General features: G+C 69.2%; 61 protein-coding genes and 1 pseudogene (1 of these 62 only partly in view). 22 read left to right on the top strand and 40 right to left on the bottom strand.

Annotated features, from left to right (window positions below; genetic code table 11):
• From ON26_RS29345 to ON26_RS29285, 12 genes are all read right to left on the bottom strand, one after another.
• Positions 1 to 818 carry part of the coding region annotated (locus ON26_RS29345) for a hypothetical protein (protein ID WP_157172062.1) on the bottom strand (this coding region is incomplete at its 3' end). The annotated region extends 431 nt beyond the left edge of the window, so 818 of the 1,249 annotated nt are shown.
• Positions 812 to 1,609, bottom strand: coding sequence for a DUF8175 domain-containg protein (locus ON26_RS29340; protein ID WP_040801215.1), 798 nt, complete (start codon positions 1,607 to 1,609; stop codon positions 812 to 814). The genes ON26_RS29340 and ON26_RS29345, both read right to left, overlap by 7 nt.
• Positions 1,610 to 1,686: 77 nt before the next feature.
• Entirely contained in the window at positions 1,687 to 2,283 is a 597-nt protein-coding gene (locus tag ON26_RS29335) for a DUF8175 domain-containg protein (RefSeq protein ID WP_040801213.1), read from the bottom strand.
• Between the two features lie 11 nt (positions 2,284 to 2,294).
• Complete coding sequence (locus tag ON26_RS29330) at positions 2,295 to 2,540, bottom strand: hypothetical protein (protein ID WP_040801212.1); 246 nt, start codon at positions 2,538 to 2,540, stop codon at positions 2,295 to 2,297.
• Positions 2,537 to 2,812, bottom strand: coding sequence for a hypothetical protein (locus ON26_RS29325; RefSeq protein WP_040801209.1), 276 nt, complete (start codon positions 2,810 to 2,812; stop codon positions 2,537 to 2,539). The genes ON26_RS29330 and ON26_RS29325 overlap by 4 nt, the downstream gene beginning before the upstream one ends.
• Complete coding sequence (locus ON26_RS29320; RefSeq protein WP_040801207.1) at positions 2,809 to 3,624, bottom strand: hypothetical protein; 816 nt, start codon at positions 3,622 to 3,624, stop codon at positions 2,809 to 2,811. Before ON26_RS29320 ends, ON26_RS29325 begins: the two co-directional genes overlap by 4 nt.
• A complete protein-coding gene (locus ON26_RS29315) occupies positions 3,621 to 5,570 on the bottom strand; it encodes a cutinase family protein (protein WP_040801205.1) in 1,950 nt (649 codons plus the stop codon). Before ON26_RS29315 ends, ON26_RS29320 begins: the two co-directional genes overlap by 4 nt.
• A complete protein-coding gene (locus ON26_RS29310; protein ID WP_040801203.1) occupies positions 5,567 to 6,247 on the bottom strand; it encodes a hypothetical protein in 681 nt (226 codons plus the stop codon). The genes ON26_RS29315 and ON26_RS29310 overlap by 4 nt, the downstream gene beginning before the upstream one ends.
• 13 nt (positions 6,248 to 6,260) lie before the next feature.
• A complete protein-coding gene (locus tag ON26_RS33015) occupies positions 6,261 to 6,974 on the bottom strand; it encodes a DUF8176 domain-containing protein (protein ID WP_157172061.1) in 714 nt (237 codons plus the stop codon).
• 44 nt (positions 6,975 to 7,018) lie between these two features.
• Entirely contained in the window at positions 7,019 to 8,161 is a 1,143-nt protein-coding gene (locus ON26_RS31920) for a hypothetical protein (protein WP_157172060.1), read from the bottom strand.
• A 65-nt stretch (positions 8,162 to 8,226) separates the two neighbouring features.
• The gene (locus ON26_RS29290; RefSeq protein ID WP_040801197.1) at positions 8,227 to 10,104 is read right to left on the bottom strand and encodes a type IV secretory system conjugative DNA transfer family protein; all 1,878 of its coding nucleotides are present in this window, start codon (positions 10,102 to 10,104) and stop codon (positions 8,227 to 8,229) included.
• Positions 10,101 to 10,595, bottom strand: coding sequence for a hypothetical protein (locus ON26_RS29285; RefSeq protein ID WP_040801195.1), 495 nt, complete (start codon positions 10,593 to 10,595; stop codon positions 10,101 to 10,103). Before ON26_RS29285 ends, ON26_RS29290 begins: the two co-directional genes overlap by 4 nt.
• A gap of 327 nt (positions 10,596 to 10,922) precedes the next feature.
• Here ON26_RS29285 and ON26_RS29280 point away from each other — a divergent pair, with 327 nt between their 5' ends.
• The 4 genes from ON26_RS29280 to ON26_RS29265 all read left to right on the top strand — a co-directional run bounded on the left by ON26_RS29280 (position 10,923) and on the right by ON26_RS29265 (position 14,812).
• Entirely contained in the window at positions 10,923 to 11,402 is a 480-nt protein-coding gene (locus ON26_RS29280; protein WP_051027867.1) for a helix-turn-helix domain-containing protein, read from the top strand.
• A 9-nt stretch (positions 11,403 to 11,411) separates the two neighbouring features.
• Positions 11,412 to 11,858 (top strand): helix-turn-helix domain-containing protein, encoded by a 447-nt coding sequence (locus tag ON26_RS29275; RefSeq protein ID WP_040801194.1) that lies wholly within the window; start codon positions 11,412 to 11,414, stop codon positions 11,856 to 11,858.
• A gap of 515 nt (positions 11,859 to 12,373) precedes the next feature.
• Complete coding sequence (locus ON26_RS29270; protein ID WP_051027865.1) at positions 12,374 to 13,810, top strand: cytochrome P450; 1,437 nt, start codon at positions 12,374 to 12,376, stop codon at positions 13,808 to 13,810.
• A gap of 9 nt (positions 13,811 to 13,819) precedes the next feature.
• Complete coding sequence (locus tag ON26_RS29265; RefSeq protein WP_040801192.1) at positions 13,820 to 14,812, top strand: GAF domain-containing protein; 993 nt, start codon at positions 13,820 to 13,822, stop codon at positions 14,810 to 14,812.
• A 40-nt stretch (positions 14,813 to 14,852) separates the two neighbouring features.
• Here the strand turns inward: ON26_RS29265 and ON26_RS29260 are convergent, their stop codons facing one another.
• Together ON26_RS29260 and ON26_RS29255 are read right to left on the bottom strand one after the other, a co-directional pair.
• Complete coding sequence (locus tag ON26_RS29260; protein WP_157172059.1) at positions 14,853 to 15,131, bottom strand: hypothetical protein; 279 nt, start codon at positions 15,129 to 15,131, stop codon at positions 14,853 to 14,855.
• A gap of 17 nt (positions 15,132 to 15,148) precedes the next feature.
• On the bottom strand, positions 15,149 to 16,621 hold the full coding sequence (locus ON26_RS29255) for a helix-turn-helix domain-containing protein (protein WP_157172058.1): 1,473 nt from the start codon (positions 16,619 to 16,621) through the stop codon (positions 15,149 to 15,151).
• Between the two features lie 163 nt (positions 16,622 to 16,784).
• Between ON26_RS29255 and ON26_RS29250 the strand changes: the two genes are divergently transcribed.
• The 5 genes from ON26_RS29250 to ON26_RS29230 all read left to right on the top strand — a co-directional run bounded on the left by ON26_RS29250 (position 16,785) and on the right by ON26_RS29230 (position 18,763).
• Entirely contained in the window at positions 16,785 to 17,318 is a 534-nt protein-coding gene (locus tag ON26_RS29250) for a DNA-directed RNA polymerase subunit beta (RefSeq protein WP_228809903.1), read from the top strand.
• Positions 17,315 to 17,635, top strand: a complete 321-nt coding sequence (locus ON26_RS29245) for a hypothetical protein (RefSeq protein WP_040801187.1) — start codon at positions 17,315 to 17,317, stop codon at positions 17,633 to 17,635. Before ON26_RS29250 ends, ON26_RS29245 begins: the two co-directional genes overlap by 4 nt.
• A gap of 5 nt (positions 17,636 to 17,640) precedes the next feature.
• Complete coding sequence (locus tag ON26_RS29240) at positions 17,641 to 17,880, top strand: hypothetical protein (protein WP_157172057.1); 240 nt, start codon at positions 17,641 to 17,643, stop codon at positions 17,878 to 17,880.
• Complete coding sequence (locus tag ON26_RS29235) at positions 17,873 to 18,172, top strand: hypothetical protein (RefSeq protein ID WP_040801184.1); 300 nt, start codon at positions 17,873 to 17,875, stop codon at positions 18,170 to 18,172. The genes ON26_RS29240 and ON26_RS29235 overlap by 8 nt, the downstream gene beginning before the upstream one ends.
• 372 nt (positions 18,173 to 18,544) lie before the next feature.
• Positions 18,545 to 18,763 carry a hypothetical protein gene (locus tag ON26_RS29230; protein ID WP_245546110.1) on the top strand — a complete coding sequence of 73 codons (219 nt, stop codon included), beginning with the start codon at positions 18,545 to 18,547 and terminating at the stop codon, positions 18,761 to 18,763.
• A 149-nt stretch (positions 18,764 to 18,912) separates the two neighbouring features.
• Here ON26_RS29230 and ON26_RS29225 read toward each other — a convergent pair whose 3' ends face one another.
• Positions 18,913 to 19,146, bottom strand: a complete 234-nt coding sequence (locus tag ON26_RS29225; RefSeq protein ID WP_040801183.1) for a hypothetical protein — start codon at positions 19,144 to 19,146, stop codon at positions 18,913 to 18,915.
• A 239-nt stretch (positions 19,147 to 19,385) separates the two neighbouring features.
• Here ON26_RS29225 and ON26_RS29220 point away from each other — a divergent pair, with 239 nt between their 5' ends.
• From ON26_RS29220 to ON26_RS29205, 4 genes are all read left to right on the top strand, one after another.
• The gene (locus tag ON26_RS29220; protein ID WP_040801237.1) at positions 19,386 to 20,048 is read left to right on the top strand and encodes an Abi family protein; all 663 of its coding nucleotides are present in this window, start codon (positions 19,386 to 19,388) and stop codon (positions 20,046 to 20,048) included.
• 178 nt (positions 20,049 to 20,226) lie between these two features.
• Positions 20,227 to 20,910, top strand: a complete 684-nt coding sequence (locus tag ON26_RS29215) for a recombinase family protein (RefSeq protein ID WP_281032418.1) — start codon at positions 20,227 to 20,229, stop codon at positions 20,908 to 20,910.
• A 5-nt stretch (positions 20,911 to 20,915) separates the two neighbouring features.
• Complete coding sequence (locus ON26_RS29210) at positions 20,916 to 21,146, top strand: hypothetical protein (protein ID WP_157172056.1); 231 nt, start codon at positions 20,916 to 20,918, stop codon at positions 21,144 to 21,146.
• Between the two features lie 262 nt (positions 21,147 to 21,408).
• Entirely contained in the window at positions 21,409 to 21,699 is a 291-nt protein-coding gene (locus tag ON26_RS29205; RefSeq protein ID WP_040801179.1) for a hypothetical protein, read from the top strand.
• Between the two features lie 43 nt (positions 21,700 to 21,742).
• Here ON26_RS29205 and ON26_RS29200 read toward each other — a convergent pair whose 3' ends face one another.
• The 8 genes from ON26_RS29200 to ON26_RS29170 all read right to left on the bottom strand — a co-directional run bounded on the left by ON26_RS29200 (position 21,743) and on the right by ON26_RS29170 (position 26,710).
• A complete protein-coding gene (locus tag ON26_RS29200) occupies positions 21,743 to 22,201 on the bottom strand; it encodes a hypothetical protein (protein WP_157172055.1) in 459 nt (152 codons plus the stop codon).
• 116 nt (positions 22,202 to 22,317) lie between these two features.
• On the bottom strand, positions 22,318 to 22,743 hold the full coding sequence (locus ON26_RS29195; RefSeq protein ID WP_157172054.1) for a ParB family protein: 426 nt from the start codon (positions 22,741 to 22,743) through the stop codon (positions 22,318 to 22,320).
• A gap of 108 nt (positions 22,744 to 22,851) precedes the next feature.
• Positions 22,852 to 23,280, bottom strand: a complete 429-nt coding sequence (locus tag ON26_RS29190) for a DUF8317 domain-containing protein (RefSeq protein WP_040801176.1) — start codon at positions 23,278 to 23,280, stop codon at positions 22,852 to 22,854.
• 79 nt (positions 23,281 to 23,359) lie between these two features.
• Positions 23,360 to 23,668, bottom strand: coding sequence for a hypothetical protein (locus tag ON26_RS29185; protein ID WP_040801174.1), 309 nt, complete (start codon positions 23,666 to 23,668; stop codon positions 23,360 to 23,362).
• Between the two features lie 186 nt (positions 23,669 to 23,854).
• On the bottom strand, positions 23,855 to 25,516 hold the full coding sequence (locus ON26_RS29180; protein WP_040801172.1) for a ParB/RepB/Spo0J family partition protein: 1,662 nt from the start codon (positions 25,514 to 25,516) through the stop codon (positions 23,855 to 23,857).
• Between the two features lie 128 nt (positions 25,517 to 25,644).
• Positions 25,645 to 25,917, bottom strand: a complete 273-nt coding sequence (locus tag ON26_RS29175; protein ID WP_040801171.1) for a hypothetical protein — start codon at positions 25,915 to 25,917, stop codon at positions 25,645 to 25,647.
• 186 nt (positions 25,918 to 26,103) lie between these two features.
• Positions 26,104 to 26,292 carry a hypothetical protein gene (locus ON26_RS33685; RefSeq protein WP_157172053.1) on the bottom strand — a complete coding sequence of 63 codons (189 nt, stop codon included), beginning with the start codon at positions 26,290 to 26,292 and terminating at the stop codon, positions 26,104 to 26,106.
• A 34-nt stretch (positions 26,293 to 26,326) separates the two neighbouring features.
• Positions 26,327 to 26,710, bottom strand: a complete 384-nt coding sequence (locus ON26_RS29170; protein ID WP_040801169.1) for a DUF6573 family protein — start codon at positions 26,708 to 26,710, stop codon at positions 26,327 to 26,329.
• A 497-nt stretch (positions 26,711 to 27,207) separates the two neighbouring features.
• On the opposite strand from ON26_RS29170, the gene ON26_RS29165 reads away from it, so the two are divergent.
• Entirely contained in the window at positions 27,208 to 27,957 is a 750-nt protein-coding gene (locus ON26_RS29165) for a hypothetical protein (protein WP_040801167.1), read from the top strand.
• A 75-nt stretch (positions 27,958 to 28,032) separates the two neighbouring features.
• Here the strand turns inward: ON26_RS29165 and ON26_RS29160 are convergent, their stop codons facing one another.
• Positions 28,033 to 28,506 (bottom strand): hypothetical protein, encoded by a 474-nt coding sequence (locus ON26_RS29160; protein WP_040801166.1) that lies wholly within the window; start codon positions 28,504 to 28,506, stop codon positions 28,033 to 28,035.
• A gap of 202 nt (positions 28,507 to 28,708) precedes the next feature.
• Here ON26_RS29160 and ON26_RS29155 point away from each other — a divergent pair, with 202 nt between their 5' ends.
• Positions 28,709 to 31,726: a Tn3 family transposase gene (locus ON26_RS29155; protein WP_040801165.1), complete on the top strand. Its 3,018-nt coding sequence runs from the start codon at positions 28,709 to 28,711 to the stop codon at positions 31,724 to 31,726.
• A gap of 19 nt (positions 31,727 to 31,745) precedes the next feature.
• Here ON26_RS29155 and ON26_RS29150 read toward each other — a convergent pair whose 3' ends face one another.
• The gene (locus ON26_RS29150; protein WP_011212399.1) at positions 31,746 to 32,393 is read right to left on the bottom strand and encodes a TetR/AcrR family transcriptional regulator; all 648 of its coding nucleotides are present in this window, start codon (positions 32,391 to 32,393) and stop codon (positions 31,746 to 31,748) included.
• A gap of 187 nt (positions 32,394 to 32,580) precedes the next feature.
• Here ON26_RS29150 and ON26_RS29145 point away from each other — a divergent pair, with 187 nt between their 5' ends.
• The 3 genes from ON26_RS29145 (at position 32,581) to ON26_RS29135 (ending at position 35,574) form a co-directional block, all read left to right on the top strand.
• Complete coding sequence (locus ON26_RS29145; protein WP_228788098.1) at positions 32,581 to 34,104, top strand: MFS transporter; 1,524 nt, start codon at positions 32,581 to 32,583, stop codon at positions 34,102 to 34,104.
• 185 nt (positions 34,105 to 34,289) lie between these two features.
• On the top strand, positions 34,290 to 34,817 hold the full coding sequence (locus ON26_RS29140; protein WP_011212402.1) for a PaaI family thioesterase: 528 nt from the start codon (positions 34,290 to 34,292) through the stop codon (positions 34,815 to 34,817).
• A 139-nt stretch (positions 34,818 to 34,956) separates the two neighbouring features.
• Complete coding sequence (locus tag ON26_RS29135) at positions 34,957 to 35,574, top strand: recombinase family protein (RefSeq protein WP_040801230.1); 618 nt, start codon at positions 34,957 to 34,959, stop codon at positions 35,572 to 35,574.
• 310 nt (positions 35,575 to 35,884) lie between these two features.
• On the opposite strand, the gene ON26_RS29130 is transcribed toward ON26_RS29135, so the two are convergent.
• The 4 genes from ON26_RS29130 to ON26_RS29115 form a co-directional block, all read right to left on the bottom strand.
• Positions 35,885 to 36,313 carry a hypothetical protein gene (locus ON26_RS29130; protein ID WP_051027858.1) on the bottom strand — a complete coding sequence of 143 codons (429 nt, stop codon included), beginning with the start codon at positions 36,311 to 36,313 and terminating at the stop codon, positions 35,885 to 35,887.
• 14 nt (positions 36,314 to 36,327) lie between these two features.
• Positions 36,328 to 37,065: a hypothetical protein gene (locus tag ON26_RS29125; protein WP_040801162.1), complete on the bottom strand. Its 738-nt coding sequence runs from the start codon at positions 37,063 to 37,065 to the stop codon at positions 36,328 to 36,330.
• Positions 37,062 to 37,718, bottom strand: a complete 657-nt coding sequence (locus ON26_RS29120) for a hypothetical protein (protein ID WP_040801160.1) — start codon at positions 37,716 to 37,718, stop codon at positions 37,062 to 37,064. The genes ON26_RS29125 and ON26_RS29120 overlap by 4 nt, the downstream gene beginning before the upstream one ends.
• An 808-nt stretch (positions 37,719 to 38,526) precedes the next feature.
• Positions 38,527 to 38,910 (bottom strand): histone-like nucleoid-structuring protein Lsr2, encoded by a 384-nt coding sequence (locus tag ON26_RS29115; RefSeq protein ID WP_083884444.1) that lies wholly within the window; start codon positions 38,908 to 38,910, stop codon positions 38,527 to 38,529.
• A 1,187-nt stretch (positions 38,911 to 40,097) separates the two neighbouring features.
• Here ON26_RS29115 and ON26_RS29110 point away from each other — a divergent pair.
• Positions 40,098 to 40,394, top strand: coding sequence for a hypothetical protein (locus tag ON26_RS29110; protein WP_040801159.1), 297 nt, complete (start codon positions 40,098 to 40,100; stop codon positions 40,392 to 40,394).
• 42 nt (positions 40,395 to 40,436) lie between these two features.
• Here the strand turns inward: ON26_RS29110 and ON26_RS31915 are convergent, their stop codons facing one another.
• The 3 genes from ON26_RS31915 to ON26_RS34330 all read right to left on the bottom strand — a co-directional run bounded on the left by ON26_RS31915 (position 40,437) and on the right by ON26_RS34330 (position 43,532).
• On the bottom strand, positions 40,437 to 40,844 hold the full coding sequence (locus tag ON26_RS31915) for a hypothetical protein (protein WP_051027854.1): 408 nt from the start codon (positions 40,842 to 40,844) through the stop codon (positions 40,437 to 40,439).
• Between the two features lie 387 nt (positions 40,845 to 41,231).
• On the bottom strand, positions 41,232 to 42,035 hold the full coding sequence (locus ON26_RS34335) for a helix-turn-helix transcriptional regulator (RefSeq protein ID WP_218000649.1): 804 nt from the start codon (positions 42,033 to 42,035) through the stop codon (positions 41,232 to 41,234).
• A gap of 354 nt (positions 42,036 to 42,389) precedes the next feature.
• Positions 42,390 to 43,532, bottom strand: a complete 1,143-nt coding sequence (locus tag ON26_RS34330) for a hypothetical protein (RefSeq protein ID WP_218000648.1) — start codon at positions 43,530 to 43,532, stop codon at positions 42,390 to 42,392.
• 370 nt (positions 43,533 to 43,902) lie between these two features.
• Here ON26_RS34330 and ON26_RS29090 point away from each other — a divergent pair, with 370 nt between their 5' ends.
• On the top strand, positions 43,903 to 44,709 hold the full coding sequence (locus ON26_RS29090) for a ParA family protein (protein ID WP_083884443.1): 807 nt from the start codon (positions 43,903 to 43,905) through the stop codon (positions 44,707 to 44,709).
• Entirely contained in the window at positions 44,706 to 45,158 is a 453-nt protein-coding gene (locus tag ON26_RS29085) for a hypothetical protein (protein ID WP_040801155.1), read from the top strand. The genes ON26_RS29090 and ON26_RS29085 overlap by 4 nt, the downstream gene beginning before the upstream one ends.
• Positions 45,159 to 45,203: 45 nt before the next feature.
• Here the strand turns inward: ON26_RS29085 and ON26_RS31905 are convergent, their stop codons facing one another.
• From ON26_RS31905 to ON26_RS29045, 8 genes are all read right to left on the bottom strand, one after another.
• Complete coding sequence (locus ON26_RS31905) at positions 45,204 to 46,397, bottom strand: pentapeptide repeat-containing protein (protein ID WP_051027850.1); 1,194 nt, start codon at positions 46,395 to 46,397, stop codon at positions 45,204 to 45,206.
• Between the two features lie 66 nt (positions 46,398 to 46,463).
• Positions 46,464 to 48,104, bottom strand: a complete 1,641-nt coding sequence (locus tag ON26_RS33005; RefSeq protein ID WP_157172052.1) for a hypothetical protein — start codon at positions 48,102 to 48,104, stop codon at positions 46,464 to 46,466.
• 458 nt (positions 48,105 to 48,562) lie between these two features.
• Entirely contained in the window at positions 48,563 to 48,835 is a 273-nt protein-coding gene (locus ON26_RS29070; protein ID WP_040801151.1) for a hypothetical protein, read from the bottom strand.
• Positions 48,836 to 49,115: 280 nt separating this feature from the next.
• On the bottom strand, positions 49,116 to 49,682 hold the full coding sequence (locus ON26_RS33000; RefSeq protein ID WP_040801149.1) for a hypothetical protein: 567 nt from the start codon (positions 49,680 to 49,682) through the stop codon (positions 49,116 to 49,118).
• On the bottom strand, positions 49,679 to 50,026 hold the full coding sequence (locus tag ON26_RS32995; RefSeq protein WP_157172051.1) for a hypothetical protein: 348 nt from the start codon (positions 50,024 to 50,026) through the stop codon (positions 49,679 to 49,681). Before ON26_RS32995 ends, ON26_RS33000 begins: the two co-directional genes overlap by 4 nt.
• Positions 50,023 to 51,588, bottom strand: coding sequence for a peptidoglycan DD-metalloendopeptidase family protein (locus ON26_RS29055; protein ID WP_051027848.1), 1,566 nt, complete (start codon positions 51,586 to 51,588; stop codon positions 50,023 to 50,025). The genes ON26_RS32995 and ON26_RS29055 overlap by 4 nt, the downstream gene beginning before the upstream one ends.
• 4 nt (positions 51,589 to 51,592) lie before the next feature.
• Entirely contained in the window at positions 51,593 to 53,311 is a 1,719-nt protein-coding gene (locus tag ON26_RS33995) for a putative type IV secretion/conjugal transfer ATPase (protein ID WP_040801145.1), read from the bottom strand.
• 76 nt (positions 53,312 to 53,387) lie between these two features.
• Positions 53,388 to 54,863, bottom strand: a complete 1,476-nt coding sequence (locus ON26_RS29045) for an SCO6880 family protein (protein WP_157172050.1) — start codon at positions 54,861 to 54,863, stop codon at positions 53,388 to 53,390.
• Positions 54,864 to 54,896: 33 nt separating this feature from the next.
• Here ON26_RS29045 and ON26_RS32990 point away from each other — a divergent pair.
• Positions 54,897 to 55,293: pseudogene (locus tag ON26_RS32990) on the top strand (hypothetical protein); the annotation flags it as partial.

Raw genomic sequence — 55,293 nt, 5'->3', positions numbered from 1 at the left:
AAGACCAGCTGAATCATCAGCTCGATGTAGGCCAGCAGCCCGAGCACGCACAGCGCGAACGCGATCACGTCCTCGACCTTCAACCGCTCATCGCGCCCGGCGAGGGCATCGGTGAGCTTGTCGACCACCTGCGTGGGCCCGTCCGGGCCCGCCGCTGACGTGAAGATCCACGTCGCGAGCGCATCACTGACCTGCGACAAGGCCAGCAGTGTCGGGGCCGCCATCGTAGCGGCGATGCCCCACCGCACCAGACCCGCGAACGCCTCGGGCGCGGCGTTGTCGCCAGAGAGCATCGCCCGCTGGTACAGCACGGCAATCACCGCGATCAGCAACCCGAGTCCGAGCCCGATCACCTGCAAATCGCTGGTCAGGTCCGTCATGCGCTGCACGGCATCCTGCGTGCCGGTCGCATCCACCGACACCGACATGAAAAGCTGGATCACGTACTTGGTGACCCACGTCCACCCAGACAGCACATAGTCGACAAGATCCGACCCGAACGCCCGCGCCGCGTCCGTCACCTGCTCTTTCACGGCCTTTCCCGGAGAGGGAAGGGGTGTGCAGACGTCGAACACCTCAAGCCCCCCGCAGCCGTCGTCGCCGCCATCGCTGGTTGCCGATTCACCGGAACTACTCGGTGCCGTCGCTGTTGGGCTGGAGGTGGGTGGCGTCGTCGGCGCTGTCGTTGTTGGGCTCGCCGCGGGCGGGGTCGTCGGCGTCGTAGTAGTTGGCGGTTGGGCTGCCGCCGGTGCTGCAAGCATCGCCAGGCCGATCGTCAGCGCGAGCAGCGCGGTGAAGAATCCGCGGCGGGTCACCATTGGGACCACCCGACCGGCTCGGCTGTGTACTGCGGCTCGCGAGGCATCTTCTTGCCGACCATCAGCACGTCGGCGGCTGTCTGCTCGGTGAGGTACCAGTCGCCTTCCTGCCACGTCACGGAGTAGTCGATGCTGTAGCCCTGGGATTCGCCCGGCAGGGGCGGCCACCAGAACTCAACCCGCGTAACGGTGTCCGACACCGGGTCGGCCTTCCACCGCGCGGGCCGGGTGAGCTTCTTCTGGCGAGGCAGGCAACCGGGGTCGTCCTTGAACTTCGATTCCTTCATCTCCGGGATCTGGGACACCAGGCGGTCGCGATCCGCGGGCGCGATGATCTGCGGTACCGCATCAGCGTTTCCAACCGTCCACCCGTAGTTGGCCATCTGATAGGCGGCCAGTGCGGCGCCGAGTGGAGTACGTGCGTAGCCGCCGTAAACGGTGTCGGCGCGCATCTTCGCGGGCCCGTCGGTGGTGCTGAACGGGAGTGCGTTGCAGCGGACGCGCTGCCACATCACCGGCCCATCCAGCCGGGCTCCGTCCTGGGGGAGAACTGTCCCGCGGATGTCGTGCGCTTGCTCGATGGTCTTGGGGGTGACGTTGGTGGCCGCTAGCAGTGGTTCGCCGAAATGCTGTGTGAACCAGGGCTGATCCTTCAACGGCTTTGCGACGGCGGGGGATAGGCCGGGCAGACCTGTGCCGTCACCGTCGTTGCGGCCGCATCCGGCGGCGGCGGTGAGCGTGACCGCGGCGGCCGCGACTGCGGCGCAGGCGGCGAGGATTTTGCGGTTCAATCTCGGCTCCTGGTGGTGGTGTGGGTGGAAGGTGCTGCCGCGCCAACTTCGTTGGCTTGCCTCGTGTTGAGTGCTGGTCAGGTCTGGGGGAGTGGTTCGATGTCGGCGGGTAGGCCGTCGGGGTATGCCTTGAGCACCGGACCGGCGTTCTTGTCGCCGGGGTCGGGCAGCTGGATCAGCCAGTTCTCACCGAGCCATACGAGGTTGCGGACAAGGCCGTTGATGGACTTGTCGGGCTGTTCAAAGAACAGCTCGAGGCGGGCGGCGTTGTCGGTGTACTTGAGGAACCGGAATCCCTTGATGCGCGGGAGTCGGGAGGGGTCGGGCTGGCCGGTGATGGAGATGCTGGCGCGGGCGGCCAGATAGGCGGTGAGGCCGTTGCCTACGGCGAAGTAGTCGCGGGTGACCGGGCCGAATCCGTCGTCGGGGGCGGTGTCGAGCAGCGTTTGGGAGTTGGCGGCGGCCATGACCGCGCCGTCCATCGTGTGGGGGTACTGGATGCGGTCACCGCGGCCGGGAGACGCGGGCGGCTCGATCGTGCCGTCGGTGATCCAGTCCGCGCCGCGGTAGCTGGTGATGGTGAGGGGTTTGCCGGTGTCGGCACCGCCGCCGCATCCGGCGACCGCGGCCGCGGCGATGAGCGCGGCCAGCAGCGCAACAAGTCGGGTACGCATCGGATGTCCTTTCAGCTGACCCAGTTGGCGATGTCGAATGTCATGGCCGCGATGGCGGCGGCAATGCAGATCACGAGCAGTTCGCGCCAGAAGTGGACGAACCCGGCCCCGCGCTGGTAGCGGACGATGGCGACGATGCCAGCGATGAACAGCGCGCCGAGGGCGAAATAGCCCGCGAGGGTGATGAGTTGGCCGCCCAGCTTCAGCAGGGGGTCGGTAACCTCCGGCGGAAGCTGGTCGGCCAGGACGGTGGTCATGAGCCCATCGCCCAGTTGATGATCTGGGCGCCCATCGCACCGGCACCGATGAACAGCAGCGTTCCGCCGAGGGTGGACAGGATCGATGAGTTCTTCATCGTCCACTTTTCGTAGATGAACACCGCGGCGCCGATGAGGAAGGCCGCCAGGCCGACCCAACCGGACACCGCCCACAGCAGGCCGAGGAACTTGTTTGCCAGTCCCTCGAACGGGCCGGGCTCGGCGGTGGGCTGGGACACGGCCAGGACGGCGGCGGTGATGTGGGCATTCATCGGGTCGTCTCCTTGTCTGCGATGGTGTGGAACACCCGCCGGTAGATGTCGTCCAGAACGGGCGGGACAGTGGCGGTTTCGGCGTTCTGTGGGGTCCACAGCCGCTCGTGCTCGTCGTCGCGCGGCATCCGCATCCGCGGATCGTGGGCGATGGTGTGGATCGGGATACCGGCCCGCTCGGCGGCGGCGATGAGTTCGCGCAGCGCGAGAGTGGGCCGGGGCTGGTCCTCGAGCAGCGCGATCGCGGCGATCTGCACGCGCCCGCCGACGGTGCGGCTGAGCGCGCCCGCCAGCTGGCGAGCCACGCGCACGCCTTCGGCGGTCTTGGAGGCGGTGAGCACCAGGTACGGGCTGTGTCCGGGCTCGGGCCGCCAGCGCATATCCCGCGGCACTTCTTCCGCGCACGCGCACCAGGCCGCCAGCGTCGTTGCCCCGCTGCCCGGCTCGGCCGCCATGATGTGGAACAGCGGCGGCACCTGCGCGTCGGTGGCCTCGTGCGCGGGGTCGGCGTCGTGGGCGGCCGAGCTGTCGCCGGTGGCCACGGTGAGGGTGGTCGTGTCGTCGCTGTCTGTGGTCAGCACCGGCGCGGTCTCGTCGTGCTCGGCCTGGGCGAGGTCGCGCAGCTCGACGCTCTCGCCGCGCTCGTGCGCCTCGGCGGCGAGCTGCGCGATCAGGCCGGTCTTGCCGACGCCGGACCCGGCGAACACCACGATTTTCGATGCGTCCGTGGTGTTCTCGCCGGTGTCGGTGCTGGCGGTCTCCTGCTGCTCGGCGTCGGTGTCGATGTCGGCGCTGCGGCGAATGATGCTCACTGCTTGCCCTCCTTGAGCGTGGCGGGGGTGGCGGCCAGCACGGGGGAGCCGATGCGCAGCAGGCGGCCGGGCGCGGTCGGTTCGTCGGCGGCGTCGGCTACCTTGGCGGCGATGCTGTCGCCGCCGGCTTCGGGCAGCCAGGCCACCGGCGTGGTGACCGCGGGTGCCGCGGTCTGGTCGGCGCCGGTCCCGATCGGGGCGGCGCTGCTGGTCAACCGCACGTCGCCGGGGGTCTCGGAGTGGGCGACGGCGCTGGTGTCGCGGCCGTCGTCGGCAACCGGGGCCCCGAGCGGGTTGGTGACGTTGCCGTCCTTGTCGCGGTCGTAGCGGACCGTGATCGGGTTGCTCGTCGGCTTCGCGCTGCTGGTGCTGGCCGCGCTGCTGGTGGCCGGGTTCTTCTTGGCCTGCTCGGCAGCGGCGGCCGCGTGCAGATCCCGGCCCGCGGCGATCACCCAATCCGCGGTGATCTCTACCGGGGTGCCGCCGTCGGCGGCGACCCGCGCGGTGCGGTAGCCGCCGTGGGTGGCCTGCTGGTTCCACAGCCGGGCGTCGAGCAGCAGCGCGGGAAGGTCGGCGTTGGCCTTCACCTCGTTGATGAGCAGGTCGAAAATGCTGCTGACCTTCTTCTCCGCCGACTGCGGCGGAATGATGTTGATCGCGGCCTTGGCAGCGTTGGAGGCCAGGTTGACCACCGGCGCGGTGAGTGCACCGCCCGCGCTGGCGGCACCGGCCGCGGCTCCGGCGCTGGCGGCGGCCGCCGCTGCGGCGGGCCCACCGACCAGGGCGGGGGCACCGGCACCGATCGCGCCCGTCGCGGCGCTGGTGGCGACTTGCACACCGGCGTTGATCAGGCTGCCGAGGGTCGCGGAGTTGAAGACCTGCCCGAGGAAGGTGGTCATGGACGACATCACCATCTGCCCCATCTTGAGCACCCCGACCAGCGGGTTTGCCTGGTTCTCGTTGCGTGGATCGGCGGCGGCCTCGAGGCGTTGGGAGATCGAGGCGCTGCCGTCGAAATACGCATCGGCCAGGTTTTTGCCCTTGACGTCGTTTTCCGCGAACGAGGCCAGCCCGCCGCCGATGGTGTTGGCGGTGGCGGCGGCCAGCGACCCGACCACACCGAACGGGTCGCGGCTGAAATCGAGGCTGGACTGTCCGGCGATGGCGAGACCTGTTCGAGCCAGGCTGATGCTCTTCGGCGCCGAGCAGGCCAGATCACCAGGCAGGCACCACTGCGCTACCCGGCCGTCCAGGGTGCCGAAGCTGGAGGCGATGTCGCGGGCTGGGCCGATGCCCTGTCCCTTGGCGATGGCCAGCATGTCGGGGAACCGCTTGGCCGACGGCTGCGCCTTCTTGTCGGTGCCCGGCCACGGGTCTGGGCCGACCTGTCCGGGCCTGCCCGGAAACAGCGGGGCGTCCGGCCCGCGGGTGGGATCGCCGAACGTGGCGACCAACGCGATATCGGCGGCGGTCACCGGCCCGGCCTTTCCCTGCCCGATCTGCTGGGCGAACATCGACACGACGTGTCCGCCCTGCGAGTAGCCGAGCAGCACCAACTTGGTGGAGCTGCACTGGTACAGCACCCGCGCGGCGACCTGCGCCAGGCGGTTGTAGCCGTCCATCACCGACGATTTGTAGGCGGTTTCGAGCCCCTGATAGCCGAAATCGGCCGGGTAGGGGATATAGGTCCGCTCCACTGTGAAGCCTTCGGCCTGCGCGGCGTTGAGCACCGGCAGCACCACCGCCGACAGCTCGCCGCTGTCGTCGTCGGTCGGGGCGTCCACGCGGGACTGACCGGTGCCCTGTACGGCCAGGACGTGGATGTCGGGGCATGTGCCGGTGGCGGTGTCCTCGGCGGCCGCGGTCGGCGCGGTGACGGTGAGCATCGCGGCCACGGCGGCGGAGATCCCGGAGACGGCGACGGCCCGCGTCGCAAACGCTCTCATTCCGCGCCCTCGCCCTCGCCCTGGTCGTCGGCCTCGACCAGCGAGCGCAGGTCGGCGTCCTTCCAGTCCTGGAATCCCGGTTCCTCGCACCAGGCCACCGCGGCGGGCGGATCGTTCGGGTCGTCGGCAATCTGGATGTCGAGCAGCAGCCGCCACGACGTGGCCTCGCGGATCAGCTGAGCGGTGTCGACGTGCGGATTGGTCAGGGTCAGCTCGAGCCGGGCCAGCTCGACCTTGGCCAGCTGTCGCGCCTGCCCGGCGAGGAAGATCGCCTTGTTCGCCGCTGAGGCGTCCGCGCTCACCTGGTCGCCGTTGCGGTAGTAGCGGTCGCGCTCGTGGAACGTGCCGTACCACAGCACCGTGCCCTCGCTGTCGCACACCGCGTAGGAGTCCACGTTGCCGTCACCGGCGGCCGACAGCCGGATCGCCGGAACCCCCTCGGCGGCGGCGGCGTTGAGTTCGGCGAGCCGCTGGCGGGTCACTTCCTCGCGGATGGCGTCGTAGTCGATGCCGATCGCCTTCCACTGCTTCTTGACCGCGGCGAACTTTCCGCCGGTCAGGTCGTGCTCCTTGGCCCACTGGTAGAGCTCGCCGTGGGTCTTCATGGCCTTCAACGCTGCTTCGTCGGCGCGGACGGTTTCGGCGACGGTGAGGCGGCGGGTCGATGTGCTGGTCATGGTCGTGGCCTTCCTATGCGGGTTTGTCTTCGATGCGGACGACTCGATATCCGTCCTCACCGGGGGCGACGGTGATGACCATCAGCCAGGTCACCGGGGCCGCGGTCGCGGACGGCTGGTAGCGAACAGAGGTTTCAAACCTGTGGGGATCAGGGGTCGGGGTGATCGACACGCACCACGGCGCATCTGCGGGAATCGTGGCGATGCCGTCGGCCACCTGGGCGGGTCCGGGAACGCCGGGCCCGCTGTCGGTGACCTCCATGACCGCCGCGGGGTCGCGGCGGGCGAAATAGCGGTACTCGTACTCAGCGATCGCGCCTTCTCCGGTGGACAGATCCCCGCCGGTGTTGGTGACCAGCGCGGGCCCGACCCTGCCGGGTGTGCAGAACGGCGGCGCGGCCGCCGAGGTGGTGTCGTCGGACTCCGCGGCCGCCGACGGCGCGGCCGCCGCGGTCGTCACGATCCGGTAGGGGCGGTCGGGGTCGGTCGCGGGCCGATTCGACACGGCGACCAGGGCCCCGACCATGACCGCGACCGCAGCGGCGGCCCCGGCCAGCACAGGAACGGGCACCCGGCGCCCGGTGCGGGCGCTCCCCGTTGCCTGCCCACCCGCCGGGGAGGCCGGCGACTTGCGCCAGCCTCCGCGACGGCGGGCATCGGTGGTGACGGGCGCGGGAACCGCGGCGTCATCGAGCCATCGCCGCCAGCGCTCGGAATCGGAAGCCACCGACAACCCCTCCTTTCGATCTCGACTGGTGATCTGGTGTGCGATCAGGCGTGCGGTGCGAACGCCGTCAGCAGGTCGTTCACCGCGTCATGGGCTGCCTGAGCTGCGATGTCGGTTTGCTGCTGCGCCCACGTGGCGGTCTCATCGATGGCCGCGTGCAAGTCGAACTGGCCCGGATCGGGCACAACCGGGCCCGGCAGCGGCGTGGCCTGCACAGCAGGCGGGGCAGGTGCCGGGTCGACGGGCTCGGCGGGCTGCTCCGGCGCCGGTGCAGGCAGCGGCGGCAGCGGATCGGTGGGCATCTCCGGGTTGCCGGGCCCACCCGACAGCGCCGCACCCGTCACACCGCCGATCACACCGCCAGCGGCACCGCCGACGATGCCGCCGACCGCAGCGCCACCGATGCCGCCGATCGCGGCACCGGCGGCCGCGCCGATCGCGGTACCGGCGACGCCGGAGGTGACCGTGCCGATGCCGGGCACCGGCACCAACGTGCCCAGACCGGCGCCGACGATGCCGCCGACCGTGCCACCGGCCAGGCCGCCGACGACCGCGGCGGGCACACCGACGGCAATCGCACCGGCGGTGCCGCCGATCAGCGCACCAGCCGCCGCGCCGGTCGTGGTCCCGGCCGCCGTGCGGGCCGCCTGGTCCGGCGGCATCCCGTTCGCGGTGTAGATCCCGTCCACAACGGAATTGCCGTAGTCCAGCCAGCCGTTCGCCCACTCGGCCACGTCCTTGGGCACGAAATCGGGACGGGGAATGGTGGATTCGCCCGAGCCGAGGACATCGGGCGGGGTCGGTTCCAAGACCTGCGGTTCCCACCCTTCGCGCGGTGCCGGAGTGACCGGCGCGGGCGCGGGAGCGGCCGACTCACCACCGCCGCCACCGGAGTTGCCGCCGCCGTAGTTGCCGCCGCCGCCGTAGTTGCCGCCACCGCCGTAGTTGTTGCTGGTGCCGGGGTCGGCCTGCGGCCGCCACACGGTGGCGGGCGGGGCCTTCGGCAGCGAGGACACGCCGGGCGTCGCGGGCTCGGGCGCCGGGGTCGGCGTCGGCGTCGACTGCGGCGACGGGCTGGTCCTGGGAACCTGCGGGCTTGGAGTCACCGGGTCCGCGGTGGCGACACCGGCGGCCACGGCCACCGAGCAGGCCGCCGCGACTGTGACGGTCCCAATCCTCTTGTACATGTGCCTGAATTCCTTTCTGAGCAGCCGAAACTGCGCCTATGGGGGTCTGTGAACCGGGGGAATGGTCAGATGGTTCGGAACGCCATGAACCTCGCGGCCGCGCCCTCGTGGACGAGGTAGAACAGACCGGTGTGCAGCTGGCGGACCTGCTGCGGGCTGATGGCGAACGTGTTTTGCGCGCGAGCCGAATTGATGCCGTGCCCGTACGGGTCGCCTGCGGCTTCCAGCTGCCAGCGGGTACCGGCGGACTCGGCCACGGTGTCGGGCAGCGCGGAGCGACCCAGCACCACCGCGGTTCCCGCGCCGAGCATTCGGCGCTGCATTTGCGCATCGAGGCTGAACGACTCGACGGTCTGACCGGCCAGGATGAGGCCGACATCGGCGGCGCGGGCGGTCTCGAAGATCCGGACCGCTTCGTCGGCGGCGTCGGTATCGGGGTCGACCATCTGCGGGAACTCGTCAATGGTCACCGCGAGCGGATGAGCGTTGATCCCGTTCGCGCTCTGCTCGGACCGCTGCGCCAGCAGCTCGCGCAGATCGCGCAGCATCAGGTTCGCCAACAGCCGCTCGGCCGGGCGGACCGGCACCAGGGAGACGATGGTCGCCGAACCCTCCGGCAGCTTCGTAAACGACCACCCTTCGCCGGTTTTCGGCAGCAGGCGGCGCAGCGGGGCGAACATGGCGTCGACGTCCTGGGCCACGCTTTTGGCGTCGGTGTCGCCGTGGCGGTCTTCCTCGGTGATCGGCCCGGCCAGCTGAGCGCCGAGATGCCGCACCGGGTCGGCCAGGCGCTCGGTCAGCTCATCGAGGGACCGCACCAGCGGTTTGGTGCCGCGCCCGTCGATCACGATGTCGAGCACGCGCCGCATCCGCTTGGTGTAGTAGTCGGTGCTGGTCGTCTTCGGCGCGATGAACATCAGGCGGTCGAGCAGCTCGTCACGGCCGCAGTCGAAGAAGTCCCACCCGCCGCGCTCGACCCTCACCATCTGCTCGGCACCGATGTAGTCGCGCTGGGCGCGGGCGTCGGCGGCGAATCGTTCGGCGTCGGCGGCAATGCCTTTCAGGTCGATCAGGACCGTGGTCATGCCCATGCGGTTCTGGGCGGCGTGGAATCCGGCCAACAGCTCGGTCTTGCCGACACCGGACCCGGCGAACACCTGAATACGCTGCTGACCGGCCGTTTCGGGCACCAGCACCAGATCGCAGTCCTTGGCGGTGAACTGGGCCGATCGGCGGCGGTCGGTCTGCGAGTCGTCGGACATGAGGATGCCGATGCCGTAGCGCACGGACTTGCCCACCTCGACCGGTACCGGCGCGGTCATCACCTTGGTCGGGTCGATCACCGACAACCCGACCGTGTCTTCGTTGAGGGAGACACCCACCGACCGGGCCACCATTTCGTCGTCGGCACTGGTCATCGCCTCGATCGACTGGGCGTTGACCAGAACGTCACCGGCGCGGCCTTCCAGCAGCTCGCGGCGCAGCAGGCGACGCCCGGCCAGGAACGCCCCCGGCGCCCCGGCCGCGCCCGCCACCAGCGAAATCACCGCGCTCGGCAGAACCGCCGACAGGCCACCGGACCCGCTGAGCAGCCGCACCGCCGCCACAGCCGCCCCGGCGACCACGGCGGCCGCCACCCCGGCAACGACGATGAGCAACGGGACTTCCGGCACCACCAAACGCCACGGGCCGCGCTGCGAACGCCCACGACGCCGCCCGATGGGCCGGTCTGCCGCGTGCAGCCACAGCCAGAACCTACGATGCTTCGACACCGCGTAGCCGCGGTGCCCGATCGCGAATCCCACCGCCAGCGGCACCACACCCGGCGACACCGCCGCCAGCGTCACCACTCCGAGCGCCGCCGCGGCGACCCCGGCCAGCGGCTCGCCGCCGCCCTTGCCGCCCTGGTTCGACCCAGCGGCCGCCGTCAACGGGTTGGTCATGCCTGGACCTCCAGTCGACCGAACCCGTTGAGCACCGCGTCATCGCAGAACTGCTGATAGGCGCGCTGCACGTAGACCGTCACCGCCGACGGATCGGTCAGATACGCCGCGCGCACCAGCCGCCACACCCACCAGGCGACGTGCGTGCCGCCGTGCTGAATCAACGTGCTCTCGACCCGGTGCACCAGATCGCACGGGGCCGAACCGATCTCGGCATACATCAGGGCGTCGATCTCCCACCCCGGCACCGCGCGGTCCTCGTCGGCCACCTCGAGGCGATCCTCGATCTCGAACACCGCCGCCCGCACCGTCGGCTGATACCGGCGCACCCGCGGCGACGGAATCAGCATTCGCGCGGTCACCGGCTGCTGACCGAGGAACCGGGCAGACAGATCCGGCCGCCCGACCGCCGCACACGCCGCCGCCGGCAGGGCCCTCAGCACCCAATCCACCGAATGATGCGGCGACACATCGACCACCGCGGCAGTCATGCCCGCACCCCGCGAAGTAGGTACGCTGTGGCCAATCGATCTACCCTGAACATGCAGAACCTTCCTCCCTAGTTGGATCTCTGCGCCGACCTCCATCCGCGGTTGCAGCCGCCGGAGGTCAATCCCCTCCGCCTTCCCCTGGGTTGCAGCCCGGGGGAAGGCTTGTCTTCACCTGGTGCGCGTCGCTCTCAACTCCCTCTCACCTGCGGCGGATCGGCATCCGATTGATTCGACCCAATTAGAATACTGGTATTTAATACCCAGAGAGTCAAGTCGGATAGGAGTTGATGCATCGTGGCGTTTCATGGACGGACGTTCGGAGCACGCGTGAGCCGCAGCGTGCTGCGCGGTTTCGACGCCGCGCGCTTCGAGAGGGCGCGAATCGACGCCGGACTGTCCCGTGGGACGCTCGCGCAACTGGCTGGCATCCGGTCCGACGAGACCGTGCGCCGATGGGAGACAGGACTGAGCAATCCCCAGGTCGATGTGCTGCGTCGCGCCCTGGGCGCTTTGAACACCGCCCTTGCCCACACGGGGAACCCCCCGGTTCGCCCCGAGGACGTGATTCGCGTTGCCGAACCCGAGCGGCAGCTGAGCGACTGGCGCTGCCTCCGGTTGCTCACACAGCCCGAACTCGCCGCCCGCGCAGGTCTTCCCACCACCTCGTTGACCAAGATCGAGGCCCATGAGCGACCGCTGTCCGACGACGCTGCACAGCGGCTGAGCCGCGCGCTCGACCTTCCCGAGAGCGTGATTCGGGCAGCCTACGACCGCGCAGCGATCAGCGACCCCGCCGACCTTCGCTGATCCGCGAGGATGAGTCGAACCTTCCTGGCCGGGTTCGACCCGGCCGCGCTGAAACTCATCCGCGAACGGAAGGGGCTCACCGTCGGTGACCTGGCCCGGATGAGCGGCATGGGCATCTCCACGCTGCATCACTGGGAGAGCGGCCGAAGGCTGCCGTCGGTCCCGGCGCTCCGTCGCGTGGCGGCCGAGCTCGGGGTGGATTTGAGCGAGCTGATCGTGGTCCCGCCGGATGAGCGGATGCTCAGCTACTACCGGAACGTGAACGGGTATACCCAGCCGGAACTTGCCGCCGAGGTCGGCATGAAGACCTCCACCCTGTCGGCTGTCGAGCGGGCCGAGATCCCGCTGTCCGATGAGGTTGCCGACCGGCTCTCGCGCGTGCTCGGTGTCGCGCCGGAGCTGCTGCGGGCGGGGTGGAATCGTGCGCGGACGCGCCCACCGGGGACGCGGGCATGACGTGCGCGCTGCCGCGTGCCGCGCCGCCGTCGCGCCGGTGTTGTTCGTGCCCATCGGATTCCCTCGCCTGCTGGTCGGTACAGCTCATCGACGGCTCCCGGCGCGGGTGCGCCTGCCTCGGGTGAGCTATTCGATTGCCAGCTAGGGGAATGGGCCGCCCAGCGTGCGCCTAGCAAATCACGCGAATGAGTTTCTTCGCAATTCACTGGGAGGAACCACAGAAACATGAATAGGGTCCGCTATTCGCGCCAAAACAGACCGATAGTATCGAAATAGGCGAGTACCCCAACACGTCGTTCGGTCCCAGCATCGCTGCTGGGCATCGGTTCCGGAAGCTGGTGAACTGCGGAAACAGCGGGTCTGTCTGCCGAAACACAATAGCCGAGAAATCGTGATGCGCATCACATACGGCCGTGGTTGGCGTTCTGTGCATTCTCCCGCACACCTTTCGGTGACGTGTCCTGCATTTGCGGGCCTGCTTGGCAATCGCGCCGCGTTCCGTGTTGAGTTGAGTCATGGAGTCGTCAAGTCCCGCATTGCCAAGTCGCGCATTACCGTTGGAGAACCTGCCGTACCCGCCGGGGCGGCTGCCGGTGATCGGTGATGTGGCCAGCGTGGATCGGCGGCGGCCCACGCAGCACGAAATGATGCTGGCGCACGAGCGGGGCATGGGCCCGATCTTCCAACGCAAGTTGCTGAACCGCCGTCTGATCGTCGTGTCCGGTGCCCACCTGGCCGCGCAGTGCGGCGATGAAACCGCCTGGGCGCGGGCCTTGCTCGGGCCGCTCGCGCAGCTGCGGCCGCTCGCCCCGCACGGCATGTTCACCGCGAGTTCGAAAGATCCGCTGTGGGGGCAGGCACGACGCATCCTGACCCCGGCGTTCACGCAAGCAGCGATGCGGGCCTACCACGACGCCATGCAGTCGGTCGCCGACGACATCGTGACCGAGTGGACCGCCCGCGGTGGCCGCGTCGATGTGCATTCGAGCATGACCCGCGCGACCCTCGAGGTGATCGCGCGGGCTGGCTTCGGCCGCGACCTGGGCCTTTTCGGCGATTCCACCGCCGCCGGGCCGTCGCACCAGTTCGTCGATGCCCTTGCCCGTACGCTGCAATGGGCATCGGAATCGACCAACGACGTGCCGATCATCGGCCACGTCCGCAGCATCACCCGCGCCCCGCGAGTTCGCCGCGACTTCGCCACCCTGCGCGGATACGTCGATGCCCTGATCGCTGACCGCACCCGCGACAGCGTGGAGTCCTCGGATCTGCTGGGCCTGATGCTGACCGCGACCGATCCGGAGACCGGCGCCCGGCTCCCGGCCGACAACGTGGCCGACCAGACGCTCACGTTCCTGATTGCCGGACACGAGACCACCGCGGCGCTGCTGGAAGTCGCGTTGTACTACCTGGCGGCCAACCCGGCCTATCAGGAACGCATACGCGCCGAGATCCCCGCCGACGCCGCCGCGCTCGACTACGACACCGTGGTCCGGGCCCGCTTCACCCGCCAGCTGCTCAACGAAGCACTGCGCATGTGGCCGCCGGCGCCGGGCTACTTCCGCGTGGCGCGCACCGACCAGAACTTGGGCGGCTACCACATCCCGGCCGGTCGGGCCGTGTTCGTCCTCGCCCTGGCCGCCCACCGCGATCCGGACGTGTGGGGACCCACCGCCGCCACCTTCGACCCCGACCGGTTCGACACCGCCGCGCTGCGGGCCTGGCCCGACCGGTTCTTCCAGCCCTGGGGCACCGGCCCGCGCTCGTGCATCGGGCGGGCCTTCGCCCTGCACGAGGCCACCCTGATGCTCGCCCGCCTGGTCCACGCCTTCGACCTGCACACCGACCCGGCGTCGGCGCTGCGTCTGCGCGAGCGCGGCACCCTACGGCCCGAGCCCTACGAACTCACCGCCCGCGGCCGCCGATCGGCCGCGAAACCCCGAGGGAGGTAACCCGATCCGATGCCGTGGTTTCTGATCGAAGCACTGGGCCCGCTCGACATCCCCATGACCGTGGTCGCCAAGGACGGCGAACGCCGCGACTGGGTGTCGCTGCGGTCCCTGCACCGTAATGAGGGCGTGGACGTCACCGACCTCACCGACTGGGTGCGTCGGTCGGCCCGCGACTTCGACCAGGTGCTATCGGCGCGCGGCGGCCACCGGCGCGTCAAGGCCGTGCCGATCCTCGGCCCCGACGACGACGTGTATGCGATGCACCTGTGGATCGGCGAACCGGACGCACCGATCCCGCCGCACCGGCCCGCGGCGGGCATCGGCTGGTCTGCTGGCGAGCTACAGGTTCGGCAGCGGCTTGAATCCTGGATGATGTCGACCGACGACGCCGACGGCTTCAAACGCGTGCGATCCCCCGGCGAGTTCTTCCGCAAGGTCGTGAAGTTCGATGACGCGACCGCGCTGATCGCCCTGGGCACCAACCCCGACCCAGACGCCACGTTCACCTCCAACATCGTCGTGCTGCACGATCGCGGCCACCTGATGAACTGGCAGATCTTCGCCCGCGGCCACTGCACCGACGGCACCCCGGCCCTGCACGGGCTCACACACGATGTCTCCGATGTCGAACCGGCCGTCCTCGGCCCACACGAAGCACTCGGCCTCACCGAGGAACCGGCCGAAGACGGGCCCGCGGCCGCGCTGATCGCGTTCCCGCCCTCGGGCGCCCCGCTGATCGCCCAATGGATCGGCCCCGTGCCGACCTGGATCGATTGGCAGCGGGAGGGTGACCCTCAGCTGATCCACCCCGATGACTGGGAAGCACTGGCGAAAACCGCCGTCCTGCTGCAACCCGGCCTCCCCGACACCAAGGCCATCACTCCCGCCCGCATCCGCGCCCACACCCCGACCGGATGGCAACCGGTCACCATCACCGCCAGCCGATACCCCGGCGAGGTCGGCGCACGCCTGCACATCGCCCGAATCTCCCGCGACGACTAGCAGGCCATCGTCGCGGGCCGCCCGGGCACGGGCGCCGGGGTCAGGCCACCGCGCCCGTGCTGAGGACGCGGCGGATCTTGATGGTCACCGTGCGGTCGATCGGGTCCAACACGGTGATGAACGTTTCCTCGTCGCCGATGCGGACGGCCCGCTCACGGAACACGCTGCGACGCAGTCGCTCACGCAGCGCGGCCGCGGCTGCTCGCGGGTCGTCGGCGTGGGCGTACAGGACGGAGGGGCTGGACTCGGCCACGGTGATCCCGCACTCGGCAGCAAGGCCGGTTAGCGCGGCGCGGACTTCTTCCAGACTGGGGTACATCGTGGCGGGGCCTTTCGTCAGATGGCCAGCAGTGCTGCCGCTCGCTGCTGGAGCGGTCGGACCGAGGGGTCGCTGAGGTCGGCGGCCGCGGCGTGGATCTCGCGAATGTTGGCGTCCAAACGCGCCGACCCGATCCCGGCCGCGGCGTCGATGGCTTCCAACCCGCGGGCCGCGCCTTCCTCGGGCTCTCCGGACCGCAGGGCCAAGCTGGCGTCCAACGCCAGGCAGAACGCGCGTGAGCGGGCCCATTCCGGCCCGTAGTTCTCCGCGGCCACCCGCAGGCGGTGCCGGGTCTCTTCGACCGCGTGCCCGGCCCGGGCGATGCCGTAGAGGCCGTGTGCGGTATCGCCGTTGAGCTGGGCGAATGAGAAGTAGTCGCCGAAGTTGTCGGGGTCGGGCTCCCCGCCGGTCTCGGTGGTCGCCTCATGGAAATACTCGTCGGCATCGCGCACCGCTCGCAGGGTTTCCCGCACGTCGCCAAGGGCGCCGAACGCGCGTGCCTGCACCGCGGCCAGGTTCGCCCGCCGTAGGGGACTGATCCGGTCCTCACGGACCTTCGCCGCCCCGAGCAGCGTCAGCGCATCATCGGCGCGGTCCAAGTAGATCGCCTGGCGGGCCATGTCGGAGAGCACATCGGCCCGCAGCCACCAGGCGCCGGCTTCGGTCGCGCAGTGCAGGGCGATCCGGAAATACCGATCCGCGGCGCGATGCTGGCCAGCGTCGAAATGGGCCCACCCGACCGCATCGGCCAGCGCGGCCACCGCGGCGTGCAGGTTCAGGCTCACCCTCCGGTCGCTGCCCGCCTCGAGCAACGCGATCGCCCGGCGCACCTGCGCGCCCATCGCTTCCCACGCGAATGGGTGCCCCAAGTGGTCGGCCGATCGCACTGCTGTCGCGACGCGCATCACCTCGTCCACGTGCTCGGGCCCGACCAACCGGGGCACCGGCGTGTGCACGATCGCGTCGTTGAGCGTGGCCGTCAACCCCCCGGCCAGCAACGCACTTCCCCCCACCGCAGCCAGTCCGCGCAGGAAGTCGATCCGCCGCACGTCTTCATCCTCCTCATCGCCAGCTCGCATCCGCGGGCTCCGAAAACCCAGCTCCGCCACCGGCACGCCGAACACCTGCTCGATGGCTCTACGGTACGGCTCTGTCGGCCATCGCACATCGCCGCGCTCGAGCTTGCGCACGTACTCCGCGTTCCACCGACCGGCGCGGCCGACCACCCGCAGCATCGCCGCGTTGACCCGATCGGCGACCTCGGTCTGAGTCCAGCCGCGTTCCAAAATCTGTTGCGTGAAAACAGCATTCGGCACCGTGGACGGCTGATGCGTCGGCGGCTGCATTCGCTCCCTCTCCCCGGCGTTCAGAGCTGCGGCACCCCGCCAGAGTACGGCCGCACGCCGCCCCTCAGATAGAGATTCCCGCCAACTTGAGGGGGAACTTGAGGGGTTGCATGACCTGTCCGCGCGCCCGACCGAATGTGACACTCATCGCGTGCTCGGCGCCGAAACGCCTCGCCGCCAAAACCTTCGAGGAACCGTCTCGGCGTCTCGTGAACCGACATCCCACCCGCCCGGGTCGCGGCCGCCGCGACGGGGCGCGAATTTCGGTGCCGAGCACTTCAACCAACGCGATCGGGGAGGCAATCACATGCAGGCACTACGCGAGTACCGCGCGCGCCAGCTGGCCGGCGCGCCGCCCACCCGTGGCGCGGGCTCGGCCGCCGACACCCTGCACTCGCGGTGCGCGTTCTACCGCGACGAGTGCGGGCTGAACGCTCGCGTCGATCCGCTGACCGAACGCATCGTCGTCACCTCCGGCAGCACCCTCGCCGCGGTCACCGTGCCCGCCCTACTGGCGGGCCGCGCACGGATCTACATGCAGCACAGGGGAACCGCCGTCGGACCGATCATCTCGCACCCGCGCTCGTCGCGCTGGACGTTCCTGGTCCGCCCCGACGTACCCACCGATCCCGCCACCGCCGCGCAGCTGTTCGCACGTCAGGTGTCGGTGATCGGTCCGGGAACGCCGATCGCGCTGCCCTCGCCGGGCCCGCGGCAAGCCGGATATCGCTGCTGGGTCCACCCACCCACCGGCGGCCTGCCCTCGGGCCTGGTCGTCGTGCAGGCCGTCTGCGCCTGCGCCCCACTCGACCGGTACCGGCCCGGTGGTGAGCGCCTATGAACGCCGTGCTTCTGGCCCTCGGCGCCGCGGCCGCCGCGGTGCTCGTCTGCTGCCTGGTGATTCGCCCGCGTAGCTCGGCCCGCACCGTACAGGGCCCCAGCGTGTGGGAAGTACACGCCACGCGCTGGCACCGCGCCCCCGCGCGGCCGCTCTCGCCAGATGAGGCGCACGCGATCACACAGGACCACCGCCGCTGCAACGCCGCCGACTGCCCAATCAAACGGGCCGCGCTGCGAGTTCAGATCCGCACCGGCGCGATGCGCCCCACCGCCGAGCTGCACGCGCTGTTGTTCGAGCGGTTCGCCACGGAGAGGTGACCTCCATGACCACCACGACGAAACCGGACCCGCTGCCGCGCCGCGTGCCGATGGTCGGCCCACCGCGCCCGCTGGCCGAACCCCCGGATCTCGGCCTGGTCGCCCGCGTGCTCGAAGGGCTACGCACGCACCCCGAACCAGCCACCTACCAGGACAAACAGGAGACACCGACCATGCACAGCGTGATAGCCGGCGGCGCCGATGCCGCCAGCAGGCACCTGCCCGGCCAGGATCACCGTGGGTGACCGCAACGGCGTGGAGTACTCGACCCGGGACGGCGCCAGCTCGGCCCGCTGGATCGTGCGCGGCTCGGTCGTGCACGTACTCACGATGGTGGACGAACACGGCCGCGTCATCGACATGCACGCCCGGCCGCTGGGGGAGTGCTTCAACGACATGCCGCGCGCACTGTGGGAGAAAGTGCGCATGCAGTTCGAGATTCAGCGCGACCCCGATTTCGCCGTCGTCCTGCAACAGACCCGCGAACGCCTCAAGGGCGCCAGCCGCGCCGCCCGCATCCGCCGTCACCTCTCATAACCGGCCTCCCGGCTCCGTGCGGGCCCGGTCGATGGTGCTGCCGCGCCACCCTCGGTGGCTTGCCTCGTGACTGTGGCGTGACGATTACCGGGTGGTCGGCCGTGACCACGGGAATGGTCGCAGTCCGCCCGCATCGGCGGCGTGTACACCACGGCCTCACACCCGCGGTACAAACACCGGTGCGTGCGGTGACGGCCGCCGACCCGCTGGCACGCGATCGACCCGACCAGGCATCGGTCCGGCCCGATCAGGCTGTGCCCGTTCGGGCAGGTCCGCGGCTGCGGCTCGGCCCACCCCGCCCGCACCCGGTACAGCCGCCCCGGCTCCACCACCCGCCCGGCCACCTCATACACCGCCCGCCACGTCTCGCACATGCGTTCGAGTATCGTCGGCGGGGTGATTGCTGTAAATACGCTGGTCCGGATCAGACCGGCCGCCGTCTCGCGCTTCCGCGTGCTCGACATCGACGGCGACCACGCCACCATCGAGGCCGCCGACGACGTGCCCGGCCGCTATCCCTTCCGGATGAGGCTTGCTGACCTGATCCCCGCCGACCAGTCCGCCGCCGAGGCCGCAACCAACGCCAGTTGACCCGCCTGCAATCGCCCTGGATACAAAGCAGCCCCCGGCGGCCGTAGCTACACCGAGGGCGAGAGCGGCTGTCCGAGAGACCTCAGAGGACCGCTCCTTGCTCGCATTCACGTTAACAGTCGGCACGGAACCCGCTCGAGATCTCGGCGCTAGTCGTCCCCAGTAACCGCGCCCGGGCCGAACATGCTGAACAACGCGGCCTCGGCGGCGGCCTGGTCGCCAGCCTGCCGCCAGCGCACCGCCGCCACCATGTCGCGGCCATACCGGTCGAACAGATCCGCCAGCATCGCGCTCGCGGCCGCCTGGTCGCCGCGATGGTGCGCGTCCTGGAGGCGACGCAGCTGGTCAAGGATCGCCCGTTCGTCGGCGGCCGCGATCTCCATAGTGTTCTTCTCCGCTCGTCAACCTGGCCGGTGACCTCGGCAATGCAGCCGAAGTCGTGGTCATAATGCAGCACGGCCGCCGCACGTGCACCGATGAGCAGATCCGGGCTCTCACACTGCGCAGAACGAGAGAGGGGCCCCGCCTCAGCGGAGCCCCTCTCAAATGTTCTTTTGTCCGCGGGGGTAGGCCGAAGCCTAGCGAATCCCACGACTCGTAGGTCCAAGTGTACGTTCTGTCCGTGCCGAGTGCCAATCCACGCAACGAGTTGGCGATTTGCGACGTGCTCAGCGCCCCGCGTGCAGCGACGTACATCACTGCCGCAGGCGGCGACGTAGCCAAGGCAATGGCTCTCTACGGCTGGAACGCCCGTGTGTCGGCTGCACTCATGCTGCCGTCACACTTCGCCGAAATCGCCGTGCGCAACGCCGTCGCAGAAGCCATCGAGATCACACACGGCCCCAATTGGCCATGGGAAGCCGGCTTTGTGCGGAAGCTCCCCAACCCCTCAGATCGGCGCGTCTTCAACCCTCGCCACGAACTAGAGAAGACCCGCAAACGGCAGCCGACCACCGGCAAGGTCATCGCCGAACTGAAGTTCGCCTTCTGGCAAAGCATGTTCACAGCACGTCACAACGTGCACCTGTGGGACCTCCACATCCTGGGTCTCTTCCCCAACGCATCCGGAATGACCGCGCAGGATCTCCGGAAGCGGATTTACGACGACCTCGAAGTGATCCGCCAGCTGCGCAACCGCATCGCCCACCACGAACCTATCTTCACCAGGAACCTCCAAGATGACCTCATGCGGATACTCGAGCTGATCGAACTGCGCTCGACTGCCACCATCGATTGGGTCCTCGACATGGAAGACGTGAGCACCATCCTGGCCGAACGTCCGTGACCCGGCCGCGCACACCCGCGCCGCGCGTCTGGGGGTGTTGAGAATTGATTGATTCTTGGACAGTTCGGGCCCGCGCACGAACTCCGAGCACGCGCCCCTCCCGGCGCTGTTCAGAAAACGTGTCGAAAACGCTGGGTGTCGAACAAGTCTTGTCGGCCCTTTCTCGTACACTCCGGGCGTGTCTGCCTCCACGCCCGAACTCGATCACCCCTCCCCGCTCGTGCTCGACGGGCCCGCGCTCGACCCGATCGGCGGCGGCGGCGCGCTGATCGGCTACGCGCGGGTGTCCACCAAGGGCCAGCTACTCGACCGCCAGATCCACGCACTCACCGATGCGGGGTGCCAACGGATTTTCACCGACCAGCAATCCGGGCGGAACGCCGATCGCGACGGGCTGCGCCAGTGCCTCGACTACATGCGCCCCGGCGATACCCTCGTCGTGCCCTCGCTGGATCGGCTCGGCCGCTCGCTGCAAGACCTGGTGTCCATCGTCGCCGGCTTACGGCGGCGAGAGATCGGATTCCGCTCCCTGCATGAGGCGCTGGACACCACCACCCCCGGCGGCCGCCTCGTCTTCCACGTCTTCGCCGCGCTGGCGGAGTTCATCCGCGAACTCATCGTGCAGGGCACCACCGAGGGCCTGGCGGCCGCGCGTGCCCGTGGCACCCGGCTCGGCCGTCCACCGGCCATGACCGCCGAACAGATCCGGCAGGCGCGCGCCCTGCTCACCCGCCCCGACGAAACGGTGTCTTCGGTGGCCCGGCTGCTCGGCGTCTCACGCAGCACCATCTACAAATACGTGCCCGAGCTCGGCGGCGGCAGCGGCGGCGGCGAGCTTCCGGCCGCCCCCACGGCACAATGAGCGGCATGAGACTCACCGCGTGGGATGTCTTGCCGCACAAGGCCGCTGCGCGGCCCTGGTACGAGTGGCCCGTCCTCGCTACCTCCGGCCTCGACGGCCGCACTCACCGATCACTCACCGTGGAAATCATCCGCGTCATCATCGAAACCCGCGAACGCACCGCCCTCGGCCTGGACTGCGAAGATCAGCACTGGCGGGTTCAGCACCTCAAGCAAGCACGCGCGCGCCTCAACTAACCCGCCTCTCGACTGCGCCGCGGGCGGTAGCCCGGCACGGAGTAGGCGAAGGACTACTTTGCCATAATGTGTTGCAGATCATAGCGACCCGGTCAGGTGGGGCTCTGACCTGCGGACTTCTGAGCACATCTCTGGCGCATTGGCTGTCGTAGGCGCTGTGCCCACGACAATCGGCCGATCTGGGCCCTTGTGGACCGCGGGTGCGCCGGTGTCGTGCCTTTTGCTGATCGGTACTCGGCCACCGACAGAGAGGGCACCGCCGATGACCAATAACCGCACCCGCGAACCACGCCGCCATCGGGGGCCCGGCAATCCGCCGTGGACGTGGCCCGCGGCGTTCGTCGCCGTGGCCGCGATTCTCGCCGCCGCCGGCTTCGCCCTCGTGCTCGCGCTCACCGGCACGACCAGCGCGCCCACCGCGGTCGGGCTGAGCCTCGTTCTCACCGGTTTCGTCGTGTCGGTCGTCATGGCAGCGCACTCCGGCGGCGGGCGCATCCGCCGACTGCTCCACGCGCTGGCGATCCTGGCCGGTCCCGGCCGTGGGATGCCGTGACGCTCTGCACGGCGTACCGGTCTATTCGGCCGTCCCGCGCCGCTCAGCTCGCGCGCCGAATGACCCGCCCGCCGTGCAGGTCTGCCACCGGCGCGGCCGCCGCGGTGATCCTGCTGCGGTAAGCCGTCACGCTGTACCCGGGCCCCACCATCTCGGCGTCATCGATGAGCCTGCGCGCGCGGTGGATCTCACCGGCGCACATGGCCCGCTCGGCGGCCTCGACCAGGCGGCGCCACTCCCGCGCGCGGGCCTGCGCGTGCCGCTCTCGCTCTCCCTCGCTGCTGTGCAGGATCTCCGGGTGGGCGCGCAGGTAGTCAGCCACGGCGGCGGTGACGGCCGCCGCGCCGTACTCGGCGCGCACCGCGGGCAAATGGGCATCAGCGATCAGCTCGGCCGCGCCGTCGATGTCGACGTGCCACGGCCCGCCGTAGTAGTGCGCGGCGTACTCAGCGGCCGCGCGCTCGATCAGCTTCCGCGCCACGGGCGCAAATCGGCTGGTCATCATCGGGGTCCTCTCGACAACAGACCGTAGTACTATGCGACCAAAGTACTACGAACAGACGGGATCGCCTTTCGGCGATCGGTGAGGGGGCAGGCGCGCACTCGCGCCCGGCGTTCTCAGCGCTCGGCGTCGGCGCGCTTCTTGTCGGCAATCTCCTGGTGCGTGTAGACGCGCACGCCGCCGGACTCGATACCTCCGAACGGCTTGCCGCCGTTCTTCTCATGCTCCAGCCGCTCGACCTCGGCCAGGACCACGCTCTTGACGAAATCCGACAGCGAACCCTTGTGATCCTGCAACCATCCGTGTGCGTAGGCGCCGCGCACCCGCGCGGCTTCCTCGGGGCCGAAGTAGCCGCCGATACGGCCCTTGTTCTGCACCTTGCCGCCGGTCTTCTCCTGCTCGGCCATTGCCGCCGCCTTTCCCGTCCCATGTCCGTAGTACTGCGGTGTCATAGTACGGGCCTGCGCGGCGGTCCGCGGGTCTCGGCGCGGCGGTCGCCGGGTGCCCACTCCGCCCGCGGCGCGAATCATCTGGGGGGTCATGGTGATGTCCTCTCTTGCTCGTGGTCGTGAGGGCGGGCCCGGCGGCCCGCCCGTCGAACGGCGCCGCCCGGCGCGGGGGAGTGCCCCCCGCGCACCGGCATGGTGGCGCTACCGCTCGTAGCGGTCGTGCACGGGCAGCACGTGCGGTTCCGGGTAACCCAGCAGATCGGCCAGGACACCCCCGAAACGCCCGCCGTTGCTCCCGGCGAAATTGCCGCCGAAGCACGACCACCGCCCCGCGCGGTACCGCACACGGCCATCCTCGATGTCCACCGGTTCGAGGTAGGCGTACCGGGCACCGATGCGGCCGATGACCGCGACCACCGGCGGGGCGTCCTCACGCACCGGCCGCACCCGCCAATCCGCGGGCTGGATCACGCTGCGCCCGGCGCTCGGGTGGGTGGTGTCGACAAACCCGACCAGGGTCAGCCGGTCGTGACGGGCACTCACTCCGCCGAGTGTGAAGTCCGGGCCGTCGGCCGCCCGGAACACGTCGAGCACCAGGCCGCGGACCTCGGTGGTGGTGGTGGTGGTCATGTCGCATTCCCTTCCGTAGTGCTGTGGGTCCATAGTGCTATGGTGGCCGCCTGGTGGGCGGCCACCGTGGTTCGCTGCCTCAGATCACGCGGTAGACCTTGCGGCGCATGTGCGCGGCCATCTCCTGGATGCGCTTGCGGTCCACGTGATGGATCAGCTGTTCGCGGACGACCTTCTCGCGCATCGGCAGCGGCAAGGCCGCGATCCGGCGCAGCTCGTCGCTCCACTCGCGCTCGGCCGCCAGGTGCCGGTCCTGGTCGGTCACGACCACGAAATGCGCGTGGTGCTCGTGGTAGTCCCGGCACTCCAGTTCGGCAGCCTGCTCGGGGGTCACCGCGCCGGAGCGAATGTAGTGCTGCGGGCAACGGGTGCTGAGGTCGGTGGTCATTTGGTGTTCCCTCTCTCTCGGTGGTAACACCATAGTACTATGGAACCGTAGCACTATGCAAGCCGGATGGAGTGAAGCCCATCACACCCACCCGGGCGGCCGGCGGCCCGGTACCGGCTGCCTCGTATCGACTGGGCGGGGGATCGGCGGGCCGGGCACTGATCGCACCGGCCCGCCTGCCTGCTCCTACCGCTGCCCGCCGGTCATCGCTGCGGATTCGGCGATTGCTTCATCCGGGGTCAGTTCACCGAGCGCCACCCGTTCGACAGGTGCCAGGACGTACCCCTGGCCCTCGAGCCAGCGCAGATATACGCGGGTGAGGTCGCCGGTCACCACCGCGAACCGGCCCACCAACCGGGGATCGTCCACGGTGCGCCAGTAGAGCGGCTGTTCCTGCTCCGGCTTGGCTGCCCGGCGCTGCATCCGGGCCTCGACCGCCCCGATTGCGAGTGCGGTCAACACCACACCACCCCGATCGTCGCGTTCCACCGCCTCGGCGGCGGCGCGCAGCTCGGCGGCCGCATTGATCGGGCTGCGTCCGAGCAGATCAGCGGCCAGCTCGCGCGCGCTGTGCCCGCTGATGATCTCGGCGTCGGCGCACATCACACGCGCGGCCAGCACCGCCCCGCCCGTCCACCGCTTACGCCCGCCCAGCTTCTCCCGCACCCACTCGCGCCGCCTGGTCGTCGCTGCCCGCGCCAGCGCGTTGCACTCGATCACACGGCGCCGCTCGGCGCGCTCGGCCTCGGCCGCTGCCTCGGCTTCCTCGGCTGTCTGCTCCTGCTGCTCACCCCGGCCACCGGAATAGGTCGACGTGAGTCCGGCCGCCTCCACATCGGTGCAGAAATAGGCAGGCGTCCAAGCAACCTCCACGCGCACCTGAGCGAAGTGGTAACCGTCCTCGGCGTCTCGGTCGGGGTCGTGCTGGGTCCGCCAATCGATCTCGAACCGGTCGATTTCCTCGCCGGTCTCGGCGTGGACGTACCGGGTCGTCTTCTCGAGCGCCACCGCCCAGTGCTCGGGGGTCACCTGATCCTCGCCCGGCTCCTCACCCTCGGCGGTGCGCAGCAGGCGAATCGGCGTGTAGGTGCCGAAATCGCTGTACTTCGGCCACGCCTCGAGCACGGTCCACCCGCGCGCGGCGAACTCGGCCGCGACCGCCGCGCGGGCGGCCTCTTCTCGTCGCTGCTCTCGGATGGCGGCGGCGGCGTGCTCGAACTGCCCACGCTCGGCCGCCCACATCAGCCGCTCCACGGCGTCGGGGTCGTCCTCGAACTCAAGCAGGGCGGCCGCCTGGCTGAGGGTCAGCTGATCGGCGGCGGCCGCTTCCCGCGCCCGCGACGACTTCGCCACCTCGCGCACGGCCTTCACCGCGGCCACGTCCATACTCAGCTGCTTCGCGGCCTGCGTCGCCGTCACGCCCAGATTGAGCATCTGCTCAACGGCGGCCAGGCGGTGGGCGGTGGTCAAGCCCTCGCGCTGGTCATTCGCAACCACCTGTTGGGCGATCCGGACGGCTTCGCGCATCGCCGCGGCCACGTCTTCGGCGACCAGATGGCGGCGCAGGATCACCGGAACCTCGCCCAGCTCGGCCGCTCGCGCGGCCAGGATGCGCCGCTGTCCGTCGATGATCTGCACGCGCAAGTCCTCGTTGAGAAACGCGCTCGGGTACTGAATGAAGCCGTGCTCGCGCACGCTGGCCACGAACGCCGCATCGACGCTCGCATCCGTCCGCACGTTCTCGCCGAACACGACATCGGCGGGGTCGACATAGACGACGATCTCACCGCGCGGGGCGGCTTCCAGTGCGGCAATCCACTCGGCGGCCGTGGTTTCGGGTGTTGTCATGGTTGGTGCCTCTCACCTAAAGTTCTGCGGGAGAGGCACCGGGTAGCTACCGACTACCCGGTGCCTGTCTTGTTGACGGGGATCTCATCGCGGCACGGGTGGTGCCCGCGCCCGCGCCGGGCGTGCGCTCACGCGGCGGTCAAGATCGTCGCCGTCGCCCCCGCGCCGCCGCGCAGCAGCACCAACACCATCTCCACCGGGCGGATCACTCCGCCCTCGGTCCGCACGATGCGGAACGGCACCGCGCTCACCGTCGCGGCCATCGCGGCCCCGGCAGCGGCATCGCGCGCAGCGGCCAGCACCTCGGCCACCTCAGCGGCCGGAATGGTGCTCTCCACGCTCACCGGGCACTCGTAGCCCATCGCGCGGGCGGTGTCGGTCACGTCGATCAGCTCGCTCACTCGCGAACCCCTTCCGATCAGATCCGGCGGTCTCTCCGTCGGTACCTCCATAGTACTATGGTGCCGTAGTACTATGCCACTTCAAAGTTGGTGATCTGGCGCACATTTCCCAGCTCAGGGGTGATTTCCGGGCCGCGAAAGACGCCGGGGCGGGGTGCCTACCGAACACCCCGCCCCGGCCACCGGTCAGCTTCGGACGTTGAGCGGCCCTAGGGTCGTCCCGCTGCTGTACAGGCCCCAGTACTTACCGTCCCAATCGGGATTTGCCTCGCGCCAGCGCTGAACCGTTTCCGGTTCGAGCTTCCGGACGGTTCCGGCATGGTCGGCCACGCGCAGCCGGCGGTAATCCTCGCGGGTGATGGTGCGAACTGCCATCGTCGTGTTCCTCCTGGTGGTCGTCGGTTCAGGGTCAGCGGTCGGCGGCGGCGGTGATGGTGAACACGGGTTCGGCGTCGTCGCCGGGGCCCAGCTCGATCCGCAGCCGGACCGGCGTCGCGGCGGCGTCGGGGCGCGGCACCCGAAGAACATCGAAATCGGCCCAGCTCGCGCCGTCTCCCCGGCGGGCCGCGCCCAGGACTGCAACCCGTGCCATTGCCAGCACATCCCACAACCGCCCGGTTTCGTCCTGGCTCGCGTCGTCGTGGGGCCAGGCCACCGCATCGGCCCAGGCGTGGGCGGCGATCGATACCGGATGCCTGAAACCCAGCTGATCCGCCAGGGCGGACGCATCGGTCAGCGTGCCGTCGGCGTGCGCCTGGGCGCGGGTGTAAGCGTGGATGATCTCGCCGAACACGGCGGTCCCCTTTCGATCGGTTCCGGCGGTCTCTCCGTCGGTACCTCAATAGTACTATGGTGCCGTAGTACTATGCAACGTACCGGGGAGTGACAAGGACAACATTTCCGCAGGTCAAACGCGTATTGGCACGCGGGCCCTCTCTCTGGGAAGCCTGCCCCTGCGGCGAGCAGCGGGGCCCGGGGCAGAGCCCCGGTAGCAGCCGCAGGCTGCTCAGCTCTTCCGGAGTGGAGCCGCACGGGGGCTCGAGGTGTGTGGGTGTCTCTCCGGTCGGCCTGGGGCGACTCGATCACACGGTCGGCGGGTGTCCAGGGTGGCCGCAGGCCATCGCGCAGCGACGCGCAGCGCCCTGGACACCCGGTGACCGTGTGATAGCCCCAGAAAAGGCCGACCGGAGAGGCGCCCACACACCGCCCTGGCGGAACGCAGGCGCGAGCGACAGCTCGCGAACCGCAACCACGCCCTGACGAACGCTCCGCATCCGGTAAAGTATCCATATGGATACTTTTCCTGACACCGACGCGCGGCCCGATCCGGACGACCCCGACCACGACGCCGCCAGCGGTCCGGCCGGTGACGGTGAGGCCGGGGACGGTGAGGCCGGGGACGCGGCGGAGGACGAGCCGGCGCGGCACTGCTCGACCGGCAAGCTGACCGTCGCGCAGGCCGGGCTGGTGGACCGGTGGCGCCGCCAGCTCACCGTGCCCGATCCCCGGTGGCACACTCCCGACCAGCGCCCGCCAGCGTCGAGTTCGGACTGCATCGCCGCGGCCGTGGTCGACCTGCTCGACCACGCCGAACCCGACCACCTGAGCCTCATCCGCTACGCGGCCCGCATCCGGGAGACCCTTGCTCGCGAGCGCGGCCGCGGCTTCCCGGCCGCGTCGGTGGCCTCGTTCTACCTGCCCGCCACCTACGCCGCCCGCGCCGACGACCTGCTCACCGCCGCCTACGACCACCACGCCGGGCTGCTCGACCAGGCCCGCGACCAGGTGCGCACCGAACTTCCCGACCGCGACCAAGCCATCGACCGCGCCCTGCGCCTGACCGCGCTCACCGCCGCACAGAACATCCCGGCCAGGATCTACAAGCTGCCCGTGGGCACCCTCGCCCGCCTGGCCATCGACCGTTGGGCCCGCCGCGCCCCCACCACCGTCGTGGCCGCCGCCGTCGCCCACGGCGCCCGCCACCATCGCCAACTCCACCGCGCCCGCCGCGACATGGGCACCGGCCCCACCAGCCACTGACCAACACGCAAAAGTATCCATATGGATACTTTCAAGCCGCCGGTGCCTCGAACGCGTGTGCGTGCGGGTCGGTGCTCAGGTGTCGTCACCGTCCAGGACGGCGCGGGCCCGCGCCGTGTCGTGGAAGTGCGGGACGTATTTCTCCTGGTCGGTGATCTTGCGCTTGTACCAGTCCATCGCGCCTTGCTTGGTCATGCCCAGCGCCTTGCCGATCTCCGCCCAGCTCGCGCCGGCCTCGCGGGCGGCCTGCATCACCATCCAGCGGCGACCGACAAGCAGCTCGACCAGGCGCCGGTTGGCTTCGAGGGCTTGCAGGGCGGTGACGTCGGCGAGTTCGGCGAGTTCGGCTCGGGTGTAGGCCGCCGCCGGCGCCTTACCCGGATCGGCGTCGAGCGCCGGAAGTAGGCGTTCGCGGATGAACTGGATCTCGAAGTGGGTGTTCCACACAGCGTGCAGATCGTCCTCGTCACCGATGCGGACGGTGCGGTCGACGTCGGTTCCTGCACGCAGGTGGCCACGGGCGGTGAGAGAGAGGGAATGCTCGGTCATGAGGCAAGTTTACTTGCCGATCGGCAAGCCTGCTTGCCTTTTTCGGTAAGTCTTGGGGTAGCCGTAGCATCCGCCGAAAATCAGGCGGATATGGCGTAGCCGCCTGGTAGGCATCGGGTTTCGGGTTCGGCATGCGCTGTCGGCTGGTTGGTGCTTGGCTGCCGGTGATGGTGTTGGTCGGCGCTGGTGGAGGCTGGGGTTCGTGGCGACGCGGATGTTCGCGGACGAGGAATTGGAACGTCTGCGGGGATTCCCGGAGATCAGCCGCGAGGAGCTGTTTCGATACTTCACGCTCACGTCGGCGGATCTGGCGTTCGTGGATCCGGGCCGCGGCAGGGGACCGGCCGAACGGCTGGGCTTGGCGATCGCGTTGTGTACGCTGCCGTGGCTGGGATTCGTGCCGGATCGGCTGGTCACGGCCCCACCGGGGGCGGTGGCCCGCCTCGCCGAGCAGCTGCGGGTCGACCCGGTGGTGATCGGTGCCTATGGCAGGCGAGCCAAGACCCGCACCGAGCATGTGCGCCTGGCCGCGCGGTACCTGGGATGGCGTGCGGCCGGTGCGCTGGAGTTCAAGGAGCTCGATGAGTTCCTGCTGGCGCGGGCGATGGAGCACGATTCGCCGACTCTGTTGTTCCGGCTGGGGTGTGAGTATCTGATCTCGGCGAAGGTGATCCGGCCGGGCCCTGTCACCGTGGTGGAGCGGGTCGCCCACGCCCGGCACCAGGCCCAGACCGAAACCTATGATCGGCTCGCTCACGAGTTCACTGCGGCGCGGTGTGCGGAGTTGGACGGCTTGCTGGTGACCGACGCGTCGCTGGGGATTTCGCGGTTGCGGTGGCTGTCGACGGGGCCGGTGGAGGCGTCGGCGGCTGCGGTCCGCGCTGAGGTCGACAAGCTGGGGTTTCTGCGGGGTTTGGGTGCTGATCGGCTGGATATGTCGGTGCTGCCCGCCGAGCGGCGCCGGTTCTTGGCCACGATGGGCCGGCGTCTGAGTCCGCAAGCCCTGGAGCGTCGGGATCCGCAGCGCCGGTATCCGATCCTGCTCACGGTGCTGGCCCAGTCGGGCACCGATGTGCTCGATGAGGTCGTGGCGTTGTTCGATCAGGCGATCTCGGCGAAGTTCGGTGCCGCCGAACGGAAGATGCAGCAGCAGCTGGCCGAGCGCGGCAAGACCGGCGAGGACCGCCAGGCGCTGCTGGACGATCTCCTGGAAATCGTCACCGACCCGACGGTGGCTGATGAGGAGATCGGCGCGCTGATCCGCGGCGAGAAGATCGGGTGGGAGCGCCTGCGCGCGGCGATCGCCCAGGCCGAACCCAGGTTGCCGCGTGATCACGGGCATCTGGCAGCGCTGGATTCCTCCTACAACTATCTGCGCCAGTTCACCCCCGCAGTGCTCGAGGCGGTGCGCTTCGCCGGCGGCACCGCCGCTACCGAGCTGCTGATCGCGGTGAACATGCTGCGGGAGCTGAACGCGACCGGGCGGCGCAAGGTCTTCGACGACGCCCCGACCGGGTTCGTGCCGATGAAATGGCGCGGCTACCTCGACGAGGCCGCCCGAAAATCGGGCAGCGCCACCGCGTATCGGCACTACTGGGAGTTGTGCGTGCTGCTGGGTTTGCGTGACGGGCTGCGCAGTGGGGATGTGTTCGTGCCCGGCTCGCGCCGCTACGCCGACCCGGCCGCCTACCTGCTCACCACTGGGCAGTGGGAACCGCAACGCGGAGAGTTCTGCCGCCTGGTCGGGCGATCCGCCGATCCCGGCGTCGCGCTGGCGGCCGTGGTCGCCGAACTGCACGATGCGGTCGGTGAGCTGGAGGCGGTGCTGGCCGGCGGGGACGGCCCGGTCAGGGTGGACGAGGGCGGGGATCTGGTGATCTCGCCGCTAAGCGCGGAAGATGTTCCCGCCGAGGCGATCGCGCTCAAGGCCGAGCTGACCGAGATGCTGCCGTTCGCGCCGATCGTTTCCTTGTTGATCGAGTTGGACAAGCGCACCGGCTACCTGGACTGCTTCACCCACGCCGGCGGCCAGGCCACCCGCACACCAGAGCTCAAACGCAATCTGATCGCGGTACTGCTGGCGCACTCGACGAACCTGGGGTTGACCCGGATGGCCGAGGCGTGCGGGATCACCTACGACATCCTGGCCTGGACCGATGAGTGGTATGTGCGCGAGGAGACCCTGCGCGCGGCCAACCTCACGCTGATCGACTACCATCAGCGGCTGCCGCTGACCGCGGTGTTCGGTGCCGGAACGCTGTCGTCGAGCGACGGGCAGCGGTTCCCGACGCGCGGGAAATCAACCACGGCCAGGCCGTTGAGCCGGTATTTCGCCAGCGAGGGCCTGTCGACCTACACCCATGTCACCGATCAGCATGCCACCTACGGCACCAAGGTGATCGTGGCGACCAAACGCGAAGCCCATTACGTGCTCGATGAGATCCTGGGCAACGCCGCGGATCTGCCGATCACCGAGCACGCCACCGACACCCACGGGGTCACCCTGGTCAACTTCGGGTTGTTCGACCTGCTCGGGATGCAGCTCTCGCCACGGATCCGGGATCTGGGCCGGATCACCCTGTACCGGCCGGGCCCGCGCGCGCAGGCCGAGGCCCGGTTCCCGCACGCGGGCCCGCTGATGACCCGCAAGGCCAACCTGGGTTTGATCGCCGAGCACTGGGACGATCTGCTGCGGTTGGCCGGATCGCTGAAGTTCGGGCACGCCACCGCGTCGCTGCTGGTCGGCAAGCTGTCGGCGTCGGGGCGGCAGAACACTCTGGCCGCGGCGCTCAAGGAGTACGGAGCGCTGCGGCGCACCATCTACGCCGCGAGGTACCTCTCCGATCCGGACTATCGGCGCAAGATCTCGCGGCAGCTCAACAAGGGCGAGTCGCTGCACGCGCTGCGCCGCGACCTGCTCTATGCCCACGAGGGGATGATTCGGGCGCGCCATCTCGAGGACCAGACCGAGCAAGCCTGGTGCCTGACCTTGGCGACCAACGCTGTGATCGCCTGGACCACAGAGTATTACGGGCTCGCTGTCGATCAGATGCGCCGCGCCGGGCAGCGTATCGATGACGAGGTCCTGGCCCATCTTTCCCCAGCGCACAGTGCCAACATCAACTTCTTCGGCGCGATCGAGGTCGACATCGACGCCGAGCTGGCCCAGCTGGGCCCGACCGGGTACCGGCCGCTGCGGGTGCGTGACACCTTGTTCTGACTGCGCGGCCGATCTGTGGTTACGGTCTGCCGGTGCCGGTCGGGCTGGTTGATGCGGTGGCTGTTGAGTGAGCGGTGAGGAAGTTGTCGACGAGCCGGGCGCAGTCGTCGTGGTCGATGGTGCGTAGTCCGGTGAGGCGGGCGAACACGATCGGGCCGAGGAGTTCGATGATGGCGAAGGTGGTGTCGAGTTCGCCGAGTGTGGCGCGGGCGTCGGGGCTGGTGAGGATCTGGTCGAACGGTCGGCGGTATTGCTCGATGACGCGGGCGCGTAGTGAGGTGAGCGCGGCCGGGTCGGTGTGGTTGTCGTCGATGGATCCCATGGCCAGCCAGGCCAGGGTGGTCATCTGTACCGGGGCCTGTTCGATGAGGTCGGCTTGGGTGGTGAGCAGCGTGAGGAGCTGCTCGCGTACCGGGGTGGTGCCGGTGGGGGCGTCGACGTGGGGGAGCAGCCGTTCGAAGGTCGCCGCGAGCAGATGGGTGGTGCTGCCGAAGTGCCGGTAGAGGGTGGCGCGCGCGACTTTCGATACGCGGGTGACCGCTTCGACGGTGACCGCCTCGACACCGCCGGTGGACAGCAGATGGGTGGCCGCGTCGAGCAACCGGTTGCGTGAGCGTGCCAGCCGCGGATCGGCCTGCTCGTCGTCCGCGGGGTGCGGGTCGGTCATGGACGCGTGTTCCTCCGGTTCGTGCCGTGCGGCTGTGGGTGTGAGTGGACTCTATCCCACACCCCGACCCCTATGATACGAATGGTCTCGCACAGAGACTATCGGTCTCTAAAGTCGGGAGGTGCCGGTGGACACGCCTGGGACGGACACTGTCGAGATCGCCCGGTGGACCCGGGCCGAGTGGTGGATGCTGACGGTGTCGTGCCTGGCGGTGGCGCTGGTGGTCGCGGCGATGGCGGCGTTGTATTCGGCGTTGCCGCAGATCGCGGTCGCGACCGGGGCCACCCAAGCTCAGCTGACCTGGATCGTCGACGGCTACACACTGGTGCTGGCGTGTCTGGTGCTGCCCGCCGGCGCCGTCGGTGACCGTTACGGGCGCCGTGTGGTGCTGGTGGCGGGGTTGGTGGTGTTCGCCGCCGCCTCGGCGCTGCCGCTGCTGCTGGACGAGCCGGTGTGGCTGATCGCGACGCGCGCGCTGGCCGGGGCGGGCGCGGCGCTGGTGATGCCCTCGACGCTGTCGATCCTGACCGCGGGGTTCGCCCCTGTTCATCGCGGCCGGGCGGTCGGGATATGGGCCGGGGTCGCCGGATCCGGGGCGGTGCTGGGGATCCTCGGTGCCGGGGTGCTGCTCGAACGATGGTCGTGGCCCTCGGTGTTCGTCGGGTTGACCGTGGCCGGGACGGTGCTGGCGGTGCTGGCGTGCACCATCGCCGAATCCCGCCACCGTGAGCATCCGCCGGTGGACTGGGTCGGCGCGGGCACGGTGGCGGTCGCGGTCGCCGCGATCGTGTTCGCCGCGATCGAGGTCCCCGCACGCGGCTGGGCCGACCCGCTCGTCGCCGCCGCGGCCGGGATCGGTGTGGCCGCGGCGGTGGCGTTCGTGGTCGTCGAACTGCGCAGCGCGGCGCCGCTGCTGGACGTGCGGTTGTTCACCCGCCGCGGTTTCGGTGCCGGGTCGCTGTCGGTGACCATCCAGTTCCTGGTCACCTTCGGAGTGTTCCTGCTGCTGGTGCAGTACCTGCAGCTGATCTTCGGTTACGGGCCGCTGGCCTCGGCGCTGGCACTGGCGCCGATGGTGGTGCCGCTGGTCGCGATCTCGGTGATCGCGCCGTGGCTGTCGAGCCTGGTCGGATTACGGGTGATGACCGTGACCGGCCTGCTCACCATCGCCGCCGGGCTGGTGCTGGTGAGCCGGTTGACCCTCGCCGCAAACTATCCCGACCTGCTGTGGCCGCTGCTGATCATGAGCGCGGGCCTGGGATTGTGCACCGCCCCGGCAACCTATGCCATCGTCGCCGACACCCCAGAGGCCAAACACGGGGTCGCCGCCGCGGTCAACGACGCCGCCCGCGAGATCGGCGCCGCGATCGGGATCGCCGTGGCCGGCAGCGTCCTCGCCGCCGGCTACACCCACCGCATCCAGCCCGCCTTGGCCCGGCTACCCGAGCCCGCCCGCGGCCCGGTCGCCGATTCCCTGGCCGCCGCCCTGCAAGTCGCCGACCAGGCCGGACCGGTGGCCGCGCCGCTGGCCGAGTTCGCCCAAGCCGCGTTCGTGCACGGCAGCGGCCAGGCCGCGCTCGCACTGGCCGCCCTCACCACCGCCACAGCGATCGTGCTGGCCGTCCTGGCCCCCGGCCGCACACCGCGCCCGCACACCAGGACGCCCTCACCGGCACCGCACTCCCCTCCTGGTGAAAGACGCCCGTCATGATGGGCTACCGCACGAGCATCGTCGGCACCGACGGATCCGGCCCTGCCCGTACTGCGCCAGTTGGCTGTCACCACCGCCGGTCACCGCTGCTGGCCCGGCTGCTGTCCACCCCACCGATCGAGCTCGACGGCAAAGCCCACTGCGACATCCTCATCACCGCCTAAACACACTCACAGAAAGCGCCCATGACCGAGAACACACCCAGCACTGACACACCCGAGCCCCGGCAGGTCCCGGACTGGATCCCCGCCTTCCCCGTGCTCGCACCCGACTCCGTCGACCTGCCGCCCCACCACGACCACTGCCTGGGCTGCGGACCGGCCAATCCCCACGGCCACCGGCTACGCGCCCGACGCGACGCACACGGCGTCTACGCCCACCACCGCTTCGACTCCCGCCACGTCGGCGCCCCAGCGATCGCCCACGGCGGCGCGGTCGCCACCGTCCTCGACGAACTGTTCGGACTCCTGCTCTACACCGTCGGGGAACCCGCCGTCACCCGCCACCTCGCCATCGACTACCTCGCCCCGATCCTGCTCGACACCCCCTACACCCTCCGCGCCCACATCCACTCCCGCGACGGCCGCAAACTCCACCTGAAAGCCACCATCGAAAACGACCGCGCCCACGTGGTCACCACCGCCACCGCCCTGTTCCTCATCGTCGACGTCAACCACTTCCTCACCCCACAACACACCCCCACACACCGATAACACCCCCCTGACCTGTTCCGTAACCCGATCCGTAACCGGAACACCACGCAGAACGAACATCGGCCCAGCACACCGGTGTTCCGTAGAGGTGTTCCGCAAACTGTGCCGGTCAACCCCCGCCATCTGGAACACTTTCGGCATGGGTGAGCCGTTCCGCATCGGATACTGCCGCTGCTCCACCGACGAACAAGACGTCGAGATCCAAACCGAACAACTACTGGCGCTCGGAGTGCCGCGCGAGCGGATCTTCATCGACAAAGGGTTCTCCGGGACCACCCGCAAGAACCGGGCCGGCCTGGACAACGCACTCGCCGCCGCCACCTCCGCCGCAGCGGCCATCGACGAGCGACAGGTAGTGCTGACCACGACGAAGTTCGACCGATTCGCACGCAACATGGCCGAAGCAGGCCAGACCCTGACCGAACTGCGCGAGCGCGATGTGCTGTTCGGACTCGGGAGCTCGATCTACGACTGGGCAGACCCGTTCGGCAAGCTGTTCCTGCAAACCCTCGCCATGGTCGCCGAATTCGAAGCCAACCTCAACCACCTACGCACCCGCGAGGGCATGGCCAAAGCCCGCGCAAAAGGCAGACTCAAAGGCAAACAGCCGAAACTACCTCTCACGGCACGGAAAACAATCCACCGCCGCTACCACGACCCCGCCGACGACGCGAGCCTCGCTGACCTCGCCGAGGAATACAGCGTCGGCCGCTCCACCATCCACCGCATCGTCAGCAATGCTCCACCACGAGCCTGAGAATTCACCAGCCTGTCGTAAAGACCCCGCTACTTCGCACTTCCTGACAACCCTTGGGTTGCGGGCCCTTACGTCCCACACGAGTCCTGACCCGAATCGGATCGTCGGCGAGCTGGGCGGATACGCCGCGCCCACCAGGAGCCGGTGGCGAGACAGACGATCGTTTCAACCCAACAGGCCGAGCGGATCATCGACCAGACACAACGCCATATCCGCCCGATTTTCGGCAAATGCTACGGCTACCCCGTCTTCTTGACGATTTCTGACCGCCGATAAGCGGGCCTCACCGGCGGTTACCACCGCCGCCTTCCTACCGTGCTCGGTGCATCGGGCACAGCAGCTCGCCCGTGGCTGTGACTGTCCATCCGTGCCGGGCCAGCCAGTCAGCGACCGCCGCCGGTGGCTCGCCCACGGCCAGCTCGTCGGCCAGCAGTGGCCCACCGGCCAAGCACCTGCTGCACTCGGTGTCGGCCACGCGCCCGCGCGGCTGGCACTGCTGGCAGTGGTACGCCTCGCGCACCCCGGCCGCGGCGGCGTGCAGCCACAGCACCCCCAGATCTGCGCGCATCCGCGCGGCCTCGGCCGCGCTGGCGGGCCGGTGCCCGCACGTCGGGCACGCCCCCGCCGTCGGCCGGTTCGCGTCCCGCGCCGGACGGCGGGCCGCGGTGACAGCGGCCTCCTGGTGGTCTTCGACCTCCCACAGCCCGAGTTGCCGGGTCGTCTTCTTCGCTGTCGTCACCGCGGCCGCCTCCCTCAGCTCGGCGTGCCCGCGGTCGTGCCCCTCGGCTTGATCTCGGACAACTCCGACAGATCAAGCCGCACCAGGCGCGCGTCATCGACCGCATGGAGCACCCACAGCCTTTCCGGGTGGTCGGCCTCGTGCCCCAGTTGACGCCACGCCTCCGCGACCACCCGACCGGCCCGCTTGGTCGTCAGGTACAGAATCCACGCCACCTGTTCCGGGCCGCGCAGCCTGGCCGCATGAGAGTCGAGCACGGTTTTCAGCTTGCGGCCCGATTTCGGGGTCAGCTCGAGCTCGACCAGACCCACAGTGTCGTCCGGGAACCACACCATCAGATCCGCGAGCGCGGCGGCCGTCGCCAGCGGTTTGTCCGCCGTCACCGCCAGCGCTCCACCCCCGGCAGCCGGGTGGTCAAGCAGCGTGATTCCCGACCTCCGGCCGGATGCGAGCCACAACGAGAACTCGGCCACCAACAAATCGTGCGCCAGCTCGCGCCGCGCGAGCCGATAGGGCCGCTCCGCGGGCCAATACACCTTGTGCTGACGGCCATGACTGAGGAACGCAGAACCGATCACCCCGGCGTTCTCCAGCTTGATCACCCGCCGAGAAAACAACCGCTGATCCAACTCCTCACCGCCGAAATGACCGTAGGCGGCGCGCAGCGCCGACGACGACGCTACACCGACCTCACGCAGCCATCCGAGCACCTGAGTATCACGCTCGGTCAGATGAACATTCGCGACTGTCATTCGTCCCGCTCCCGCATCTCGATCGTGGCGGCCGACGGCAACCCGGAGGCCAGAAACGCCGTCGCCTGGGCGGCGATATCATCGCGGCTCACACCGACATGTATCGGCGATTGAGCGCGCGAATCCCGCGCCCGAATCAACAGCTCGGCCAGCTCGACCACATCGGTCAACGACTCACGAATCACAGCATCCTCGACCCCGGCCGCGCGGGCGAAAACTGCCGCCCCACACGCACCACGGAACAGGCGCTCGACGGTTCGGGCTTGAACCTCACCGATCCGCACACGGGTATCGGCAACCAACTGCATACCGGCCCAGAAAACCGACACCTCGAACTGCTTCCACCCCGGATCACCCGGCGCGGGAATCCGCACCGCGCGAACAACGGGATCACCCACCTCGGCACCCGGTCCGGGCAAGATGCGGAACTGCTGATTCGACACCGGCGGCCGCGCCCGCGCCCGCCCGACCTGCCCGCGAGAATTCGCGGCCGCGCGAGCACGGTCCACATCCGAGATCCACCCGCCATGCAACGACGAACACCCCGAACCCGGCTCCGCCAGCACCACCACCGAATCGACCCCGGCAACCACCGACGGTGACACCGACACCGCACTCAGAAACGGCATCGCGATGCCGCCGCCATCCGACATGATCCGAACCTAACTCCCAGAAATGAACGTGATCAACCGAGCACAAACACCCCACAATACTACCCCGAAAACAGGCGAAAACCGAACACCAAAACACACCGATAAACGCATCAAACGCACGTAACGAGATCGGAAACACATCACGTGGCAAGCCACCGAAGGTGGCGCGGCAGCACCACACGTAACGCGAAGAACCCACGAAGGAAAACAGCGATCAATACCCACAGAACCACCACCCGCGACGCGGTAGCGGCGCGGCAAAGAACGACGCCGAAGGCGTTCCAACGAGGCGGTGGGGGAGGGTGCGCAGCCGCCCTCCCCCACCGCTGAGCCGGGCCCACGGATGTGGGACCGTGCCGCCGCAGGCGGCGCACTGCCAGCCCCTCCGGGGAGGGGCGCAGGCAGAGGGGAGGGGAACCCCCTTCAAGATTGAAGGGGGCAGGGGAAAGTTGATGGTTTTGGTGTTGTGTGCCCGGCGCGTGATACGGAGCTTGCGGAGTATCGCTTACGCGCCGGGCACACAACACCAAAACCTCTTACCCCCATATAGAACACCCCAGTGTTCTCAGGTGGTTTCCCGCCCGCCCCCCGCCGCTGGTTTCCCAACCATCCCCGATCAGCACGCTTTTCGCTGATTGGGGGTGGTTGGGAAACTGGAGCCTGCGACAGAAGCGGCGGGGGGCGGGCGGGAAACCACAGGTCAGCGCCTCGCGCTGACCTCAAACCGGGGGGTAAGAGTGATGTATCGGGTGATGTATGCGCAGGCGTACCTAATCATCACCTGTTACATCACCCTATACATCACCCTCTAGCTCGTCGCCGGCTGCTGCTGACCGCCCCCGCTGGCGGCCGGCTCCTGCTTGTCGCGGGCCTTGTAGGCCGCGACGATGTCCGGGTGAATTCTCCCACGTGCAGGGACGTCGATGCCGCGTTCGCGGGCCCACTTTCGGATCGTGGCCGCATCGGGCTCGCCCGACTTCGCTCGCTTCGGGGCCGGGGCCTTCACGACCCGGGCGGCGTCCCGGTAGGGCTGTAGAAGCGACTCCAGCTGCTTCCGGTTCTCGTCCGATAGCTCCAGCTCGTAGTTCGTTCCGGCGTAGCCGAACGTCACCGTGCCGCCCTGCCCTTCCGGGATGATTTCGCCGGTCAAATCGTCGGTCATATCGACAACTAACCGCTGACGCTTCGCCATGTTTTCCTCCTACTAATCCGGCTTTGGATTCGCTCACAACGATAGACCAGCGCATAACCGGGGAACCGGGCCGCCGCCGGTTGCGGTCGTCGGTGGTGGCGGTGATCCTGGCCCGCCTGGTCGCTCTCCGGTACATACGGGTGGTCTGGTGGGGTTTCTGTGACTGCCGCCGAATCGAAGAGTCTACTTTGGTTCCCCGGAGTTCACCGGCCTGGTTCTGGCGGGCAGCGGCCACCCGCTGCCGTCGGCTGCACACTCGCGGACCTGCCCTCACTCACGGACTGGCGTACCTTTCCAGCTATTCCGGAGAGCCTTTCGTCCTGCTGCGGCGCACCTGGAACGGAAACAATCTTGAGGTTTAGCTACTCCCGGCCGATCAATTGCGGCTGTTCCTCGGCCAGGACAGCCCGGTCGGGTTGGCGGCTAGCGGGAACAACGCATTTCCGATCCCGACGTGTGCCGCGATGTTGAGCGATATTCGCAGTGATTCAGCACCTGGTCCGGTCTCGATGGTCTACGGATATGGCGCGAACCTGTCGGCTTCCACAATGGTCGGTGCAGATTCCCGACCCCGGCGATTGGGTCGCGCTGCTCTCCCGGTATGACCCGGACCGGACCGCCGCCGACGTGATGAACGTGATGCTGTCGTTCGTCCATATGCTCAGACAAGAACGGATCGTCGTTCAGCGCGAAAACCTTCCGGTTCGTGGTCGCGGCGGCGGTGGAAATCAGGGCAGGCGTCCCCGGTCGTTCACCTGCGGTATGCGCCGCTCTACAGCCGGGCCGCCACCGGCGCGACCGACGGGGACGCCGCCCGAAACGCACCTATTCGCATCGCTGGGTCGTGCGCGGGCACTGGCGCCGCCAGTGAGTGGTACCCGTCGCAGTCCCGCGAGATCCCGATCTGGATAAGCGAGACCATCGCCGCACCCGAAGATGCGCCGCTGAAAGTGAAAGACAAGATCCGAATGCCCGGCCGATAGACGGTCGATCCTGACCGTCGCGTCGGGCCGGCCTCCGGCCCGTCCTCGGCGCGATTGTTCGCGCGTGTTCACTGCTGTTCACTGTGAACAGCGAACATGAGCGAACACCGTGTCCGGCGTTCGCTCACCGTGTTCACTGCTGTTCACTGGCGTGTTCACTCGGACGCGCGCTGAGACTCGCCCCAGCACCACTGAGGAGAACCCGTGCCCGAGATCCCCGAGCCCATCGTCACCGCCGTGACCTACCGGGTGTCGTGCCTGCCGATCGATCACCCCGCCCACCGGCACTACAGCCTCACCGTGGCCTACCGTATCCGCGGCACCGAATCCGGATACAGCGTCAGCGAGGGCGCGGACTACTACTACGAGGCCGACGGAACCGTGGGCAGCGATCCGGTGCTGATGCCCGAGGCCGCCGCCCTCGCCCTCGCGCAGCGCATCGCACCGACCATGACCGGCATCAACGGCCAGACCGTCGCCGACATCCTGACCCGCGCCTGAGTCCTGGCCAACCTTCGCGCCACCCCTGGCCGGCGGGTCAGCTCACCCGTCGGCGGCCGCGGTGCGGGGTGGGTGTTTGGCTGCGCGGCAGGCTTTGCAGCGACCGCCGTGGTGGCGGACTCCGCTCGGGGTCCCGCAGAATTCCCCGGCGGGGCAGGTCTGGTCGAGGGCGTCCTCAAGCGCCTCGCGGAACTCGCCGTCCCAGCGGGCACGGCCGTAGACCTGCTGGTGGGTGACCTCGATCACCGCGGCGGCCTCGGCGACGGTCATTCCCTCACGCACCGCCGCGAGCAGGACTTGCGCGGCACGGTCATCGAACGCCTGCGTGGCGATCTTGCGCCGCCAGGCGCGGGAGACCTCGGCGTGTGCGGCGCGGGCTCGCCCGTCGCGGGCGGCGAGAACGTGGTATCGGCTGTTGTCGTTGTAGGGGTAGGTGCGGGCAGTCGGCATGGCGGTATCCGTCAGGTCGGAAAGGGGTGGTCACAGGGCCTTCCCCCGCGTGCGCGGGGCCTCGGTGACGTCGAGACACCCCCCTGCACGCTCCCGAGAGGGCGTGCAGGGGGTCGTCGCGATCACCGCTGATCCCCGCCAGCGCGGGGAGGTCACGCAGCTGTGGCGTGAGCAGGGTCATCCCCGCCAGCGCGGGGAAGGCGTTGCGCCTCTGGCGCATCCCCGCAGGGCGCGGGGCCAAGGCACTGTGTGCGCCGTTGGGTGTGAGGGTATCAGGCCAGACCGCCGCCGCGGGCGTTTCGGCGCGACACCACCAGCGTCGCCAGCCGCCGCATCGGGTACCCCGAGCGCCCGCACTCGCGGTCCGGGCGCCCGGGCGGTGGGCGGCTATCGGCGGCCGGCTTCGTCGGCGGTGGTGCCCGCGGCCCACCCCCGCCCACGCCGGGACCGCACCCACGCCTCGACGGTGTCCCACATCCACCCGGCCCGGTCGCTCAGCTCCAGATCCGGCACCGGCAGCAGGCCGCGGTGCCGGTAGGACCGGATCGTGGCCGCGTCCACGCCGATCCGCTCGGCCACGTGCTCTGCCGCCAGGTACAGCGGGGTGCCCTCGATCTCGCCGGCCCTACGCACCACCGTGGCCACATCGTCGTCGGACAGCACGGCTTTCAGGTCTTCCTCGGGCACATAGCCCCACCGGTAGACCCGCTCGGCCTCGGCCAGCAAGCGGTCACGGCCCTGAAACTTCGCCTGTGGGCTGAGCCGGTCGAAGTCGTGGCGGGCCTTCTCCAGCACCTTCGCCGCACGGGCCCGGCGCTCGCGGATCAAGCGGTCGTAGACGAGGTGGGCGCGGGCGGTGTCGGCCAGGATCGCCCACGCGGTCGCAGCGTCGTAGACGCTCTCGACGCAGTAGATGCGCTCCGCCCCGGCCACGTACGTGGTGCGGTGGGCGTCCCCACCGGTCCAGATCAGGCGGTTCTCGCGGGGTTCGGCGTCGCGGCGCGAGCGGGTCGCGCGGCCGCCGGACCACCAGTCGGTGATGCACATGCGCGGACCGGAGTCCTGCCACTCGCCATCGGCGTGCGGATAGGAGTAGCGGGCGTGCGGGGTCACGGTGACCGTCACGTCACCAGCGAGCGGGTAGACGCCCTCGGCGTCGAGGTCGATGTCAGGAGCTGTAGCGATTGCCATACCTACAGTCTACGCCACATATCAACGTATGTCTACGTCACATACCAACGTATATCCACGTTGCATACCAACGTGAATCCGTGTCGTATACCAACGCGTTCACCGTGTTCACAGTGAACAGCGAACACGCCGCAGCGGCCGTGTTCGCGCGTTCGCTGTGTTCACCGGCGCGGGTTCACCGTGTTCACTGCGGCGTTCACTCGTTCGCTCGCGGCTCACTGTCATCGGCCCGTGTCGGTCGGGGCGACCATGCTCTATCAGCTCGTCTGCTCTCCCCGCAGTGAACACAGCGAACGCGGGCGCCGGTGTCCGGCGGCCCGCGTTCGGTCGTTCGCTCGATGTTCTGGTGTGTGTTCAGTTGGTGTGGCGTTCGCGGATCACCAGGTGGGCCAGGACCGCGCCCATGCCGACGACGGCGACGGGCAGGCAGGCGACGAGGGTGATGATCCACCACGGCGCCTCGGTGATGCCGCGGGCGGCCATGAAGTGGTAGGCGACCTGCCCGGCCGCGCCGATGGCCAGGCTCACGAACGCCGACGCCATCGCGTAGGTGCGGGTCGCCTGGGTGTGCACCCGCCCCGATAGCCACACGTAGAGGGCATAGCTGGCGTATGCCTCGACGCCGATCGGCAACGTGATCGCGGTGTTGATCTCGAAACCGTCGGCGATCCCGGGCAGGGGATGCACCACCCCGAACCCGGTCAGCTCGCCCAGTCCGACCCACCCCGACCAGATGGCCACGAACGCAGGGAACGCCATCAGCAGCACCGGCCAGGTCGGCAGCGGGCGAACCTGGCGAACGGGCTGGTCCTGTTCACTGCTGGTGTTCAGCTCGCGCCGCTGAGGGCTCACCGGGGCCGGTGGTGCCAGCATGGCCGACTGCGGCGCGGGGATCTCGTCGGCGGGCACCTGCACCGTCGCAGCGGCCGTGTTCATCATGTTCACCGTGTTCACCGGCGGGTGTTCACTGCGGTGTTCACTCGTTCGCGGGCCGGTGTCGGCGGTTTTCTCGGCCTGTTCACCACTCCCCCACGGCTCGGGCTCGGCGGCCGCGGTCGGCGCGGGGACGGTGAACGGTTCGGTCTGCTCGACAGCGAACACGGTGGGGCCTCCTGACGGCTGTTCGCTCTGTTCACTACGGCTGTTCGCGGTCTCCCCCACCTCGGCGGCCGCGACGGCGGCTGGTTCGGGCTCGGTGGCCGCAGCGGGGCCGTCGGTGTCCTCGGCCGGGGCCGGGACGCTGAACAGGCCGCGCTCGCCGCTGTCGGTGTCGGTGGCGGCCAGGCCGCGCTCGTCGCGCCACTCCTTGACCACCTTCCACACCAACGTGCGACCGACCGGGTATCCGTGATCGGCAAGCCACTGCCGCACATCCGGCCCCGACGGGTCGTCCAGCTGCTCGCAGGCATACCGGATCGCGTCACGCTTCACCGGCCGCGCCCGCAGCGCCGCCCGGTGAAACCGGGCTTCCTCGGCCACCCGATCGATCGTCGCCATAGCGGTCACCTCAACCCCTTCCGCTTGTAGAGCCCATATCGGACCTATCTCCGGTATTCGCTTCACCGCCTGTATTGGCATCTGTTCCCATATGGGCAACATGGGTGCTATGCGCAGTAGCGGCGCCTACGCGGACAGGTCTGATAGTGGCGATAGGTCACACGGTAACGCCGAGGCCAGGGTTTCCGCGCGATTCCCGAACTCGGCACGCTGACACTATCACCTCTAGTGCCCATATGGGCACTAGAGGTGATAGTTATGTGTAGGTGAATATGGCTCGTATGGTGACTAGCCGCCTTTGCGGCCATCCTGTTGCTATGGTGTCCGCGTTGGCTATCGGGCATACACCCCCGGTCAGGATGGGACTCTCATGACGGCTACCGCAGTGATGAATTTGAAGGGCGGGCCTGGCAAAACGGTGTGCGTGAACGGCCTGGCGCACGCGGCGGCCGCCCGCGGCGAGGCCGTGCTGATCGGCGACATGGACCCGCAGGGGAACACCACTCGACATCTGACCGGATTTCACGCCGACGACGTGCCGCCGACGGGCACGCTGGCCGACGTGTTGGACAGGCAGGTGGACAAGGAACTGGCCGATGTGGTGCTGCCCGCGAAGACGCGCGAGGGCATCTACGTGGCGCCGTCCGGTTTCGGGGAGATGCAGGCCGTTCAGGACTCGCTACTGGGCAAGCCGGGCGGTGACCTGTCGGTCCGCCGCGCGTTCAAGGACGCCAAGACGCAGGGCCGGGTGCTGTTCGACACCCGTCCGGCCGTGGATCTGGTCACCCGCGGCACGATGTTGGCCGCGGACTCGGTCGTCATCGTGGTAGCACCGGAGTTCGACGCCATCGACGGCATGGTGGCCGTCATCAAAGCGCTCGCTGACCTGGAAGAATTCATGGACTACCGGCTTCCGATCGCGGGCGTGGTGGTCAACTTGCTCAACAAGTCCCGCAGCGACCACGCCTCGAATCTCGACTACATCCGCACCTACTGTGCCAACGCTGGCATCCCGGTCCTGGGGGAGCCGTTCCCGCTGGCGGCAGACATCTCGCGGCTGACGAACGCAGGGCTGGGCATGGACCAGCACCCTCAGCCGACAGCCCGGACCCGGTTCTTCGCCGAGAACTTCGCGGCGATCCTCGACGGTATCGACAAGGAGGCTGCCGAGCGATGAGCAAGATCCCCCCGCCACCGCTGCCGGACCCGCAGGAAGCCGCCCGCCGGAACCCGTTCGCCCGGGCACGGGCCGCGGCGCCGGAACCGGCCGTGACCACCCTGGAGTCCGATACCGGCCACAAGTCCGATACCGGCCACAGCGGAGATAGCGCCCATAGCGGCACAGGGAAAGCCGCTGGTGAAGGCAAGGAATCGGGCGGCACGAGCAAGCGGACCAAGCGTATGGCCCGGTCCAAGGACAAGCTCGTCTCGCTGCCGCTCGATCTGGCCGAGCGGCTGGAATCGGTAGTGGCCTACACCCATCCGTTCACCGGCAACAGCGAGCACTCGGTGTTCATCCGGGAAGCGATCGCAGAGAAGTGCGCCCGCATGGAAGCGCAGTTCAACAACGGCAAACGGTGGCCGCCGATCCCACCCAAACAGCAGTCCAAGCAGCGCACGAACTGACACCGGGCGGCACGCCCGGTGTGCAGGGGGACCGCCCACACGGCTTTAACCGACCTCGCCCTGCTCAAGGAATTGTGCCCCTGCCTGCTTCAACCCGTCGATGTCGTGCCCCTCAAGCTTGGCCCGGGCAAGCTTGGTACCGGTGAGTTTGGCGTTAGTGAGAGTCGCGCGGGTGAGGTTGGCCCCAGTGAGGTCGGCGTTTATGAGGTTGGCGCCGGAGAGGTTGGCCCCCCGCAACTCGGCGCCCGCAAGATTGGCGCGCAAGAGACATGCTTCTTGAAGTTGCGACCAGCTTAGGTTGGCTTCGGAAAGGTTCGCCTGAGTCAGGTTCGCCCGGCTGAGTATGGCCTCACGCAACTTCGCCGTGGTGAGGTTTGACTGGCGCAGGTCTGCGGACGTGAGGTCTGCGGACGTGAGGTCTGCGCCGGCGAGCTGGGCACCCTGGAGCTCCGCACCGACGAGATTTGCGTGGACCAGGTTGGCGGCACGCAAGTCGGCGTGGTGGATCTCGGCCATCGACAGATCGGCCCTGTACAACGTGGCCCCGAACAGGTTGACCCCGCTGTCGAATCTGAGATTGCTGAAGTCTGCTTCGGAAAGGTCCAGCTTGTAATCCGAACTCCTGTAGGTCAGGTCTTCTCGCGCACCGTCTTGTCGGAACTGACTAAGCGCCCGTATACCCGCCATCCGGACCTCTCGTTCGTCACCAGACGACGACACGTTCGCCCACGGCGACCGCAGGTAGGAGCACAGCAGGTCGATGCAGGTCTGAGCGTCGTTGGAACGGGGCGCATCGGTATTCGACCCCGACCTGAGCCAAGAGCTCCACAATCTGGTCCGGGTATCGGCATGGCCGAGGGCGATCCAGTCTTTTGCCAGCGCTACCAGCGCATACACTCCTGCTGCCCGCACGGTGGCGTGGTCGTCGCCGAGCTGCTGGGCACAGGTGGTGTAGCGCTCACGCAGCCCGCGTACCTGCTCGGCCCGATGGGACACCGCGAAGTGCTTTTCGGTCTGCCGCCGGGTAAGGACGACGCCAATTAGCGCAATGGTCGCGGCAACGACCGCCAGCACACCGGTGATCACGGTGGCCACAGGCTGGGTCAGCCCTCCGACTGACGGGGGACTGGTGGTCGGCGGGCTCGTGGGCTGCGCGACCGCAAGGCCGCTGCCGAGTGTGAGCATTACCGCGGCCGCGGCGGCAGTGAGCAGTCGGTAGGTGTGCCGGGTGACCAGCATCGCGTTCCCCTCCCAGTGATTTGGTGCGGCCTTCACCGGCCGACACACCAGTATCGGGTCCGTGGCTCATGCGGCCGCGAGGACCAGCTGATCGGCGGCCGCGGCGGCGGTCGGGGCGGCTGGTGTGCCGCCTTCGCGCCATAGCGGATCGCGCAGCCCACGGTGGACGGTGAGCGGTGCCGCGAGCACGGCCCGCGCAGCATCTGGCGGCAGGGCCCGGCCTGGGTTCGTGGTGAGGGCGTCGACGGCGGCGGTGATGGTCTGGCGGCGGTCGAGCCAGGCGAACCATCGCCGCTGGTCGCTGCGGTGCAGGCCGGCGAGCACGGCCCGGCGGGCGGTGCGTCGTTGCTGGCGCTGCTGGTCGGTGAGCGCGTTCCACCATTTGCGCTGGGCCCACAGCGACCGCAAGAGCTTGGCGGCAGGGTGCTGGGAGGTGGCAAGCCGTTCACCTGGGGCGAGTGAGGCCAGGACATCGTTGCGGAGCCGCCAGATCATCCGGTCGCGCTGGTAGGCGCGACGTAGCCGGTGTGGGCAGGCGGTGCCGTGGGGGCGGGGTGTACCCCTAGTGAGTGAAGAACTCTGCGGAGCTGGGGTTTCGGCCTGGATCGTGACGGCGGGACCGGCGGCGTAGGCGTGGCAGTCGTCGGCGCCGCCTGCGTACTCGTGCACGCGCACGATCAAGCCGTGCTCGACAGCGGTGGCCAGGGCGCGGCGCACGGTGGCCAGATCGAGCCGTGAACGGATCGACAGGTCGCGGGTGGACATCGACCCGCCACGGGTCACGATCGCGGCCGAGAGGGCGTGCAGGGCCGCCGCGACCGACCGGCGGCGGCGCGGGTCCACCCCGGTCAGGGCCTCGGTGGCGGCGGCGAACGCGGCCCGCAGGGCGTCGATTCGGGCCGTGGCCTGGGCGTGGTCGTGTGCGGGCTCGGCGGCGAGCTGGCGGCGGCGCGGTCGGTCCTGTGCGGCCTCGACGCGCGCACGGGTCCACAGCGGTGTCCACCAGCGGCGGGCGATTCGCGGGCACAGCGAGCGGACACGCTGCCAGGCCGTGTTGGTGTCTAGGCCGTCTTCGGCGGCCGCGACGGTGACCGCGGAGACCCACATGTGCCGGACCCACCAGTCGCGGCCGCGTTCGGCGGATTTGCCGTCGCGGCGGGCGATCTCCTGCCACGCGGTCTCGGTGTCGAACCCGGCGCGGGCCATCGCGCACGATGCCCCGTATTCGGTCTCCGACCGGGAACCGGTGCCGGGGGTGGGCTGTGCCCGTCGGCGGCCCCGGCGCCCGGTGGTGCGGGTCGCCAGGTCCATCACCATTGCCGGGGTGATCGTGCAAGCCAGCACGGGGGAGGGCAGGCCGCGCCGGTGTGGAGCGGTCAGCAGCCGCAGCACCGCGCCGGTGCGGTCATCGACCACCACGCCGTAGCTGGCGGCCAGCTGGCGGCACAACGCCGCCCACTGCGTCGCGCGGGCCTTGCCCTGCAACACGGCCACGACGTGGCGCCCGCCAGGGCGGCCGGAATCGCGCAGCAGGTAGGGGAGCTGGTGCCGGTGGCACCAGGCGATGAGAGCTTCGGCGACGGCATCCCCGATCACGGGGTCGTCGGCGTCGATGTCGGCGGCGACCAGGCCATCGGCCAGGCGGCCAGCAGCACTGGCCGCGGTCGCGTCGGTGAGCGCGGCGCGCGCGGCCGCGAGGGAATCCACCGGTTCACCGTGGTTGTCGGCATCGATCACCACGAACGGGCGGGTGTATATGGCGCGGTCGAGAGCGCCCAGCAGGGCGCGAGTCGGGCGCGAAATCCGGCGGTCGCCGGCTAGAGAATCAGCGGTGGTGGGATCGCAGATACCGACACGCGCGGAACCGGTTGAGCCTTCTTCCGGGCGCAAGGTATCCTCGAACCCGGAGCTATCCAGCATCGGGGTTCCTGAAACGAGTAGCGGTGCTGGTAGGTCCACCGGGTGGGCTGAGCGGGAACTCACCCCCCACACTTCCGAAAGCTCCTGACGCCAACCAGGAGCTTTCGGCGTTTCAACAGCCTTTCGGCGTTGTCACAGGTGGTCGGTAGACCTACCTCGCACACTGGCGAGGATTTTTCAGTTCTGGGCGTCTGCCACGGGGCTGGTTACCGCGGCCGCTGTCGGTGTGTTGTCGAGTCGCCGGGTCACGCGGACCGGCGGTGATCCCCCTCGATCTCGGTCTGGTTCAAGTGCTCGGGCTTGTTCGGCACGAGCAGGTCTTTCAGATCCCGCTTGGCCGTCTTCGCCAACAACTTCGTCAGGAAGGCGCTGCGGTCTTCACACCCGCACTGGCACCGCGACGGGTTCGAGCACGTGCACCCCCGCAGTTCGTCGACAAGCCGTTCCACGTTCTCGTGGAGGCGGAAAACGACGCGCTCGGTGGTGTAGCTGTGTCCCTTCGGTCCGCGCTTTCCCACGGCTGCTGATCCTGCCATGAGCGGCAGCAGATTTGGAGGGCGACACGCGGAAAACGTGTCACCCGAATTTCGTGCGTCTGAAAGGGATAGGCGCGCAAGCGCCGGTCGCTGTCGGAACTCGTTCGGCATCGCTGCTGTTGTCCTCCTGTTGGCGCGGCTGCTCGGCGGGACCGGTGTTTCCCGTCACCGGCACTGCCTCCTGTCCGGCCCGCATTTGGCGCTGCGGGTGGAAGGTGCTGCCGCGCCAACTTCGTTGGCTTGCCTCGTGTTTGAGTGCTGGTCAGGTCGGCATGGTGGTGACGGCGGTGACGGTCCAGACCGGTTGTTTGGTGACCGTGACCAGCGTTGCGGCGGTGAACGGCGCGGTGCCGTCGGCGTCGATGCGGGTGACGAGCTTGCGTTGCCAGGTCACATCGGTGTCGACGGGATGCTGTTCGCTGCTGACCTCGGTGGTCGTGCGGATCTCGGCGCGGCGGTCCATCCACTGCTCCCACAGCTGGCGGGGGACCGGGTAGGGCCGGTAGTCCTGTGCGGCACGGGGTGTCAGCAGGGGCTTGGCGCGGCGTACGGCGGCCTCGGGGCCGGTGTCGCCGTCGGCGGGTCTCCAGTCGAACAGTGCGGTCACCGCGGCCACGGCGACCGCCTGGGGGTCGCTGCGGTCGAGTTCTGTCCACGGGGCAGGCAGCGGCGGCAGCGGGGCGATGCTGGCTCCGGACGGCACGCCGGTGCCGTGGTCGTGGTCGTGTTCGCCGAAATCGTCTGCGGGCCTGGAGCAGGCCGCGACGGCGGTCACGGTGAGCGCGAGCAGCGCGGCGGCCAACCGCTGGCGGTAGGTGCGGTAGGTCATCGCGCACCCCCGAAACCGCCGTCGAGCAGCAGGTACCCGGCGTAGAGGGTGTAGACGGCGCCGATCACGGCGGTGGTCAGCACGTAGACGCGCAGCGCGCGGCCGCGGGCACCGGTGGCGGCCGGTTCGGCGAGCTGGATTGCCAGCACCCAGACGACGACACCACCGACCCACCACAGCAGGACCGCGGCGGGGTCGTCGGCGCCGCCGGTGAGGGCGGGAACCAGTGCGGGGACGGTGGCGATCACCGCCAGGTGCACCGCGAGCATGGCGCGGCGGACGTGGCGGTCGATGGCCGCGGCGATCCGTCGCGCGTCTGGTCCGTGTGCTGCGGGTGTGTTCACTGCGTACCTCCAATGCTGTTGGCGGCCGCCGACACTGCGGTCGGGCCGGTGTCGGTCTGGCCGGTGTAGCGGCGGATGGCGATGAGCTGGCCGCCGTCGGAGACGGGGGCCTCGGTGACGGTCTGGCCGAAGGTGGGGGCGTGGATCATCTGCCCGGCACCGGCGTAGACGCCGACGTGATCGGCGGCACCGCCGGACCCGAAGAACACCAGGTCGCCGGGCTCGGCTTGGGACAGGTCGGCGACGGGGACGCCTTGCCCCATCTGGCCGGGGTTGCCGGGGTCGCCGGTGTAGTGCGGCAGCACGACGGCGCCGCCGGTGGCTTGGGCGATCGCGTAGAGGGTGAGCCCGGAGCAGTCGAACCCGCCGCCGGTGGGGCCGTTGGCGTCTCCACCGCCCCACACGTAGGGCAATCCGATCTGCGAGCGGGCGGCCGCGACGATGGCCGCGCCGGTGCTGGGGTCGCCCGGTGCGGGGGCTTGGCCGGGGGAGCCCGGCCGGGGGCATCCGGGGCTGGTCGGCGCGACGCCTTGCAGGCGGGTGAAGATCTCGCGGGCCTCGGCCTCACGTTCGCCGTACTTGTAGCGCAGGTCCTCGCGCGGGCGCTGGATGTCGGCGGCGGCCTCGGTGAAGGACTTGGACTGCCAATCGGAGGACAAGAACCGCTCGAAGTAGTTGCGGGCCTGGAAACCGGGGTCCATCAGGTCTTTCACCGATCCCCATCCCTGGCTGGGGCGCTGCTGGAGGATGCCCACCGAGTCGTAGTCGCCGGGGGCCACGCCGTCGTTGGGGTAGGACATCGATTCCGGGACCGCGCGGGAGGCCAGGTTGCGTAGCCCGGACTCGACCAGGCCGACGGCGAGGGCGCTGACGATCGCCTCGTCAGGGGCGCCCATCGCCTTGCCGGCGGAGATGACGGCGACGGCGTTGCGGTCCACAGCGGTGGATGCCTCCGCGGCCAGATCCTCACCGGGCACCGGTGCGGGGCTGCCGTTGCTGCTGGTGCCGTTGCGGGCGGCCTCGAGGTAGGGGCCGGGGTCGGTGTCGGTGCCTCCGGCGAGCCGATTGCCGTTCCAGACCTCGAAATGCAGGTGCGGGCCCGACGATTGGCCGGAGTTGCCGGATCGGGCGATGGTCTGCCCGGCGGTCACCTGGTCACCGACGGAGACCAGCACCCCGCCGGGGTCCATGTGCCCGTACACGGTGGACATCGGTTTGCCGTCGATGACGTGATCGATGACCACCCATCCGCCGAACCCCTGCACGCCGCTGTCCTGAGCGGCGGTGACAGTGCCGTCGGCCATCGCATAGACCGGGCTGCCGGTGGGCACCGGGAAGTCCACGCCGCGGTGATCGGGCCGGTCCGCGCTGCGGTAGCCGGACCCGACTTCCACGCTGGGGTCCAGCGGGTAGGCCAACGGGCCGGTGACGGTGATGCCGCCGCCGGTCGGGCCGCATCCGGCGTTGTCCTGTTCCTGGGCGCAGCGGGCCAGCAGCAGGAACAGCAGCAGGACGACGGCGGCGATCTTGCGCCAGTGGCGGATGAGCGGTGTCGATTCCATCGCGCTAGTCCGTCCGCATACCGGTGTTGGTGTCGTGGATGCCCAACTCGCGCTCGACCGGGCTGATCCACGTGCGGAACGCCAGGCCGGGCCGGTCGGGGTCGTCGCCCCACTTGGCGATGAACCGGCCCTTGCCGGGGTGCGGCATGGTCTTGTGCCCGGTCTGGGCCGGGGGCGGCGCGGAGGTCCACGACAGCAGGCGGGCCCGCTCGCGGTCGGTGTAGTCGATGAGGCCGGCTTGGGCGTCGATCTCGTAGCCGTTGATCGGGCCGGTGAAGGTGACCTTGGATCGGGAGATGAACCCGGTCGCCTTGCCCTGCTCGGTCGCATCCGCCGACACCTTCGTGAAGTCGGTGACCGTGTGGGTGTAGGTGGTCAGGGTCATGCCGTCGGTGCGGTTGGTGCGGGTGATCCGGTCCAAGCTCTTGATCTGGCTCGACCCGCCCACGTCGAGCAGCTGCGACAGCTCGTCCATGTGGATGTCGGTCACGGACTTGCGGATGAACCCGTGGTCGGCCAGCGTCATACGCGCCGCGACGGCGGCCTGGGACTCCATGCCGGTGATCGCGATGATCGCGGCCCGCAGGTCGCGGCCGGAGTGAACGTTGATGATCGACAGGTCGATGTCGATCATGGCGGCCTCGAGGTTCAAGCGCGTGGTGGTCTGGCCGTTGAACGCCTCGCCGAACATGCCCACGGTCAGCGACTTCAGCGATTGCAGCAGCCGGTGCGTGGTGACGGCGAAGTCCTCGGCCGAGGTGGCGGCCACGGCATACCGCATGTCCTCGGTCGGCTGTTCGAGCTGATCGATCAGGTCCGAGATGATCGGCGGCCGCGCCGGGGAGAACCGGTCACCGGCGTACAGGTCGGTGAGCGCGGCGCTGATCGCGGCGGACTCGAAATCCTCGAGCGGTGCCCGCCGCCGCAGCGACACCAGGGCCTCGAGGTTGAACAACTGGGTCTGGTGCAGCTCGGCCATCAGCCCGCGCACGGCCGGGTGGTCGGCGGGCAGACGGTCGATCGCCCACGCATACGCCGTGGGGTCCAAGGGATTCAGTACGCCGTGACCGGGGCCGACCTCGATCACCTGCCCGTCCTGGCGGCCCTCGTCGTTGTCGTTCAGCAGCTCGCACAGCCGCCGGTAATCGGGCTTGATGTCGGCCGGGCAGATCACGTGCCGCCCGGAGGCGAGCCCACCGAGCACCAGCTGACGGCCCAACGTCGATTTGCCGAACCCGTTGGGGCCCAGCACCACCGCGATCGGCGCGGAAATCATTTCCGCGTCGAACCACGCCATCTGATCGAAAAAGAACGGGGTGGCGGTCTCGTCCTGGATGCCGATCGGCCACCCGGGCGAGGCGAACTCGGTCGACAACGGGAACGGCCACAGCCCGCACACCCGGCACGTGGTGCCGCGGATCTCCGGCAGCGGCATCGGCTTCTTCATGTACCCGCCGTAGGGGGCGAGGTAGCCGCGCGGCGACGGCCGCCGCTCGGCCTGCCACGGCTGCCGCGCCGCGGTGTGGCTGGTGCGCCACACCGCCAGCTCGTGGGCCCGGAGCTTGCGGGCGGCGTTGAACTTGCGGCCGATGCTCATCGTCGGCATCGCCTCGCGGATGTAGGCCACCTCGTCGGGATCGAGCACACCGTCGGCGCCGCGTGCGTCGGCTTCCTGCGGCGCGGTGACACGGCGCGGGACGAACAAGCGGGGCAGGGCGGGCATGACAACCTCCTATGGCCGCTATGGGCCCTATGGCTGATATGAGCGTGTGAACTGGGGGAACGCCAGGCGGCGGGGATCAGGCGCGCAGGATGTCGGTCACGTCGGTCTCGTCCATGTCCGGGTAGACGCCGATGCCGAGCGCGGTCAGGAACATCGCGCCCTGGTCGCTGTAGCAGTCGGCGAACTTGATGCTGGCGGCCACGCCCGCGGCCTGGATGGCGTCGGTTTCATCGACGCCGGACCCGTCGACGGGCACGGTGATCGTGACCAGCATCCCGACCCGGGTCAGACCGTGGCCCTCGGCCAGGTCGTCGCGGGTGGCGCCGATGTCGGCAAGGCGCATCTGCTGGCGGGCGTCGACCAGGCCGCGCTTGCGGCGCTGCGCGGCGGCGTAGGCGTCGCGGAAGTCGGCATCGGTGGTCTCGATCGCGTCCTGCGGCCGGTACGGGCGATAGATCATGGTGACCCGCTTGTACGGCGTGCGCGGATTACGGGCCAGCAGCTTCGCCAACACGTCCTCTTCGACCGGCTGGACCGGGAAGTCGTAGGCGCGGAAAGTGAAGCTCTTGCCCGAATCGTGCAGGTAGTAGCGGTGGTCGTCGTCGTGGTAGGTCGGGCCCGCGTCCTCCCACGTCAGACCGGGATCACCGGTGCGGGCCATCGCCTCATCGATGATCGGGCCCGCCGCCGGATTGAACGCCGCGTGCGTGAACGCGATGATCTCGCCCACCGTGGCGAACGTGGCGTTGAGCCCGGCACCGGCGGCCGCGGCGCTGAGCTCGGGCAGCCGCCGAGACACCATCTCGCAGCCGAGATCGAAACTGCCGCTCGAGTAGCGGAACGTGACCGCGATGCGCTGGCTGTAGCGCAGCCGATCCGGGGCCAGGTCCACGGTGCGGTCGTCCATCAGTTCCAGCGCGAGCGCGGGCGCGGCCGCGTGCCGCCGCTTCTCGATCTCGACTTCGTAGCGGGCGCCGGTCTCCGGCCTGGTCTCGGTGACCACCGCGATACCGGCGACATCGCCGAACTCGCCGGCCTGCCGGATGAATTCACCCCACCCGGCGACCTGGGCATCGGTGGTGGCCTCGGGCTGGGTCGCCCGCCCGGTGGCCGTCACCAGCATCACCACCGTGATGGTGCGGTGCACCGGGTTGACCAGCGCACCCACGTCGTCGCCGGCTTCGGGGTCGAACAGGCCGTCGAGAATGATCGGCGACGCCAAGCCGGGCAGACGCGAACGGCCGCCCGGCACGTGCGAGAACAAGCCGGTCCGGTAGCGGTGGGCGAGCTTGCGGCGAATCGGCAGCGTGCGCACCCACGCCAGGAAGTAGTCACCGGCGGCGGTGCCCCGGAACCGAATCATCGACGGCCCCACGAACACCACCGTGGCGGCCAGCACGATGAACGCCAGCTTCATCGAATTGAGCAGGTAGGCGCAGCCGATCGCGATCGCGATCGCCACGACAACCACGATCGACATGCCCGTCGACAACCCCGGCACCAGGCCAGTGCTTTCGGGCTTGCGCCATCCGGCGTACTTCTGAGATCCCATCTCGAGGCTCCTAGGTCAGTCAGGTCAGCGAATGTGGACGGCCGCTACGTGATCCGGGTGAACGTCGAATCACGCGGGGTGCCGGTGCGGGCGCGACCACGTGCACCGGACCGCCGCATCGGCAGCACGTCCGCACCGCGGCCCTCACTCCCGCCGTTGCCGGTGCTGGTGCTGGTGGTGTTCGCCGTGCTGCGGCCGCTCGCGGCGCCGCTGCGGGTACTCGCTCGGGCACCCGCCCCGACCCCGGCCACCGCCGGGGCGTCCGCGCCGCCGCTGTTGCTGCTGGTACCGCTGCCGGTGGTTGCCCCGGCGCGGTTGGCGGTGCTCGACCCCCGCGCCCCGACCGTTGCCGGGCTGCTCGCGGCCGTGCTGCCGCCGCTGCTGCCGTTCCCACCGGCCGCGCTGGCCGCGGTGGTCGCGGTTCCGGTAC

Origin of the sequence: Nocardia higoensis NBRC 100133 (genome assembly GCF_000308595.1) — a bacterium.
In the GTDB taxonomy this organism is placed as follows: Bacteria; Actinomycetota; Actinomycetes; order Mycobacteriales; family Mycobacteriaceae; genus Nocardia; species Nocardia higoensis.
The sequence above is the reverse complement of the archived record's forward strand: the minus strand, read 5'-3'. Positions and strand labels throughout refer to the sequence as shown.

Coding starts and splice junctions, on each gene's coding strand:
- ON26_RS29045 (WP_157172050.1), bottom strand. CDS start 54,863: ATGGGATCTCAGAAGTACGCCGGATGGCGCAAGCCCGAAAGCACTGGC.
- ON26_RS29115 (WP_083884444.1), bottom strand. CDS start 38,910: ATGGCGAAGCGTCAGCGGTTAGTTGTCGATATGACCGACGATTTGACC.
- ON26_RS31905 (WP_051027850.1), bottom strand. CDS start 46,397: ATGCTGGTCACCCGGCACACCTACCGACTGCTCACTGCCGCCGCGGCC.
- ON26_RS29290 (WP_040801197.1), bottom strand. CDS start 10,104: ATGACCAACCCGTTGACGGCGGCCGCTGGGTCGAACCAGGGCGGCAAG.
- ON26_RS29145 (WP_228788098.1), top strand. CDS start 32,581: ATGCTGACGGTGTCGTGCCTGGCGGTGGCGCTGGTGGTCGCGGCGATG.
- ON26_RS29245 (WP_040801187.1), top strand. CDS start 17,315: ATGAACGCCGTGCTTCTGGCCCTCGGCGCCGCGGCCGCCGCGGTGCTC.
- ON26_RS29270 (WP_051027865.1), top strand. CDS start 12,374: ATGGAGTCGTCAAGTCCCGCATTGCCAAGTCGCGCATTACCGTTGGAG.
- ON26_RS29285 (WP_040801195.1), bottom strand. CDS start 10,595: ATGACTGCCGCGGTGGTCGATGTGTCGCCGCATCATTCGGTGGATTGG.
- ON26_RS29205 (WP_040801179.1), top strand. CDS start 21,409: ATGACCAATAACCGCACCCGCGAACCACGCCGCCATCGGGGGCCCGGC.
- ON26_RS29120 (WP_040801160.1), bottom strand. CDS start 37,718: ATGTCGGATGGCGGCGGCATCGCGATGCCGTTTCTGAGTGCGGTGTCG.
- ON26_RS29190 (WP_040801176.1), bottom strand. CDS start 23,280: ATGACCACCACCACCACCACCGAGGTCCGCGGCCTGGTGCTCGACGTG.
- ON26_RS29310 (WP_040801203.1), bottom strand. CDS start 6,247: ATGACCAGCACATCGACCCGCCGCCTCACCGTCGCCGAAACCGTCCGC.
- ON26_RS34335 (WP_218000649.1), bottom strand. CDS start 42,035: ATGGCAATCGCTACAGCTCCTGACATCGACCTCGACGCCGAGGGCGTC.
- ON26_RS29250 (WP_228809903.1), top strand. CDS start 16,785: ATGCAGGCACTACGCGAGTACCGCGCGCGCCAGCTGGCCGGCGCGCCG.
- ON26_RS33685 (WP_157172053.1), bottom strand. CDS start 26,292: ATGGCAGTTCGCACCATCACCCGCGAGGATTACCGCCGGCTGCGCGTG.
- ON26_RS29160 (WP_040801166.1), bottom strand. CDS start 28,506: ATGACCGAGCATTCCCTCTCTCTCACCGCCCGTGGCCACCTGCGTGCA.
- ON26_RS29210 (WP_157172056.1), top strand. CDS start 20,916: ATGAGACTCACCGCGTGGGATGTCTTGCCGCACAAGGCCGCTGCGCGG.
- ON26_RS29085 (WP_040801155.1), top strand. CDS start 44,706: ATGAGCAAGATCCCCCCGCCACCGCTGCCGGACCCGCAGGAAGCCGCC.
- ON26_RS29335 (WP_040801213.1), bottom strand. CDS start 2,283: ATGCGTACCCGACTTGTTGCGCTGCTGGCCGCGCTCATCGCCGCGGCC.
- ON26_RS29325 (WP_040801209.1), bottom strand. CDS start 2,812: ATGAATGCCCACATCACCGCCGCCGTCCTGGCCGTGTCCCAGCCCACC.
- ON26_RS31915 (WP_051027854.1), bottom strand. CDS start 40,844: ATGCCGACTGCCCGCACCTACCCCTACAACGACAACAGCCGATACCAC.
- ON26_RS29225 (WP_040801183.1), bottom strand. CDS start 19,146: ATGGAGATCGCGGCCGCCGACGAACGGGCGATCCTTGACCAGCTGCGT.
- ON26_RS29180 (WP_040801172.1), bottom strand. CDS start 25,516: ATGACAACACCCGAAACCACGGCCGCCGAGTGGATTGCCGCACTGGAA.
- ON26_RS29275 (WP_040801194.1), top strand. CDS start 11,412: ATGAGTCGAACCTTCCTGGCCGGGTTCGACCCGGCCGCGCTGAAACTC.
- ON26_RS29330 (WP_040801212.1), bottom strand. CDS start 2,540: ATGACCACCGTCCTGGCCGACCAGCTTCCGCCGGAGGTTACCGACCCC.
- ON26_RS29135 (WP_040801230.1), top strand. CDS start 34,957: ATGGGTGAGCCGTTCCGCATCGGATACTGCCGCTGCTCCACCGACGAA.
- ON26_RS29055 (WP_051027848.1), bottom strand. CDS start 51,588: ATGGAATCGACACCGCTCATCCGCCACTGGCGCAAGATCGCCGCCGTC.
- ON26_RS29165 (WP_040801167.1), top strand. CDS start 27,208: ATGGATACTTTTCCTGACACCGACGCGCGGCCCGATCCGGACGACCCC.
- ON26_RS34330 (WP_218000648.1), bottom strand. CDS start 43,532: ATGGCGACGATCGATCGGGTGGCCGAGGAAGCCCGGTTTCACCGGGCG.
- ON26_RS31920 (WP_157172060.1), bottom strand. CDS start 8,161: ATGTACAAGAGGATTGGGACCGTCACAGTCGCGGCGGCCTGCTCGGTG.
- ON26_RS29090 (WP_083884443.1), top strand. CDS start 43,903: ATGACGGCTACCGCAGTGATGAATTTGAAGGGCGGGCCTGGCAAAACG.
- ON26_RS29185 (WP_040801174.1), bottom strand. CDS start 23,668: ATGACCACCGACCTCAGCACCCGTTGCCCGCAGCACTACATTCGCTCC.
- ON26_RS29140 (WP_011212402.1), top strand. CDS start 34,290: ATGACCGAGAACACACCCAGCACTGACACACCCGAGCCCCGGCAGGTC.
- ON26_RS33000 (WP_040801149.1), bottom strand. CDS start 49,682: ATGACCTACCGCACCTACCGCCAGCGGTTGGCCGCCGCGCTGCTCGCG.
- ON26_RS29265 (WP_040801192.1), top strand. CDS start 13,820: ATGCCGTGGTTTCTGATCGAAGCACTGGGCCCGCTCGACATCCCCATG.
- ON26_RS29125 (WP_040801162.1), bottom strand. CDS start 37,065: ATGACAGTCGCGAATGTTCATCTGACCGAGCGTGATACTCAGGTGCTC.
- ON26_RS29230 (WP_245546110.1), top strand. CDS start 18,545: ATGCGTTCGAGTATCGTCGGCGGGGTGATTGCTGTAAATACGCTGGTC.
- ON26_RS33995 (WP_040801145.1), bottom strand. CDS start 53,311: ATGCCCGCCCTGCCCCGCTTGTTCGTCCCGCGCCGTGTCACCGCGCCG.
- ON26_RS29200 (WP_157172055.1), bottom strand. CDS start 22,201: ATGACCAGCCGATTTGCGCCCGTGGCGCGGAAGCTGATCGAGCGCGCG.
- ON26_RS29150 (WP_011212399.1), bottom strand. CDS start 32,393: ATGACCGACCCGCACCCCGCGGACGACGAGCAGGCCGATCCGCGGCTG.
- ON26_RS29260 (WP_157172059.1), bottom strand. CDS start 15,131: ATGTACCCCAGTCTGGAAGAAGTCCGCGCCGCGCTAACCGGCCTTGCT.
- ON26_RS29315 (WP_040801205.1), bottom strand. CDS start 5,570: ATGAGAGCGTTTGCGACGCGGGCCGTCGCCGTCTCCGGGATCTCCGCC.
- ON26_RS29195 (WP_157172054.1), bottom strand. CDS start 22,743: ATGACCCCCCAGATGATTCGCGCCGCGGGCGGAGTGGGCACCCGGCGA.
- ON26_RS29240 (WP_157172057.1), top strand. CDS start 17,641: ATGACCACCACGACGAAACCGGACCCGCTGCCGCGCCGCGTGCCGATG.